This is a genomic window from Nonomuraea sp. NPDC004580 (assembly GCF_040609855.1).
GTDB lineage: Bacteria > Actinomycetota > Actinomycetes > Streptosporangiales > Streptosporangiaceae > Nonomuraea > Nonomuraea salmonea.
In genome coordinates this window covers 108,937-166,607 of record NZ_JBEXLH010000013.1, presented here as the reverse complement: position 1 = coordinate 166,607, position 57,671 = coordinate 108,937, and the positions used below count along the sequence as shown (strand labels likewise).

The 57,671-nt window shown below is 68.5% G+C and carries 51 protein-coding genes and 1 tRNA gene (2 of these 52 only partly in view); 21 read left to right on the top strand and 31 right to left on the bottom strand.

The annotated features are described in order from the left end of the window. Both ABZW11_RS16865 and ABZW11_RS16860 read left to right on the top strand, forming a co-directional pair. Positions 1-302 carry the 3' portion of a copper chaperone PCu(A)C gene (locus ABZW11_RS16865; protein WP_355417689.1) on the top strand. It extends 253 nt beyond the left edge of the window, so the window shows 302 of its 555 coding nt (coding positions 254-555); its start codon lies beyond the left edge, outside the window; the stop codon is at positions 300-302. After that, complete coding sequence (locus ABZW11_RS16860; RefSeq protein ID WP_355417686.1) at positions 299-1,522, top strand: Dyp-type peroxidase; 1,224 nt, start codon at positions 299-301, stop codon at positions 1,520-1,522. Before ABZW11_RS16865 ends, ABZW11_RS16860 begins: the two co-directional genes overlap by 4 nt. Before the next feature lie 46 nt (positions 1,523-1,568). Here ABZW11_RS16860 and ABZW11_RS16855 read toward each other — a convergent pair whose 3' ends face one another. Next, positions 1,569-2,897: an aminotransferase class I/II-fold pyridoxal phosphate-dependent enzyme gene (locus ABZW11_RS16855; RefSeq protein ID WP_355417683.1), complete on the bottom strand. Its 1,329-nt coding sequence runs from the start codon at positions 2,895-2,897 to the stop codon at positions 1,569-1,571. A gap of 34 nt (positions 2,898-2,931) precedes the next feature. Here ABZW11_RS16855 and ABZW11_RS16850 point away from each other — a divergent pair, with 34 nt between their 5' ends. After that, entirely contained in the window at positions 2,932-3,552 is a 621-nt protein-coding gene (locus ABZW11_RS16850) for an FMN-binding negative transcriptional regulator (protein WP_355417680.1), read from the top strand. Between the two features lie 488 nt (positions 3,553-4,040). Here ABZW11_RS16850 and ABZW11_RS16845 read toward each other — a convergent pair whose 3' ends face one another. After that, positions 4,041-4,769, bottom strand: a complete 729-nt coding sequence (locus ABZW11_RS16845; RefSeq protein WP_355417677.1) for a hypothetical protein — start codon at positions 4,767-4,769, stop codon at positions 4,041-4,043. Between the two features lie 263 nt (positions 4,770-5,032). Between ABZW11_RS16845 and ABZW11_RS16840 the strand changes: the two genes are divergently transcribed. Beyond that, positions 5,033-5,953 carry a GNAT family N-acetyltransferase gene (locus tag ABZW11_RS16840; RefSeq protein ID WP_355417674.1) on the top strand — a complete coding sequence of 307 codons (921 nt, stop codon included), beginning with the start codon at positions 5,033-5,035 and terminating at the stop codon, positions 5,951-5,953. Between the two features lie 57 nt (positions 5,954-6,010). Here the strand turns inward: ABZW11_RS16840 and ABZW11_RS16835 are convergent, their stop codons facing one another. The 5 genes from ABZW11_RS16835 to ABZW11_RS16815 form a co-directional block, all read right to left on the bottom strand. Further along, the gene (locus ABZW11_RS16835) at positions 6,011-6,856 is read right to left on the bottom strand and encodes a hypothetical protein (protein WP_355417671.1); all 846 of its coding nucleotides are present in this window, start codon (positions 6,854-6,856) and stop codon (positions 6,011-6,013) included. Positions 6,857-6,861: 5 nt separating this feature from the next. Continuing rightward, positions 6,862-6,990: a hypothetical protein gene (locus tag ABZW11_RS16830; protein WP_355417668.1), complete on the bottom strand. Its 129-nt coding sequence runs from the start codon at positions 6,988-6,990 to the stop codon at positions 6,862-6,864. Between the two features lie 39 nt (positions 6,991-7,029). Beyond that, positions 7,030-7,374 (bottom strand): GNAT family N-acetyltransferase, encoded by a 345-nt coding sequence (locus ABZW11_RS16825; protein WP_355417665.1) that lies wholly within the window; start codon positions 7,372-7,374, stop codon positions 7,030-7,032. 621 nt (positions 7,375-7,995) lie between these two features. Next, on the bottom strand, positions 7,996-8,139 hold the full coding sequence (locus ABZW11_RS16820; RefSeq protein ID WP_355417662.1) for a hypothetical protein: 144 nt from the start codon (positions 8,137-8,139) through the stop codon (positions 7,996-7,998). Positions 8,140-9,166: 1,027 nt separating this feature from the next. After that, positions 9,167-9,625 (bottom strand): NUDIX domain-containing protein, encoded by a 459-nt coding sequence (locus ABZW11_RS16815; RefSeq protein WP_355417659.1) that lies wholly within the window; start codon positions 9,623-9,625, stop codon positions 9,167-9,169. Positions 9,626-9,695: 70 nt separating this feature from the next. On the opposite strand from ABZW11_RS16815, the gene ABZW11_RS16810 reads away from it, so the two are divergent. Both ABZW11_RS16810 and ABZW11_RS16805 read left to right on the top strand, forming a co-directional pair. After that, positions 9,696-10,481: a GntR family transcriptional regulator gene (locus ABZW11_RS16810; RefSeq protein WP_355417656.1), complete on the top strand. Its 786-nt coding sequence runs from the start codon at positions 9,696-9,698 to the stop codon at positions 10,479-10,481. A gap of 565 nt (positions 10,482-11,046) precedes the next feature. Then, positions 11,047-11,487, top strand: coding sequence for an ATP-binding protein (locus ABZW11_RS16805; RefSeq protein WP_355417653.1), 441 nt, complete (start codon positions 11,047-11,049; stop codon positions 11,485-11,487). 415 nt (positions 11,488-11,902) lie between these two features. On the opposite strand, the gene ABZW11_RS16800 is transcribed toward ABZW11_RS16805, so the two are convergent. The 9 genes from ABZW11_RS16800 to dnaA all read right to left on the bottom strand — a co-directional run bounded on the left by ABZW11_RS16800 (position 11,903) and on the right by dnaA (position 23,701). Continuing rightward, a tRNA-Ile gene (locus ABZW11_RS16800) sits at positions 11,903-11,979 on the bottom strand. Positions 11,980-12,106: 127 nt separating this feature from the next. Then, on the bottom strand, positions 12,107-12,829 hold the full coding sequence (locus ABZW11_RS16795; RefSeq protein ID WP_355417650.1) for a DUF3566 domain-containing protein: 723 nt from the start codon (positions 12,827-12,829) through the stop codon (positions 12,107-12,109). Positions 12,830-12,832: 3 nt separating this feature from the next. Next, positions 12,833-15,331 (bottom strand): DNA gyrase subunit A, encoded by a 2,499-nt coding sequence (gene gyrA / locus ABZW11_RS16790; RefSeq protein WP_355417646.1) that lies wholly within the window; start codon positions 15,329-15,331, stop codon positions 12,833-12,835. Between the two features lie 18 nt (positions 15,332-15,349). Further along, positions 15,350-17,293: a DNA topoisomerase (ATP-hydrolyzing) subunit B gene (gyrB, locus tag ABZW11_RS16785; protein ID WP_355417643.1), complete on the bottom strand. Its 1,944-nt coding sequence runs from the start codon at positions 17,291-17,293 to the stop codon at positions 15,350-15,352. Positions 17,294-17,634: 341 nt separating this feature from the next. Further along, positions 17,635-18,147, bottom strand: coding sequence for a DciA family protein (locus ABZW11_RS16780; protein WP_355417640.1), 513 nt, complete (start codon positions 18,145-18,147; stop codon positions 17,635-17,637). After that, the gene (gene recF, locus ABZW11_RS16775) at positions 18,137-19,381 is read right to left on the bottom strand and encodes a DNA replication/repair protein RecF (RefSeq protein ID WP_355417637.1); all 1,245 of its coding nucleotides are present in this window, start codon (positions 19,379-19,381) and stop codon (positions 18,137-18,139) included. Before recF ends, ABZW11_RS16780 begins: the two co-directional genes overlap by 11 nt. 64 nt (positions 19,382-19,445) lie before the next feature. Further along, complete coding sequence (gnd, locus tag ABZW11_RS16770; protein ID WP_355417634.1) at positions 19,446-20,390, bottom strand: phosphogluconate dehydrogenase (NAD(+)-dependent, decarboxylating); 945 nt, start codon at positions 20,388-20,390, stop codon at positions 19,446-19,448. A 45-nt stretch (positions 20,391-20,435) separates the two neighbouring features. After that, a complete protein-coding gene (gene dnaN, locus ABZW11_RS16765) occupies positions 20,436-21,575 on the bottom strand; it encodes a DNA polymerase III subunit beta (protein WP_355417631.1) in 1,140 nt (379 codons plus the stop codon). Positions 21,576-22,117: 542 nt separating this feature from the next. Then, complete coding sequence (gene dnaA / locus ABZW11_RS16760) at positions 22,118-23,701, bottom strand: chromosomal replication initiator protein DnaA (RefSeq protein ID WP_355417713.1); 1,584 nt, start codon at positions 23,699-23,701, stop codon at positions 22,118-22,120. 441 nt (positions 23,702-24,142) lie between these two features. Between dnaA and rpmH the strand changes: the two genes are divergently transcribed. From rpmH to ABZW11_RS16720, 8 genes are all read left to right on the top strand, one after another. Beyond that, a complete protein-coding gene (gene rpmH / locus ABZW11_RS16755; protein WP_043614899.1) occupies positions 24,143-24,280 on the top strand; it encodes a 50S ribosomal protein L34 in 138 nt (45 codons plus the stop codon). 59 nt (positions 24,281-24,339) lie between these two features. Continuing rightward, positions 24,340-24,702 (top strand): ribonuclease P protein component, encoded by a 363-nt coding sequence (gene rnpA, locus ABZW11_RS16750; RefSeq protein WP_355417628.1) that lies wholly within the window; start codon positions 24,340-24,342, stop codon positions 24,700-24,702. Then, the gene (yidD, locus tag ABZW11_RS16745) at positions 24,699-24,983 is read left to right on the top strand and encodes a membrane protein insertion efficiency factor YidD (protein WP_355417625.1); all 285 of its coding nucleotides are present in this window, start codon (positions 24,699-24,701) and stop codon (positions 24,981-24,983) included. Before rnpA ends, yidD begins: the two co-directional genes overlap by 4 nt. Positions 24,984-24,987: 4 nt before the next feature. Continuing rightward, positions 24,988-25,911: a membrane protein insertase YidC gene (gene yidC, locus ABZW11_RS16740; protein ID WP_355417622.1), complete on the top strand. Its 924-nt coding sequence runs from the start codon at positions 24,988-24,990 to the stop codon at positions 25,909-25,911. A gap of 20 nt (positions 25,912-25,931) precedes the next feature. Further along, the gene (locus ABZW11_RS16735) at positions 25,932-26,420 is read left to right on the top strand and encodes a R3H domain-containing nucleic acid-binding protein (protein WP_355417619.1); all 489 of its coding nucleotides are present in this window, start codon (positions 25,932-25,934) and stop codon (positions 26,418-26,420) included. A gap of 915 nt (positions 26,421-27,335) precedes the next feature. After that, entirely contained in the window at positions 27,336-28,007 is a 672-nt protein-coding gene (gene rsmG, locus ABZW11_RS16730) for a 16S rRNA (guanine(527)-N(7))-methyltransferase RsmG (protein WP_345393151.1), read from the top strand. 137 nt (positions 28,008-28,144) lie between these two features. After that, positions 28,145-29,080: a ParA family protein gene (locus ABZW11_RS16725; RefSeq protein WP_355417710.1), complete on the top strand. Its 936-nt coding sequence runs from the start codon at positions 28,145-28,147 to the stop codon at positions 29,078-29,080. 726 nt (positions 29,081-29,806) lie between these two features. Further along, entirely contained in the window at positions 29,807-30,769 is a 963-nt protein-coding gene (locus ABZW11_RS16720; RefSeq protein WP_355417616.1) for a ParB/RepB/Spo0J family partition protein, read from the top strand. Positions 30,770-32,307: 1,538 nt separating this feature from the next. Here ABZW11_RS16720 and ABZW11_RS16715 read toward each other — a convergent pair. The 3 genes from ABZW11_RS16715 to ABZW11_RS16705 form a co-directional block, all read right to left on the bottom strand. Next, positions 32,308-33,354 carry a low specificity L-threonine aldolase gene (locus ABZW11_RS16715; RefSeq protein ID WP_355417613.1) on the bottom strand — a complete coding sequence of 349 codons (1,047 nt, stop codon included), beginning with the start codon at positions 33,352-33,354 and terminating at the stop codon, positions 32,308-32,310. 211 nt (positions 33,355-33,565) lie between these two features. Beyond that, positions 33,566-34,522, bottom strand: a complete 957-nt coding sequence (locus tag ABZW11_RS16710) for a D-alanine--D-alanine ligase (RefSeq protein WP_355417610.1) — start codon at positions 34,520-34,522, stop codon at positions 33,566-33,568. 171 nt (positions 34,523-34,693) lie between these two features. After that, positions 34,694-35,926 (bottom strand): PLP-dependent aminotransferase family protein, encoded by a 1,233-nt coding sequence (locus tag ABZW11_RS16705; RefSeq protein WP_355417707.1) that lies wholly within the window; start codon positions 35,924-35,926, stop codon positions 34,694-34,696. Positions 35,927-36,196: 270 nt separating this feature from the next. Between ABZW11_RS16705 and ABZW11_RS16700 the strand changes: the two genes are divergently transcribed. Further along, complete coding sequence (locus ABZW11_RS16700; RefSeq protein ID WP_355417607.1) at positions 36,197-36,814, top strand: GNAT family N-acetyltransferase; 618 nt, start codon at positions 36,197-36,199, stop codon at positions 36,812-36,814. Between the two features lie 154 nt (positions 36,815-36,968). Here the strand turns inward: ABZW11_RS16700 and trxA are convergent, their stop codons facing one another. The 8 genes from trxA to ABZW11_RS16660 form a co-directional block, all read right to left on the bottom strand. Next, on the bottom strand, positions 36,969-37,283 hold the full coding sequence (gene trxA, locus ABZW11_RS16695) for a thioredoxin (RefSeq protein WP_355417604.1): 315 nt from the start codon (positions 37,281-37,283) through the stop codon (positions 36,969-36,971). A 10-nt stretch (positions 37,284-37,293) separates the two neighbouring features. Further along, the gene (trxB, locus tag ABZW11_RS16690; RefSeq protein ID WP_355417601.1) at positions 37,294-38,226 is read right to left on the bottom strand and encodes a thioredoxin-disulfide reductase; all 933 of its coding nucleotides are present in this window, start codon (positions 38,224-38,226) and stop codon (positions 37,294-37,296) included. A 165-nt stretch (positions 38,227-38,391) separates the two neighbouring features. After that, the gene (locus ABZW11_RS16685) at positions 38,392-39,417 is read right to left on the bottom strand and encodes a zf-HC2 domain-containing protein (RefSeq protein ID WP_355417598.1); all 1,026 of its coding nucleotides are present in this window, start codon (positions 39,415-39,417) and stop codon (positions 38,392-38,394) included. After that, entirely contained in the window at positions 39,407-40,042 is a 636-nt protein-coding gene (gene sigM, locus ABZW11_RS16680) for an RNA polymerase sigma factor SigM (RefSeq protein ID WP_355417595.1), read from the bottom strand. Before sigM ends, ABZW11_RS16685 begins: the two co-directional genes overlap by 11 nt. Positions 40,043-40,057: 15 nt before the next feature. Next, positions 40,058-41,578: a protein kinase family protein gene (locus ABZW11_RS16675; RefSeq protein WP_355417592.1), complete on the bottom strand. Its 1,521-nt coding sequence runs from the start codon at positions 41,576-41,578 to the stop codon at positions 40,058-40,060. Positions 41,579-41,744: 166 nt separating this feature from the next. Next, positions 41,745-43,349 carry a murein biosynthesis integral membrane protein MurJ gene (gene murJ / locus ABZW11_RS16670; protein WP_355417589.1) on the bottom strand — a complete coding sequence of 535 codons (1,605 nt, stop codon included), beginning with the start codon at positions 43,347-43,349 and terminating at the stop codon, positions 41,745-41,747. Then, positions 43,346-45,505, bottom strand: coding sequence for a DUF6049 family protein (locus tag ABZW11_RS16665; RefSeq protein ID WP_355417586.1), 2,160 nt, complete (start codon positions 45,503-45,505; stop codon positions 43,346-43,348). Before ABZW11_RS16665 ends, murJ begins: the two co-directional genes overlap by 4 nt. Positions 45,506-45,525: 20 nt before the next feature. Next, positions 45,526-46,050: a YbaK/EbsC family protein gene (locus tag ABZW11_RS16660; RefSeq protein ID WP_355417583.1), complete on the bottom strand. Its 525-nt coding sequence runs from the start codon at positions 46,048-46,050 to the stop codon at positions 45,526-45,528. Between the two features lie 156 nt (positions 46,051-46,206). On the opposite strand from ABZW11_RS16660, the gene ABZW11_RS16655 reads away from it, so the two are divergent. Further along, positions 46,207-47,604: a CCA tRNA nucleotidyltransferase gene (locus tag ABZW11_RS16655; protein WP_355417580.1), complete on the top strand. Its 1,398-nt coding sequence runs from the start codon at positions 46,207-46,209 to the stop codon at positions 47,602-47,604. On the opposite strand, the gene ABZW11_RS16650 is transcribed toward ABZW11_RS16655, so the two are convergent. After that, a complete protein-coding gene (locus tag ABZW11_RS16650) occupies positions 47,584-48,870 on the bottom strand; it encodes an MFS transporter (protein WP_355417577.1) in 1,287 nt (428 codons plus the stop codon). The genes ABZW11_RS16655 and ABZW11_RS16650 overlap by 21 nt on opposite strands. A gap of 89 nt (positions 48,871-48,959) precedes the next feature. Here ABZW11_RS16650 and idi point away from each other — a divergent pair, with 89 nt between their 5' ends. Further along, the gene (idi, locus tag ABZW11_RS16645; RefSeq protein WP_355417574.1) at positions 48,960-49,544 is read left to right on the top strand and encodes an isopentenyl-diphosphate Delta-isomerase; all 585 of its coding nucleotides are present in this window, start codon (positions 48,960-48,962) and stop codon (positions 49,542-49,544) included. Between the two features lie 62 nt (positions 49,545-49,606). Here the strand turns inward: idi and ABZW11_RS16640 are convergent, their stop codons facing one another. Together ABZW11_RS16640 and ABZW11_RS16635 are read right to left on the bottom strand one after the other, a co-directional pair. Continuing rightward, positions 49,607-50,686, bottom strand: coding sequence for an inositol-3-phosphate synthase (locus ABZW11_RS16640; protein WP_355417571.1), 1,080 nt, complete (start codon positions 50,684-50,686; stop codon positions 49,607-49,609). Positions 50,687-50,699: 13 nt separating this feature from the next. Beyond that, positions 50,700-51,290, bottom strand: coding sequence for a PadR family transcriptional regulator (locus ABZW11_RS16635; protein ID WP_345393111.1), 591 nt, complete (start codon positions 51,288-51,290; stop codon positions 50,700-50,702). A 133-nt stretch (positions 51,291-51,423) separates the two neighbouring features. Between ABZW11_RS16635 and ABZW11_RS16630 the strand changes: the two genes are divergently transcribed. The 4 genes from ABZW11_RS16630 to ABZW11_RS16615 all read left to right on the top strand — a co-directional run bounded on the left by ABZW11_RS16630 (position 51,424) and on the right by ABZW11_RS16615 (position 56,963). Continuing rightward, entirely contained in the window at positions 51,424-51,810 is a 387-nt protein-coding gene (locus tag ABZW11_RS16630; protein WP_345393108.1) for a DUF5318 family protein, read from the top strand. A gap of 232 nt (positions 51,811-52,042) precedes the next feature. Continuing rightward, positions 52,043-54,571: a transglycosylase domain-containing protein gene (locus ABZW11_RS16625; protein ID WP_355417568.1), complete on the top strand. Its 2,529-nt coding sequence runs from the start codon at positions 52,043-52,045 to the stop codon at positions 54,569-54,571. A gap of 8 nt (positions 54,572-54,579) precedes the next feature. Beyond that, complete coding sequence (locus tag ABZW11_RS16620) at positions 54,580-55,902, top strand: glycosyltransferase 87 family protein (protein WP_355417565.1); 1,323 nt, start codon at positions 54,580-54,582, stop codon at positions 55,900-55,902. Next, on the top strand, positions 55,899-56,963 hold the full coding sequence (locus ABZW11_RS16615) for a mannosyltransferase family protein (protein ID WP_355417562.1): 1,065 nt from the start codon (positions 55,899-55,901) through the stop codon (positions 56,961-56,963). Before ABZW11_RS16620 ends, ABZW11_RS16615 begins: the two co-directional genes overlap by 4 nt. 63 nt (positions 56,964-57,026) lie before the next feature. Here the strand turns inward: ABZW11_RS16615 and ABZW11_RS16610 are convergent, their stop codons facing one another. Next, positions 57,027-57,671: the 3' portion of a deoxyribonuclease IV gene (locus ABZW11_RS16610; RefSeq protein WP_355417559.1), read on the bottom strand. 99 nt of this gene lie beyond the right edge of the window; only the last 645 of its 744 coding nucleotides appear in the window; its start codon lies off the right edge, out of view; it ends in the stop codon at positions 57,027-57,029.

The window sequence follows — 57,671 nt, the reverse complement described above, 5'->3', positions numbered from 1 at the left end:
TCACCATCGTGTCCGGCACCTCGCCGCTCTCCTCGGCGATCGAGCTGCACGAGGTGGTGGAGAACGACGGCAAGATGGTCATGCGCCCCAAGGAGGGCGGATTCGTGGTGCCCGCTCACGGCAGTCACCAGCTCCAGCCCGGCGGCGACCACATCATGCTCATGGGCGTCACCAAGGAAGTGCTGCCCGGCGCGCAGATCCCGTTCACGCTGCAGGTGCAGGGCGGGCAGCCGCTGGAGTTCACGGCCGTCGGCAAGGACTTCGCCGGCGGCGAGGAGGACTACCAGCCGGGGCACGAGTGATCTCCCGTCGCGGGCTGCTCGCCGGGGGCGCCGTCACTGCGGCCGGCGCCCTCGTGGGCTGCGCGCCCGACCCCTCCACCGCTACGACCGCCGCGCCCCAGTCCGGATCGTCCGTTCGTGACGCCGCCAGCACGTCCAGCCGCGCGGGCACCCCCGCCGGCACCCGCACCGGCGCGGTCGCGGCCGGCACCGGGACGGCGGCGCCGCGTACCGAGCCCTTCCACGGCCCCCACCAGGCGGGCGTCGCCACTGAGCCGCAGGCCCACGCCGTGTTCCTCGGCTTCGACCTGCTCCAGGACACCCGCAAGGAGGCCCTCGTACGGCTGCTCCAGCTCCTCACCGACGACGTCGCCCGCCTCACCCAGGGGCGGCCCGCGCTCGCCGACACCGAACCCGAACTGGCCGCGAACCCGGCCCGCTTGACCTGTACGTTCGGGTTCGGGCCCGGGGTCTTCAAGGTGGCGGGGGTGGATTCGCCGGTGTCGCCGCTGCCCCGCTTCGCCACCGACCGGCTGGACGAGCGGTGGAGCGGGGGAGACCTGCTGGTGCAGGTGTGCGCGGACGACAATGTGACGGTCGCGCACGCCGTACGGATGATCGTGAAGGACGCGCGGTCGTTCGCCCGCGTACGGTGGGTGCAGCGCGGCTTCCGTTCCGCCACCCGGCGCAACCTGATGGGCCAGATCGAGGGCACCGGCAACGCCACTGACCTGGACAAAGCCGTCTGGATCGGCCAGGGCCCGCTGACCGGCGGCACGACGCTGGTGCTGCGCAGGATCCGGATGGCGCTCGACACGTGGGACGCCGTCGACCGTACGGCCAGAGAGTTCACCATCGGCCGCCGGCTCGACACCGGCGCCCCGCTCACCGGCGCTGCCGAACGTGACGAACCCGACTACGCCCGCAAGAACCGGCTCGGGTTCCCGGTCATCTCGGAGTACGCCCACATCAGGCGCGCCCACGTGGCCGACCCGGCGTTGCGGTTGCTGCGGCGGCCGTACAACTTCGACGACGGCCTGACCTCTGAGGGCAAGCCGGACTCGGGGCTGCTTTTCGCGTCGTACCAGGCGGACATCGACCGGCAGTTCGTCCCGATTCAGCGCATGCTGGCCGAAGGCGACCTGCTCAACGAGTGGATCACCACGATCGGGTCGGCGATCTTCGCCATCCCCCCAGGCTGCACCCCCGGCTCCTGGATCGGCGAACCCCTCCTGACCTGACCACAGCCGCAGGGCCCTCACCTCACAGGTGAGGGCCCTGCCGCGCTCACCCGTACCGCCCGCCCACGACCGGCGTCAGAGCGTCCGCCAAGGCGTCGGCCAGAGGCTCAAGCTCCCCCACGTCCAACGTCGAAACGGTGAGCCGCAGAGCCGGGGGCGTCGCGATGCGGTTGCGAGCCCCGGGCGCACAAGCCCACCCCCGAGCAAGCAACCGGGTGATGGCAGTGGACTCGTCGGCGACGGGAATCCACACGTTCAGCCCACTTCGTCCGTGCGCCGCGATGCCGCGCCGCCCGAGCGCGCCGACCAAACCGTCCCGCCGCCGCCCATAGGACGCCGCCACCGCCGCAGGATCCACCGCCCGAGTACGCCACAGGTACGCGACCGTACGTTGCAGCAGGTGACTCACCCACCCGGCGGCCAACCGCTGCCGCCCCCGCAACCGTCCCAGCGTGACAGGGTCGCCGGTGACCAGCGCGAGCCGCAGATCGGGCCCGAACGCCTTGGCCGTGGACCGCAGCAGCACCCACCGAGCCGTGGCCGCGGCCAGCGGATGCAGCGGCACGTCCACGAACCCGGCCCCATGGTCGTCCTCGATCAGCAGCACCTCCGGACAAGAGCCCAGCACCGCTCGCAACTCCGCCGCCCGCGCGGAGCTCACGGCGGCACCGGTCGGATTCTGCGCCCGAGCAGTGACCACCACCGCCCGCACGCCGCCACGCAACGCCCGCCCCAGCTCTTCAGGAACGGGCCCATCGTCATCCACCCGCACCGGCACAGGACGCAATCCCAGCACGGCGACGAGGTCGAGCAGCGCCGCCCAGCCCGGGTCCTCGACCGCGATGGCGTCGCCAGGCCGCAGGTGCCCGGCGAGCACGCGTTCGACGGCGTCGAGGGTCCCCGAGGTGACGGCCAGCGGCCCGGAAGGCACCCCATCGGCCCGCAACCCCGCACCCGCCAGCGCCAGCAACTCGTCGTCGTCGCCGGTGCCGTACATGGCGGGCCGCTCCTCGTGCGCCCGCGCGGCGGCGGCCAGGGCGTCGTGCAGCGGCGGCAGCAGGCGGGCATCGGGGTTGCCCTGGGACAGATCGCGCACCCCCGGCGGCACCTCGACCCGGATCTCCTCCCTGAGCATGGTCGCCGGCCGCGCCCTGACCCGCGTGCCACGCCGCCCGGCCGTCTCGATGAGGCCGCGCTCGCGGAGCAGCCGGTACGCGGCCGCCGCCGTGCCGGGGCTGACCCCGGCCATGGCCGCCACCTCGCGCACCGGAGGCAGCGTCGCCCCAGGAGGCAACCGCCCGTCGGACACCGCCACCTCGACCCCTGCCGCGATCTCGCTGGCCGTCGTACCGCCGATCAGGTATGTTTCTGACACAATTCCCATTATGTACTAATACAAAGAGGCGCGCATGTTGATTCACCCCTGGGACGCCGCGAGAACCGACGACGAATGGCGCGCCTGGCTCAGCACCCGCGATTTCGGCCAGATCGCCGCCAACGGCGTGGACGGCGCGCCTCCGGTCGTCGTGCCCACCCACTTCCTGTACGACGGCCACGACCACGTGCTGCTCCACCTGGCCCGCCCCAACCCGATCTGGCAGGCGTTGGAGGCCGACCCGGTGGCGGTGGTCAGCGTCTATGACGACTACGCCTACATCCCGACCGGCTGGCGCTCCGACTCTCCCAAGACCGGCGTGCCCACCAGCTATTACGCCTCCGTCCAGCTCATCTGCCAGGCCGAGATCGTGGACGACAAGGAGGGCAAGGCCGACATCCTGCGCCGCCAGCTCGCCCACCACCAGCCAGCCGGCGACCATGGGGAGGTCGCACCCGACGCGGGCCCGTATCACAAGCAGTTGTCCGCCGTGCGCGGCCTACGGCTGCGCGTGACCGGCGTACGCGCGAAGTTCAAGTATGACGACCACAAGCCCGCCGACCTCCGCGACCGGGTGGCCGCCGGCCTGGCCGCCCGTGACCTTCCCGGCGACTCCGCCGTCCTCGCTCAGCATCATCGTCGACGCACCTCCTGACCGGCATCATGGCCGCTCCGCGACCGCCCGGAAGTCGCCGACCCACAAGTTGTGGATAACCAATGCCCCCTGTGGATAACTCGTTCGCACGCCCCCGCGTACGAGGGTTATCCACAGCCCGCCGAACCCACACCTCCCGAGCTCATCCACACCCTCCCCGCCCGCCGTCCACAGCCCCGGGACAGGCACCCACGCGCCCACCAGCACCGATCCACATTTCCCCAGCTCAGAGCCCCTATCGAACGGGCCGGCTCAGCATCGCCCGAGCACTGCCCAACACCCCAGGACCGGCCTTACCACACCAGAAAAGTCACCAGTACATAACACCGCAATTCACCCCTCACCCCTGCCCCCAACAGCACCACCCCGCCGTCATCCACCGCGCCCCTCACCCTGTGGATGAACACCGTCGCCCGAACCAAAAGACGGCGGGCTGGTCCGGCGCCGCAACGCCGCCCCAACCCGCCGTCCACAGCTCCGTCAGGTCGTCACCAGGTCCAGTACGACCGGGCCTCCGACTTCCACTCCGTCGGGAAGAACTGGTGGATCTTGAACGCCATCCCCTTGCCGCGGGCGATGTACTGATCCCGCTCCAGCTTCCGCTTGATCGGCTGCCCGGGGCTGCCGTTGTTGTCCCACCAGGACTCCCACTGCTTGATGCAGGTCTGGGCACCCAGGTAGCGGTTCGAGCAGGGCGCGGGCGGCGACCAGATCTGGGTGTGCCCGAAGTCGACCACCTTCCCCGACGACTGCTCGGTGATCGTCCCCCAGGCCTTCAGGCAGTAGCCCTGGGAGGGGATGTCCCACTTGACGTAGTGCTGCCGCCCCGACGTAGCGAATGTCTGCAGATTTCCGCACTTGGCGTCGCCGATCTGCTCCTTGGTGACGCGTACGGTGTAGTACGTCCCGTTGTCCCGCCACCCGTCCAGCATCAGCCAGTCACCACTGTGGATGAACTTCTCCCCGGACGCCGGCGGCCACTTCTTCGGGTCACCCCAGCTGATCTCGGACGTCGTGGACGACAGCGGCTTCCACGTCCACTGCCCCGCGACCTGCCCGTCCGCCCAGTGCTGCCCGGCGCTGCGCGCCCCGAACCGGCTGTACTGTCCGTAGTTCTCCCCCGCCGCCTGGGCGGGCACCGTCATGCCGGCGAGCACCGAGGCCGCCACCGCCCCCACGACGATGACGGCCTGTGCGCGTCTCCTCTGGTACCTCACCGCCCGCACGTTACCCACGCCCGCAAGCGCCACGACTCAGATCAAAAATCCTCGAACCGTGCTACGACACCGCGCCGCAGCCGGACACGTACCGGCCGAAAACCGTTTGCGCCGCACCGGCGAGCCCCGATAGAACCCAGTCGACACCGAAAGGAGGGATAAGCCATGAAACCCACGTTCATCGCGCTTGTGCCCTCCCGGGGCACCGACCTCGGCTGAGCCCCGGAGCGGCAGGGCGCCTTCACCAAAGGAACGCCTGAACCGTGCACGACCTGATCATCCGCCCGATCACCGGCCGGGAAGAGCTCGACCTCTTCAACCGGCAGCCCTACACACTCAACCACGAACTGGCCGACGACCTCGCCACCGGCCACCGCCGTCCAAGCTGGATGTGGATGGCCCTGAGCGGCGACCGCCTGCTGGCCAGGCTCGCCTGGTGGGGCCGCGACAAGGACGACGACCCCTTCCTGCTGGACATCCTCGACCTCGAGGAGAACGCCGTCGACGCCGGCGTACGCCTGCTGCGCACCGCCATGGCCGAGGTGCTCCCGGCCGGCGGCCGACCGCCGGAATACCTCCGTTTCGTCCCACCCGACTGGCGCGAGACCGACAGGCGTGCCGTCGAGGACCGCATGGCCGTGGTGGAGAGCACCGGCGCCCGCCTGTTCGTCGAACGCCTGCGCCTGGAATGGCGTCCAGGCACGCCGATCCCCGAGCCGTCGGGACGCCTGAGATTCCGGCCGGTCCGTGACGCCGGCGAGCTGCTCGACCTGATGACCGAGGTGCTCGACGGCACGCTCGACGCCCACAGCAGGGACGACCTGACCCGCATGTCCCCCCGCGAGGCCGCCATAAGGCACTACGAGGACGAGATCGCCCGCTACACCAGCCCCCGCACGTGGTGGCGGGTCGCGACGCTGCCCGGCGGCGAACCGGTCGGTTTCGTCACCCCAGGACGCAACGACTACAACGCGGTCATCGGGTACATCGCCGTCCTGCCCGCCCATCGCGGCAACGGGTACATCGACGACATACTCGCCGAAGGCACCCGCATTCTCAGCGCGGAGAACGTCCCCCGCATCCGCGCCGCCACCGACCTGGGCAACACCCCGATGGCCGCGGCGTTCGGCCGGGCCGGCTACGTCACCTTCGAACGCTCGATCACCATGACCTGGCCCCTCTAGGCACCGGGAAATCAGCCGACCGTGGGGGCCGGCCGGCCCCGCTACCCCAGGTGAGCGCTATCCGACCGGCTGCAACACTCCATCCAGCCGTACGACGTCCGCCCCGTACTTGGTGTCCAGCCGTTGCTGAGTCTTCTCGTCGGCCACGAAGACACCCACGACCACCTGTTCCGTGACGATATCGACAAAGGACGAGACGAGCCCCGTACCGAGATCCTCACCCAAGGACTCCTGCACCTGCCGCAGCGACTCCTCGCTGCGGCGAGCCTGGCTGACGCAGAGCGCGCCGCCCCAGCTCTCCCGCACCCACGCCTCCCGGCCGGCCAGGTCGCCGGTGAACTTCACGTTCAGCACCAGCCGGGCGGGGTCGTTGGCGTGCTTCTCCACCCACTCCGGCTTGCCACCGTCGTACCCCGGGATCGACTCCAGATAGCTCTGGTCCAGCCACACCCCGCCCACGGCCTCCTCGTTCTGCAACCGCTGCTGGGTCTTCTCCAGCGCGGCCTGCGTGGCCTTGGCGGGATCGACCGGCCGCCAGCCACCCGCAGGAGCGGGACACGGGCTGTCGAACCGCGGCTCCTCAGCCTTGACCTCGGCCGCCTTCCCGGGTGGTTGCGTCAGGGTCAGCCGGGAGCCGTCCCAGGTGCCGGTCACCTGGTAGCGGCCCCACTTCGTCCCGCCGGCGCTCTCGTGCTCCACCTTCGCCCAGTCCCAGCCCACGACGTCCGGCCCGCCGCACTGGGGCGGCAGCGACTCCGCCACCACCTGGCACAGTTGCGGCCCGTGCTCGGGACTCTCCAGCACGGTGATGGACCCGGCCGCGTACGTGACCGGCTCACTGACCGCCGTCGTGCTCCCGCAGGCGGTCAGCACGACGAGACCGAGAAAGGCGAGACTCCGCATGCCCTTCAGACGTACAGGCCCTCGTCGGGGTTCAGCCGCCGGTACATGACATGCAGCCCGACGAGCCCCTCATCCGGATGATCGAACGCCTCGGGCACGGTGCCGATGACCTCGAAGCCCAGCGACCGATACAAGTGGACGGCCGAATGATTGCACTCGACCACCGCATTGAACTAAATGCCACGAAATTTCCGGCTACGGCACCAGTCGAGCACATACTCCCCCAGGGCCCGCCCGATCCCCTTGCCCTGATACGCCGGATCGACGATGAACGAGGCCGTGGCCACATGCGACCCCCGCCCAGGCCGGTTGGGCCCCATCTTGGCCGACCCCACGATCACGCCATCGTCGTCGACCGCGACGACGGTCTTGCCGGGCGGCTGCTCCATCCACCACGGCCGCGCCTCGTCGAGACTCTGCCGCTCAGGAAACGGAAAGGTAGCCCCTTCCCGCATGATCGCCGCGTAGAACGGATAGATGTCGTCCCAGTCCTGGCCCACGGCATCCCTGATGACCACCCCGTCAGGCCCCCTTATCCCGCTGCTCATAAACGGCCAGCGCAAGCGCCCCGACCATGAACCCGATACCGATCAGCGCACACGAGGTACCGAACCCAGACCCCCCGAAGACCGTCGCAAGAACGGCAACGCCCAGGGACACACCCCCGGCCACCAACGCATAGGTAAATAAATCGCGCTCAGTCACAGCGACCATCTTGTACGAAAACCTCGGGACCTGCCGCCCATTAAGCGGATCAGTAGAGCTCGCACTCCCAGGGCTCGAAGTCCGGCTCTCCAGGAGGCAATTCTCCCTTGCAGTACAGGTAGAGCCACGTGGCCGCGCGCCGCTCGGCGTACTTCTCATTGACCGGCATCCCCTGATCGTCAAGCTCGAGAACGTTGACGAAGATGGCGAAACACGTCTCCATCTGGGAGGGCGAGTCCTTCAACTCGTCCCAATAGTCGATCCCCTCAAGAAGGGGATGACCGACCGACCCACGCGCTACCCACCCCGCGAACCGCCGGATCGCCCCTGATGCCCCATGACTCAGCCGAGAAAACACGCGCGAAACCTACAGGACGGACAGGCGCGGCCGGCGTTCAGCGAGTTGGCAGAACGCCGGCCGCGCCGCGGCGTTGCTACTTCTGGATGTAGATCGAGTCGATCCGGTGCGCCTCCCGGAGGTAGAACACCCAGTGCTGGTCCGAGTCGAGGTAAACCCGATCCCACTTGGTTCCCGGGTCACCCTGCTCCATCTGGACCATGACCGTGACCGAGCGCACCTGACTAGGTTCATGGATCGCGTCTTCGGAAGGTGAGCCAGAACAGCAGTTCCCGTCCAGACGTATTCGGCCCCGGCCAAACTTCCTGGCAAGGGCCGACGCGTTCGACCACCTGGACTGGACTCATCACATGATCGCTCAGGCCATCATCACGTGCAGAGCTACCGCGACCGCGAACCCTGCACCGATTCCCGCTGCAGGGTTCCCAGCGAGAAAGCCAACCGCGATTGAGATCGCGATGATGACGACCCAACGCACGTGGATCCGTGGAGGCTCCTTCTCCGGCCCTGATGTCATGCGGCTCTCGTCGGAGCTACCTAGTACCGTCATCAGTACGTCCTTTCGGTGACTGACCGCCGTTGGCCTGACTGGATGTGCGAGTGGCTCTCTGAGGCAAACAGAGAGCCACTCATCCGGTTGTCGGCCCTGGACAAGCGCGGACCACGATATTGGTACCAGCGGAGAATAATTCCCCAGGAGGGGAAAACCGAGAACAAGCTGGCGCTCCAAGCCCATGGTCAACCACATTTCCCCTGGTTGAAGCCTCTATGGGCTAGGCCGATCACCCCATAATTGAGGGGCACGGAACTCCATCGACTAGTACATCTAGCGAGGACTACGGGGACAGGCTCCCTGTGGATATCCGACTCGCCTGTGAAGTAATGCCTCTGCGCATGTATGACTGCTGGGCTCAGCCCACCACTGTCACGTTGCTGACCAACCCGGCAAGTGAACCGTCCGCCGTGGACGATTGGGCGGGCCGGCGGACGCTTTTGACTGCGTCGTTGGTGAACTCCTCGAAGCTGCCTGCGTTACCCAGTGGCCGGAGCGACCTGTACGGCGGTGCGGCGCTCGGGGGTCGGCCGGCGAGGTCGGGGTGTATGGCGAACAGGCGTGCGGCGATGCCCCGCGCGGCGCTCGCGCGAGAACGGCCCTCAGGCCGCACGCGCAGCGCGGGACGTCGGCGCGGGGCGTACGGCGGCACGCCGCGCCGCCGCTTGATCCATATAAGAACAATTCGGCATGGTCACTGCTGAGGCTGCCGCGGGTCTTCGGACCGGAGTAGGTGAACGCCGTCGTGGTGACGGATAGCCGGAATGCTGCCGCCTTGCATGGCGTCGAGTACGCGGATGCCGAACGCTTGGGATGCGAGGGATTGGACCTCGTCAGCCGTGACCCACTTGAAGCTGCGGGCCTCGTCAGTCTCTACGAGCTTTCCGCCGATGACCTTGCAGCGAAAGACCAGGGCAACGATGCCTCGCGCCATGTTCTTGTAGACGCCGGTCAGAGTGACGGGCTCGACCTCCAGGCCGGTTTCCTCGCGGATCTCGCGGAGCAAGCCTGAGGTGATGTCTTCCTCCAGCTCCAGGATCCCGCCAGGCGCTTCCCAGTGGCCGTTGTCTCGGCGTTGGGTCAGAAGTGCGCGTCCCTGATCGTCGATGATCACGCCTGCCACGCTGACGGAGTGCCTGTGGGGCTGGTTCATCGATTCCCTCCGGCGTACCTAGTCGCTATCCTCAACCCGCAAACACGTATGTACGAGTTGAGGAGTGGTCGTGGCAGAGCTCTCGTTGCCGGACCTGGATCCCGTCAGCGATCGGGCCGTCTTCCGCCAGATAGCTGATCACATTCGTGACGCCATCGAGCGCGGCTCGCTCCCTGAAGGTGCCAAGGTGCCCTCAGAAGCTCAGCTCATGCAACATTACGGGGTTGCGCGGATGACCATCCGGAATGCGCTGCAAGTCCTTCAGGGTGAGGGGCTGACTGTGGCGGAGCATGGGCGCGGCGTGTTCGTCCGTTCGCGGCCTCCTGTGCGCCGCCTGGCGTCGGACCGGTTCGCCCGCAGACATCGAGAACAGGGCAAGGCAGCGTTCATCGCCGAGACCGAAGAAGCTGGCGCAAAGCCCTCGGTGGACTCCATAGAGATCAAAGAGGTACGCCCTCCGGTCGCCGTCGCGGAATGGCTGTCCATCTCCCCCGACGAGCTCGTGATCTCTCGCTCCCGGCGTTACCTGATCGATGGTCAACCGGTCGAGACGGCCGTCTCATACATCCCGGCGGAGATCGCGCGGAACACGCAGATCGCGGAACCGAACAGTGGGCCAGGCGGGATCTACGCCCGTCTGGAGGAGTTGGGATACCGGCTCGATCATTTCGTGGAGGACGTGAAGGCGAGGATGCCCCTCCGCGATGAAGTGCGAACGCTCAAGCTCGCTCCGGGCGTTCCCGTGTTCCAGTTGATCCGCACCGCGTACACGGTGGAAGGGCTCCCTGTAGAGGTCTGCGACACGGTGATGTCGAGTGACGCCTACGTGCTCTCGTATGAACTGCCCGCACGATAGCGCTTGACTAACTCCTCTAGACGAGTTGACAATGCTTTAGAGCAACTCCTCTAGGCGAGTAGAGGTGCAGTTTTGGGATTGACCATGGACGATCGAGGATCATGTGGATCTCGCGACGGTCGGGGCTGGAAGTACGTGAGTCCTCGCCGTGGGTTAGTCGCGATACCGGCGGGAGGGAAGCTGGCCGCCATCCGAGCTAGGGAGACCTGCCTGACGTGCGATGGCACGGGTTCTGACCTGGAGGCCACATGACCAGGCGTAGTCGGGGACAAGCTCGTGCGGTCCAAGCCGTGACGAGTGCCCAGGTGTGGCAGTCGCAGTTTCAGCGCTTGGTGCCGCTGGCCTGGAACCTTCACTTGGCTGGGTTGAGCGTCACCTTGAGACTCCAGGTCGGCAGCGATGCCGCTCTGGTCCTTCAGGGCGCTGTGGAGTATGTGAAGGTCCGCGTTGCCTGGCGCGCTGAGGGATGGTTCTACACCTGGGGGCGAGGGCCGGACCGGTCCGTGAGCGTGGACGCGCTGGGCGAGGCCAGCGAGACGATTGCTCGACTGGTGAGGCGGTCATAGTGGTCTACCTGTGGTTGCCCGTCCATCCCGCCGCGCTGTCGCTGGCCCGTGACTACGTACGGGATGTACTGACGACGTGGGGCCGTGAGGATTTGGGGGAGGACGCTGAGCTGATCGCTACCGAGCTGAGCTCGAACGCGATCAAGGCCATGGGTCTCATTGAGCCCCTGGGCACGGTTCCTCGCTGGGTTCCTGAGGCGTCGCCGGCTTGCGAGTCCAGGCTGTTCTGCTTGGGCCTGTACGAGACGTGCGTACCCGGCAAGCTCGTGGTCCTAGAGGTGTGGGACTCGGCCCGCACTCCGCCGAAACTGATCAAGGCTGGACCTGATGAGCTGGGCGGGCGGGGCCTGTCGATGGTGGATCACCTGGCGGAGAGCTGGGGGTATCGGTGGCTGTCGGCGGGCGGCAAGGTGGTCTGGGCCGCGCTGGGCGGGTTGTGATCGACATGGCTCAAGACAAGTGGAGTCATACTCATCGAACGGCCTGTGAAGCGGCATCGTTGGGCGAGGAGCACGCGGGATGCAGGGGGTTGTCGAGAGTCGAATTCCTCGACCATTTCGATCTGAACGTGGATGACGTCCGTGACGGATACAGCGCGACTGCGCTGTATCACCTGTACTTGCATGCTCGTGTTCGCACGCGGCTGCTCAGTCGTCAAGCTGAATCGTAGGGCTGGAGACATATTCGGTGTCAGCCAGCCTTGGACGGCCGATGAGGCGAGGGCGTTCCTTCAGGCCGCGCGTGCCGATCAGCTCTACGCGATCCAAAAAATAAACGGATCTGTTCAGGTAGGGCGGTTGCAGTACCAGTTGCAGTAAAGAAGCCCCGGAGCTTGATCGCTTCGGGGCTTTCTGCTGGTGGGGCTACCAGGACTTGAACCTGGGACCTCTTCCTTATCAGGGAAGCGCTCTAACCGTCTGAGCTATAGCCCCGCTCGCACCCCGAACGTTATCGCATCCGCCGCACGGAGGCGAACCGGTTGTTCGGGACGAGGTAAAGCTTACCGTGTCCGGCGGGCTGCTCGCGCCGTACGTGGGAGCACGACGCGAGCGAAGAACCCTACTCGGCCTCGCTGAACGTCACCTCGACGCCGCCCACCAGGTCGGAGGCGATGTTGTAGATGACCGCACCCAGGGTGGCCAGCGCCGTGATCAGGACGACGTTGACCGCCCCGATCAGAGCCGTGTAGCCGAGGATGCGTACGGGCTCGAACCAGGAGGCGATGTCGATCGGGATGGAGCTCTGGCCCTGCTCGCCCTTGCCGAGCTGGTTGACCAGGTCGACGATCGAGTCGAACACGCCCAGGGCCGACAGCACGCCGTACAGCACGGCGACCGCCACGAACAGCACCACGAAGCAGACCAGGGAGACCACGAAGCTGAACTTCATGGCCGACCACGGCTCGATGCGGCGCAGGACCAGGTGGGCCTTACGGGGGAGCCGACCTCCCGACGAGTTGGACGACGACTTCTTCTTGGTCAGCTCGACGGCCGGCGGGGCCTCCGTGGCCAGCGACGGGCGCAGGCGCACGGTGTCGTTGTTCTCCGTCTGCCCGCCCTGAGGGCCGGCAGGCGCGGGCGGGCTCATCGGGCCCGCCTGGTGGGACTGTTGCGGCTGGGAGGGCTTGTTGTCCTCCTGGCCCGGCCTGGGCCTGCCCTGTGCGGGCGAGGTGTCCTTGCCGTCGTCCACCGCGTTGAAGATCTCGGTTTCTGTGGGCTTCTTCGGCTGCTGTCCGTTACCCGAAGCCGCCGTGGTCCTGGCGGTGCCACCCTGGGCGCTCATGGGTTACTCTCCTCCCCCGTCTTCCTCACTCTCCACCGAAGTCTCCAATGACTCCGCGTTCCGGGCGAGGGCCACCACGCTGTCGCCTTCAGCGAGATTCATCAATCGAACTCCCATGGTCTGGCGGCCGGACTGCTTGATCTCACCGGCACTCGTCCGGATCACGCCGCCTGCGGACGTGATCGCGAAGACCTCGTCCTCTGGGTTGACCATGACGGCTCCGACCAGCTTGCCACGAGAAGTCACAATCTTCGCAGTAAGCACGCCTCTACCGCCACGTCCTTGGACCGGATACTGCTCAACTGGCGTCCGTTTCGCGTACCCGCCCTCGGTGGCGATAAGCACGTCTTGACCGTCGGCGATCCGATTCATGGCGAGAAGTTCGTCACCTTCGAGGAACCTCATGCCGATGACGCCGCTGGTCGCGCGGCCCATGGGCCGCAGCGCATCGTCGGATGCGGTGAACCGGATGGACTGCGCGCCCTTGGAGACGAGCAGCAGGTCGTCGGCCTCGGAGACCAGCCGGGCGCCGATGACCTCGTCGTCCTCGCGCAGGTTGATCGCGATCAGACCGCCCGACCTGGGGGAGTCGTACTCGGCCAGGCGGGTCTTCTTGACCAGGCCGCTGCGGGTGGCGAGGACGAGGTAGGGCGCGACGTTGTAGTCGCGCAGGTCGAGGACCTCCATGACGGTCTCGTCCGGCTGCATGGCGAGCAGGTTCGCCAGGTGCATGCCGCGCGCGTCGCGGCCGGCGTCGGGCAGCTCGTACGCCTTCACCCGGTAGACCCGGCCCTTGTTCGTGAAGAACAGCAGCCAGTGATGGGTGGTCGTGACGAAGAAGTGGTCGACGATGTCGTCCTGGCGCAGCTGGGCACCGCGCACGCCCTTGCCGCCGCGCTTCTGCGCCCGGTAGAGGTCGGTACGGGTGCGCTTGGCGTAGCCGCCCCTGGTGATCGTGACGACGATCTCCTCTTCGGCGATGAGGTCCTCGATGGACATGTCACCGTCGTAGGCGATGATCTCCGTCTGCCGGTCGTCGCCGTAGCGGCCGACCAGCTCGGCCAGCTCCTCGTTGATGATCTCCCGCTGCCGGCTCTCGCTGGCCAGGATCGAGTTGTACTCGGCGATCTGCGTCATCAGGGAGTCGTACTCGTCCTGGATGGCCTGCCGCTCCAGGGCGGCCAGCTTGCGCAGCTGCATGTCGAGGATGGCCTGCGCCTGCACCTCGTCGATGTCCAGCAGCCCCATGAGGCCCTGCTGGGCGGCGGAGGCGGACTCGGAGGCCCGGATGAGGGCGATGACGTCGTCGAGCCGGTTGAGGGCCTTGAGCAGGCCGCGCAGGATGTGGGCCCGCTCCTCGGCCTTGCGCAGGAGGTAGCGCGTCCGGCGGACGATGACCTCGATCTGGTGGGCGACGTAGTGCCGGATGAACTGGTCGAGGCGCAGCGTGCGGGGCACGCCGTCGACCAGCGCCAGCATGTTGGCGCCGAAGGTGTCCTGGAGCTGGGTGTGCTTGTACAGGTTGTTGAGCACGACCTTGGCGACCGCGTCGCGCTTGAGCACGATGACCAGCCGCTGGCCGACCCGCGACGAGCTCTCGTCGCGTACGTCGGCGATGCCGGTCAGCTTGCCCTCGCGCACCAGCTCGGCGATCTTCAGCGCCAGGTTGTCGGGGTTGACCTGGTACGGCAGCTCGGTGACGACCAGCGCCTGCCGCCCCTTGTCCTCCTCGACCTCGACCACGGCCCGCATGGTGATCGAGCCGCGGCCGGTGCGGTAGGCGTCTTCGATGCCCCGGCGGCCCACGATGAGCGCCTTGGTGGGGAAGTCGGGGCCCTTGACGAGCCTGATCGACGCCTCGAGCAGCTCTTCGTCGGTGGCCTCAGGGTTCTCCAGCGCCCACTTGACCGCCGAGGCGACCTCGCGCAGGTTATGGGGCGGGATGTTGGTCGCCATGCCGACCGCGATGCCGCCCGAGCCGTTGACCAGCAGCTGCGGGAAGCGGGCCGGCAGGACGTCGGGCTCCTGCGACTTGCCGTCGTAGTTGGGGCGGAAGTCGACGGTCTCCTTGTCGATGTCCCGCAGCATCTCCATGGCGATGGGCGCGAGCTTGCACTCGGTGTAGCGCATCGCCGCCGCCGGGTCGTTGCCCGGCGAGCCGAAGTTGCCCTGCCCGTCGACCAGCGGGTAGCGCAGCGACCACGGCTGCGCCAGACGCACCAGGGCGTCGTAGATCGAGGTGTCGCCGTGCGGGTGGTAGGTGCCCATCACGTCGCCGACGACGCGGGCGCACTTGAAGTAGCCGCGGTCGGGACGGTAGCCGCCGTCGTACATCGCGTAGAGCACCCGGCGGTGCACCGGCTTGAGACCGTCGCGCACGTCCGGCAGCGCCCTGGACACGATGACCGACATCGCGTAGTCCATGTAGCTGCGCTGCATCTCGGACTGGATGTCCACCGGCTCGATGCGGTCTGCCGGGGGAGTGGTGTTCACGTCCGTCACAGGTAAAGGTCCTTCTGACTAAACATCGAGGAAGCGGACGTCGCGCGCGTTGCGGATGATGAAGTCGCGCCGCGCTTCGACGTCCTCGCCCATCAGCACGCTGAACAGGTCGTCGGCCTGGGCCGCGTCGTCGAGGGTGACGAGCCGCAGCAGCCGGGTCTCCGGGTTCATCGTGGTCTCCCAGAGCTGGCTGGCGTTCATCTCGCCCAGACCCTTGAAGCGCTGGACGTTGTCACGCGGCCGCGGGTCGGGCTTGCCGTTGGCGATGCCCTCGGCGATGACCGCGTCGCGCTCCTGGTCGGAGTAGGCGTAGGAGGCGTCCTCGCCCTTGCGGTCCCACTTGATCTTGTAGAGCGGCGGGCACGACAGGTAGACGTGGCCGGCCTCGATCAGCGGCCGCATGAACCGGAACAGCAGCGTCAGCAGCAGCGTGTTGATGTGCTGGCCGTCGACGTCGGCGTCGGCCATGAGGATGACCTTGTGGTAGCGCAGCTTGCCGATGTCGAACTCGTCGTGCACACCGGTGCCCAGAGCCGTGATCAGCGCCTGGACCTCGTTGTTCTTCAGGACCTTGTCGATCCGCGCCTTCTCGACGTTGAGGATCTTGCCGCGGATGGGCAGGATCGCCTGGTAACGCGAGTCGCGGCCGCCCTTGGCCGAGCCGCCCGCCGAGTCGCCCTCGACGATGAACAGCTCGCACTTCTCCGGGTCGTTCCACTGGCAGTCGGCCAGCTTGCCGGGCAGCCCGCTGCCCGACTCCAGCAGCGACTTGCGCCTGGTCAGGTCGCGCGCCTGGCGGGCGGCGATGCGGGCGCGCGAGGCCTGCAGGGACTTGTTGATGATGTCCTTGGCCTCGCCCGGGTTGCGCTCGAACCAGTCGCGCAGGTGGTCGTTGCAGGCCTTCTGGACGAACGACTTCGCCTCGGTGTTGCCGAGCTTGGTCTTGGTCTGGCCCTCGAACTGCGGGTCGGACAGCTTGACCGAGATGATCGCGGTCAGCCCCTCGCGGACGTCCTCGCCGGAGAGGTTGTCGTCCTTGCCCTCCTTGAGGAACTTCTGCTCGCGCGCGTAGCGGTTGACGATGGACGTCAGCGCCGCGCGGAAGCCCTCTTCGTGGGTGCCGCCCTCGGCGGTGTTGATGACGTTGGCGAAGCTGTAGACCGACTCCGAGTAGGAGTTGTTCCACTGCATCGCGATCTCGACCGCGAGGCCGTCGCTCTCCTCCTCGAAGGAGATGATCGACGCGTGCGCCGGCTCCTTCTTGGCGTTGAGGTGCTTGACGAAGTCGGCCAGGCCGCCCTCGTAGTGGTATTCGACCGTCTTCGGCTCGCCGTTGACGTGGTCGGGCCGCTCGTCGGTGAAGGTGATCCGCAGGCCCTTGTTGAGGAAGGCCATCTCCTGGAAGCGCCGCGAGAGCGTCTCGTAGTTCCAGGTGGTGGTCTCGAAGACGTCGGGGTCGGGCCAGAACGTGACCGTGGTGCCGGTCTCGTCGGTCTCCTCGCCCTTGGCCAGGGGGGCCGTGGGCTTGGACATCTCGTAGCGCTGGCGCCAGTAGTGGCCGTTCTGCTTGACCTCCACCTCCATGGCGGTGGACAGCGCGTTGACGACGGCCGAGCCGACGCCGTGGAGGCCGCCGGAGACCGCGTACGACTGGCTGTCGAACTTGCCGCCCGCGTGCAGCGTGGTCAGCACGAGCTCGACCGCGGAGATCTTCTCCACCGGGTGGATGCCCGTGGGGATGCCGCGCCCGTCGTCGACCACGCGGACGCCGTTATCGGCGAGCAGCGTGATGTCGATCCTGGTGGCGTAACCTGCCAGCGCCTCGTCCACCGCGTTGTCCACGATCTCTTGGACGAGGTGGTGGAGGCCGCGCTCACCGGTGGAGCCGATATACATACCCGGGCGCTTGCGGACCGCCTCAAGCCCCTCGAGTACGGTGATTGAGCTAGCGTCGTAGGACAACTGCGAAATCCTCCTGCCGCGGACACGCGGCGGGGGAGGCCATCACCTCGTGAAGCTGCCCCTGCCGTGCCCGTCACCGTCGTGAGTGCCCCGATGCGCGGTCACCCAGGGGAGTCGGCTTGCTGCCGGGGTGACACGCAAGCGGACGTGTCCGGAATCCTTTTTCATTCTACCGCTTCCGGAGGGCCATGGTGGCAATGAACGCGCCTGTGATGCCCGCTAGCTCGTTTTGCCCCCAGGCAAGCATCCCCCCTCCGGAAAGGGGGCCTATCGCGTCTGTGGCTTTCTGGCCGCTCCCGGCGACGTACGGCGAAGGGGAGAACGCGTGCCCGACGGCGGGCTCAGCCGTAGGTGTCGCCCGGCCCCCTGCTTCCGGTCACCCGCAATCCACCTGATGGACGCGGAGCGTTCTGCGGGCCTCTGACCTTGACCTTCGTGACCGTGCCGTCGCCCAGCTCCTCGTTGAGCCTGCGTACGAGCGTGCGCGCGAGCAGCCGCACCTGCGTCGCCCAGGCCGTGGAGTCGGCCACGATGAGCACCTCGCCGTCGTCGAACGACTCAGGCTTGGTGTGAGCGGCCAGGTCAGGGCCCACGATCTCGGGCCAGCGGCCGAACACCGCCCCGACCGCGGCGGGGCGCTCCCAGCCGCGGTCGGCGAGCAGGTCGGCGATCGCGCGTCCGAAAAGCTGCGGATCGCCGGCCTCCCTGCGCGGGCCCTTCGCCTTGCGCCTGGGCTCACGCCGGGGGAGCTGGCCGCGCTTGGCCGCGTCGGCCTTGGCCTGGGCGAGCTTCTCGCGGGCCATCGCCACGCCCCTCGCCGTGGCGTTCTCGCCGCGGCTCTCGTCAGCGGACACGGGTGACACTCCCCTCTGCGACGTCGTATCTGCCGCCGGACAGCTCGGACGGCACGTCGTCCGGCACCGCCGCGGTGATGAGCACCTGCTCGGCCGGCGCCACGATCTCGGCCAGGCGGCGCCTGCGCTGGCTGTCGAGCTCGGCGAACACGTCGTCGAGGATCAGCACCGGGTCGCCGCCGTCGGCACGCAGCAGGTCGTACGCCGCGAGCCTGAGCGCCAGCGCGAACGACCACGACTCGCCGTGGCTGGCGTAACCGCGCGCGGGCAGGTCGCCGAGCCCGAGTATCAGGTCGTCGCGGTGGGGGCCGACGAGCGTGACACCGCGTTCGAGCTCGGACTGGCGGACCTCCAATAGCCGCTCGCGCAGACGTTCCTCAAGGGTTTTCCCCAAGTCTGTGGATAACGTCTGTGTATCGAAAGATCCCCGCTCAGCGGGGGCTTCCGGGTCACCGGGAGCCCCTTCTTCGTCCCCACCTGTGGACAACGTGCTGCGGTAGGCGAGCGTCGCGGGAGCGCTCGACGGCGCCAGCGTCGCGTACGCGCCGGCCACCAGCGGCCGCAGCGCCTCGATCAGCTCCAGCCGCGCCCGCAACAGCTCCGCCCCGTGCCGCGCCAGATGGGCGTCCCAGACCTCCAGAGTGCTCAGGACGTCGCCGGCGCCCGCCGCCGCGAACCCGGCGTCACTGTCCTGCCGCCGGGCGCTCCTGGAGCCTCTGCGGGCCTGCGCGGCGGTACGCAGCAGCGCGCCGCGCTGCTTCAGCACCCGGTCGTAGTCGGCGCGCACTCCCGCGAACCTGGGGGCCCTGGCCACCAGCAGGTCGTCGAGGAAGCGGCGGCGCTCTGACGGGTCGCCCTTGGACAGCGCGAGGTCCTCAGGCGCGAACAGCACCGTGCGCAGCAGGCCCACGACGTCGCGGGCCCTGGAGACGGGTGAACGGTTGAGCCGCGCGCGGTTGGCCCGCCCGGGGTTGATCTCCAGCTCGACCAGCGCCCGCCGGTCGTCACGCTGGATCGCGCAGCGCACGATCGCCCGCGTGGCGCCCTTGCGGACGAGCGGCGCGTCGCTCGCCACCCGGTGGCTGGAGTGCGTCGCGACGTAGCCGAGCGCCTCGACCAGGTTGGTCTTGCCTTGGCCGTTGGGCCCGACGAACGCCGTGACGCCCGGCTCCAGGCCGAGCTCCACGGACGAGTAGGACCGGAAGTCGGTCAGCGAGAGGTGGGCGACATGCACCCCACGAAGGTTAGTGCGCCTCGCCGGCCACCGGGGTCACCGGCATGCAGCCTGTGGAAAACCGTTAGCGATCGCTCTCGCGCGGCGGCGTGACGTCGGCGCCGGGGGAGTCGGCCCCCTTGCCGGTGCTGCCCTCGGCCGAGGTGATCGCGTGGCCGCCGAACTGGTTGCGCAGCGCCGCCACGACCTTCATCGCGGGCGAGTCGTCCTGGCGGGAGGCGAACCTGGCGTAGAGCGCGGCGGTGATGACCGGCATCGGGACGGCGTGGTCGACGGCGGCCTGCACCGTCCACCGGCCCTCGCCGGAGTCCTGTGCATAACCGCGCAGCTGCTCGAGGTGCTCGTCGTCGTCGAGCGCGCGTACCAGCAGGTCGAGCAGCCAGGAGCGGATCACCGTGCCGGTGCGCCAGCTGGCGAAGGAGCCCTTGACGTCCTTGACGACGTCGGAGGCTTCCAGCAGCTCCCAGCCCTCCGCGAAGGCCTGCATCATGCCGTATTCGATGCCGTTGTGGACCATCTTCGCGAAGTGGCCCGCGCCGACGTCGCCGGCGTGCACGAAGCCGTCCTCGCCCTCGGGCTTGAGCGCTTCGAAGATCGGCATGAGCCGGTCGACGTGGGCCTTGTCGCCGCCGCACATCAGCGCGTAGCCGTTCTGCAGGCCCCACACGCCGCCGCTGACGCCGCAGTCGACGAAGCCGATGCCCTTGGCCGACAGCTCGCGCGCGTGCTTCTGGTCGTCGACGTAGTGGCTGTTGCCGCCGTCGACGACGATGTCACCCACGTCGAGCAGCTCACCGAGGTCGTCGACGGTGGTCTGGGTGGGCTTGCCCGCGGGCACCATGACCCACACGGCACGCGGCGCCTCCAGGCGCTCGACCAGCTCCTTGAGGCTGGCCACGTCGCTGATCGCCGGGTCGCGGTCGTAGCCGATCACGTCATGACCGCCGCGGCGCAGCCGCTCGGCCATGTTGCCGCCCATCTTGCCCAGTCCGACCATGCCGATCTGCATGTTGTCTACCCCCTTGTCAGGCTTCCATCATCCCTGACGGCCGATTCAGCCTGACAGCCGGATAGGCATGATCAAGTAACGGTAGTCCGTGACGGCGCCGTCCTCCACAGGCTTGCCACCGGTGAGGATAGCGGGCTTCGTGGACGTGGTCATCTGCAGCCGCGCCACGTCGGAGTCGATGGCGCCCAGGCCCTCCAGCAGGAACTGGTGGTTGAAGGCGATGTTCATCTCCTCGCCCTCGTACTCGACCGGCAGCGCCTCGACGGCCTGCGCCTCGTCGCCGCTGCCCGCCTCCAGCACGACCTCGCCGCTCTTGAACGCCAGCCGCACCGGCGTGTTGCGCTCGGCGACCAGGGCCACGCGCTTGACCGCCTCGACGAACGGGCCTGTGGACAAGTCCGCGCGGGCCGAGAACTCGGTCGGCAGCAGCGAGCGGTACTTGGGGAACTCGGGGTCGAGCAGGCGCGTCGTCGTACGGCGGCCGGCGCTGGAGAACCCGATCATGCCCTCGCCCGTGCCCCCGGCGGAGCTGAGCGCGATCTCCACCTCGGCCCCGGTAGCGCCGAGCGCCTTGGCGGTGTCGGCCAGCGTCTTGCCGGGGATCATCGCGATCGCCGAGAAGTCGGGCTGGCCAGGCTGCCACTTCAGCTCGCGTACGGCGAGGCGGTAGCGGTCGGTCGCGGCGAGGGTCACCGTGTCGCCCTCGATCTCCATGCGCACGCCCGTGAGCATCGGCAGCGTGTCGTCGCGGCCTGCGGCGACGGCGACCTGGCCGACGGCCGAGGCGAACACGTCGCTGCCCACCCGACCGGCGGCCGGCGGCATGGCGGGGAGCGACGGGTAGTCCTCCACAGGCATGGTCAGCAGGGTGAAGCGGGCGCTGCCGCACGTGACGACGGCCTTGGCGCCGTCCACCACGAAGTCCACAGGCTGTGCGGGAAGCGCGCGGGTGATCTCCGCGAGCAGCTTGCCCGAGACGAGGACGACGCCCGGCTCGCCGGTGTGCAGTTCGAGCGTGACCTCCGCCGAGACCTCGTAGTCGAAGCCGGACAGCTTGAGCCGCTGTTCCTCCGTGACCTCCAGGCGCATGCCGGCGAGAACGGGCACCGACGGGCGCGCCGGGAGACTGCGCGCCGTCCATGCCACCGCCTCAGCGAGGACGTCTCGCTCGATTCGGAACATCACGGTGATCAGCCTCCTGGGTTCGTCGTTGATTCAAGGATCTCAAGGATCCACCCTCCCGGCCTCGCGCTCCGGGAGAACCCCTCTATGGGTCTTTGAGTTTCTAGTTAGAGAGAGAAGAGGTCATCACACTAGGGGCTGTGGAAACTGGGGACAACCGGCGTCCTTGCTGGTCAGCGCCCTTGTTTTTATCCACCGAGGGTGTGGGTGACGCCTGGGGAGAACTCGCGCGCCTGGGGATGACGAAACTTCGCCCACAGGCCGTCCCCAGATCATGGTCCCGTCATCCACGGAAGATCGGGGGTTATCCACGAGGTTTCCACAGGTTATCCACGGGGTAAAAGGGGCCCTTCTGGAGCCCCAGATCGACTGTTCACAGTCTGTCCACACGTTGTCCACTGGTAGTCCCCAAGTTCTCCCCAGGATGTCCCCAGCACTGTCCCCAGCCGTTGTGGACGGATTTTTCCCAGCATTGTGGGGCGAACGACCGCCCCGATTTTGCGTTTCCGCTGGTCCACAGTGTTTTCCACAGGCTGTGTACGACTTCACGATCCGCGCTGTGTCTGCTTGATCCGCATTGTCAGCTCGTTGACCTGGTTGTACATCGACCTGCGCTCGGCGATCAGCGACCGGATCTTGCGCTCGGCGTGCATCACGGTCGTGTGGTCCCGGCCGCCGAACTGCTGGCCGATCTTCGGCAGCGACAGCTCGGTCAGCTCGCGGGCGAGGTACATGGCGATCTGCCGGGCGTTGACGAGCGCGCGGCTGCGCGACGTGCCGCACAGGTCGTCGATGCTGATGCCGAAGTACTGGGCGGTCTGGTTCATGATCGCCGCGATCGTGATCTCGGTGTCGGACTCCGAGGTGATGAGGTCCTTCAGCACCACCTCGGCCAGCTGCAGGTCCACACCCTGCCGGTTGAGGCTGGCGAACGCGGTGACCCTGATCAGCGCGCCCTCCAGCTCACGGATGTTGGTGGAGATGCGGCTGGCGATGTACTCGAGCACCTCGGGCGGCGCGGCCAGGCCCTCCTGGATGGCCTTCTTCCTGAGGATGGCGATGCGCGTCTCCAGCTCGGGCGGCTGGACGTCGGTGATCAGGCCCCACTCGAACCGGTTGCGCAGCCGGTCCTCCAGCGTGATGAGCTGCTTGGGCGCCCGGTCGCTGGAGATGACGATCTGCTTGTTGGCGTTGTGCAGGGTGTTGAAGGTGTGGAAGAACTCCTCCTGCGTCTGTTCCTTGCCCTCCAGGAACTGGATGTCGTCCACGAGCAGGATGTCGATCGCGCGGTAGCGGCCGCGGAACCCGTCGGCCTTGTGGTCGCGGATGCTGTTGATGAAGTCGTTGGTGAACTCCTCGGAGCTCACGTATCTGACGCGGGCGCCGTCGTACAGGCTCTGGGCGTAATGGCCGATCGCGTGCAGCAGGTGCGTCTTGCCCAGCCCGGAATCCCCATAGATGAACAGCGGGTTGTACGCCTTCGCGGGAGACTCGGCGACCGCCACGGCAGCGGCGTGGGCGAAACGGTTGCTGGCGCCGATGACGAATGTCTCGAATGTGTACTTCTGATTGAGCCTGGCCGGTTCGCTGGGTTTGCTGCTCTTCGCCTCCCACCGATTCTGGGCCGGCTCCGGCGACTTCTCCACAGGCGGTGTGTACGACGGCGCCTGTTCGAAATCGAAGCCCTGCTGTGGATAGTCGGTGGATATCTGCTGCTGCTCGGGCTGTGGAGAATAGAACTGCGGAGGCTCGGAAGGCTGGTTGTGCTGCGGCTGCGCAGGTTGTGCATAACGCAGCTGACTCTCCACACCCTGGGGATAACTGTGAGTCACAGGCTGTTGATGAGCGTCGCCAGAGGGCTGTTCCGGCGCCGTGGTGTCGATCATCACGGCCAGCCGCATGGTCCTGCCGAGCTCCTGCGACAGCGCGTGGGCCACCAGCGGGCGCAGCTTGCCCTCGATGAGGTCCTTGAGGAAGTCGTTGGGGACGCCGAGCACGATCGTGTCGTTGGCCAGCGCGATCGGGCGCACCATGGACAGCCACGTACGCTGCTGGATGGGCACGTTCTCGTTGAGGAAGTTGCCCAAGGCCCTCGCCCATACCGTGCCGAGGTCGACACCGTTCACGATGCGGTTCCCCCTCCTCTCATTCGCGGCCCCCCGCGATCGGATATCCACATGCCGCGGCCGCTCGCGATGATCGGTGACCCCTTCGTCCACACGCGGCTGCGGGCGTTACGCTTACGCCCTCCACAGGAGATCCACAGGCTATCCACAGGGCTTGAGCGGCCCGGAAGGGCTGACAGTAGCTTTGTGCACAGCTGTGTTCAAGACGTTGTCCACAGCCTAGTGGCACCTGAGTGCACATACTGTGGACGTGGGGCCGGTGTGGAAAAGTGGCCTGTGGATCAGTGGATAACGCGTCCGGTTTGACCTGTGGGTGCGTTGCCCCGTAACGTACGACGGTCGGCTTGTCACGCGACGGCTATTTCGCGTGCCCTCGCTTCCTTGGCAGGCCATCCATGTGTGTTAGGCGCCCCTGCGGCGCACCATCAAGCCTGGAGCCCACCCGTGAGCAAGCGTACTTTCCAGCCGAACAACCGTCGCCGCGCGAAGACCCACGGCTTCCGGCTGCGGATGCGCACCCGGGCCGGTCGCGCCATCCTCGCCGCTCGCCGCCGCAAGGGCCGCGAGAAGCTGTCGGCCTGACCGTCCCGCGCGATGACAGCCCGCCGGCGGATCACGCCGGCGGGCGTTAGACGTATACGGTGCTGTCCCGTCAATCCCGCATGCGACGCGGGGAGGAGTTCGAGGCGGCGGTCAGGCGCGGAAAGCGCGCCGGTCGCCCTACTCTGGTGGTGCATTTCACCACTTCTGGGGAAAAGCCACCCCTGGTGGGTTTCGTGGTGAGTAAGGCCGTCGGTGGCGCGGTGACCCGGAACAAGGTCAAACGACGGCTCCGACACCTGATGCGGGACCGACTCCACCGGCTGCCGCGAGGTAGCCTGCTTGTGGTACGCGCCAATCCACCGGCCGCGTCCGCGCGATTCGAGCAACTGGCCGCCGAACTCGACCTCGCGCTGGAACGTTGTCTCAGGCGGCGCGAGTCCTCGACGGGTGGACGGAAATGACGGAGCAACCGCAAGGAGTGGCGGCGCCGAGCCTCGCTGCTCGGGCGCTGATCCTCCCCATCCGGTTCTATCGGGCGTTCATCAGCCCGCTGCTCGGTCCACGCTGCCGTTTCTACCCCTCGTGCAGCGCATACGGGCTCGAAGCGATTGCCGTACATGGAGCACTGCGCGGCATATGGCTGACTGTCCGGCGCATCGGGCGGTGCCATCCATTTCATCCCGGAGGTATAGACCCGGTGCCCCCACGCCCGGTCCCGTCCCACGAAACGCAAGGGAGATAGCTCGGTGGAGCTGTCCTGGCTCAATTGGCTGTATACAGCCGTCGCCCAAGTCATCACCTGGATCCATACCGCGTACAGCACGGTCCTCGATCCCAACAGCGGTCTGACCTGGGCGCTGACCATCATCACGCTGACCATCTTCATGAGGATCCTGATCTTCCCGCTGTTCCTCAAGCAGATGCGATCGTCGCGAAAGATGCAGGAGCTGGCGCCGAAAGTCCAGGAGCTCCGCAAGCGCTACAAGAACGACAAGCAGCGCATGAACCAGGAGGTCATGGCGCTCTACCAGGGGGCGGGAGCCAACCCCCTGGGCGGCTGCCTGCCGATTGTGGCGCAGTTCCCCATCTTCATCTCCATGTTCACCGTGCTCCGGGCGATCGCGGCCGACGAGGCCAAGTTCGGCATGACGCAGGAGCTGGTCGACAGCGCCAAGCAGGCCCTCATCATCGGCGCGCCGCTGCCGGCGACGTTCTTCGAGGCGCCCGCCATCAGCGAGAAGATCGTCATCGGCTTCTTCGTCGCGGTCAGCTCGCTGACCACCTTCCTCACCGTCCGGCAGAGCGTCACCCGCTCCATGGCCCAGATGCCGGACAACCCCATGGCGCAGCAGCAGAAGATCCTGATGTACATCTCGCCGCTGTTCGCCTTCTTCAGCCTGAACTTCCCGCTCGGTCTGATCCTCTACTGGGTCACCACCAACGTGTGGACCCTCGGTCAGCAGCACTGGTTCTACAGCCGGTACCCCATGCCGGAGTACGACGCCAAGGGCAACCCCGTCCCGGTGCAGCCCAAGCCCGGTCTGATCGCGAAACTCCGCAAGACCACTCCGGAAGAACAGGCCCCTCCGCCCCCTCCGGAGCCTAAGATCATCAGGCAGCAGCCGAGCAGGCAATCCCGCAGCAAGCGCACCGGCAGCAAGAAGTCTTGAACACGAAGGAGAGGCCGGCCATGACCGAGGCCGAGCAGGAGAAGGCTCCTGATCTCACTGCGCTGGAGCAGGAGGGCGAGATCGCTGCCGACTACGTCGAGGGCCTTCTCGACATCGCCGACATCGACGGCGACATCGACATGGACGTCGAGGGCGACCGCGCGCTCGTCTCCGTCGTCGGGCTCAAGAGCACCGAGCTGGTGGGGCCCGGGGGAGAGGTGCTCGAGGCGCTCCAGGAGCTGACCCGCCTCGCCGTGCACCGGCAGACGGGCGAGCGCTCGCGGCTGATGCTCGACGTCGCCGGCTACCGCGAGCGGCGCCGGGCCGAGCTGACCAAGCTCGGCACCGAGGTCGCCAACCAGGTCAAGGACCGGGGCGAGCCGAAGTCGCTGCAGCCGATGACGCCGTTCGAGCGCAAGATCGTGCACGACGCGGTGGCGGCCGCGGGGCTGCGCAGCGAGTCGGAGGGCGAGGAGCCCAACCGCTACGTGGTGGTCCTCCCCGCCTGAGGTCTCGCGGCCGGGCGACATGTCCCCGTCCCACCGGCCGTACCGGCTATGTCGGACCGGCCGTCCAGGTCTCTTCCCGTCGGCAGGCCGGACCTCTCCGGCCCGCCGACGTCCCATCCGGCCGGCCCTTTCGGGCCGGCCCTTTCGGAAGTCGTCGAACCGGCCGTCCAGTCTCTTCTGACCTGGACGGCGGGACCTCTCCGGCCCGCCGCCGGCCGTTGCGGCCCCGGCCACTCCGGTGGCCGTCGGACCAGCCGTCCAGTCTCTTCTGACCTGGACGGCGGGACCTCTCCGGCCCGCCGACACCCATCCGGCCGGCCCTTCCGGAGCGGCCTTTGCCCTCCGGCTGGTCCTTTCGGGCCGACCTTTGTGCTCCGGAACCCGTCGGACCCGGCCGGCCGCTGGGACCTTTTTCTAGCGGCTGATCGAGTGTCGCGCGTAGCAGGCGTCCTGGGACTGCTCAACCGATCGCCCGCCCGAACCATCCTGGACAGGCGGGAACGGTGGTTCCGCTTCAGTGCACTCGCGGGACGGAACCCGTCCGAACGGCCCTCCGGTCGCCGCGAGACGATATGCCCCTTGAAAACGCCCGGCCATGTGCCCGCCGTCTGCCGCGAGGCCGGCGGCCGGTGCACATTCACCCCCTTCCTCCTGTACGGCCTCTACTGCCTGCACGGCGACCAGCCACTCACATCGATCGACCCCGTATACCGACATGTCACGCTTTACTTGCCCACGCACCGCTGCGCTGACGGCGTGCTCACAGGCCACCTTCACCAAGGCCCGCTAGGCTTCCCTTGTGATCTCACCCCGTAGCCTTGGGTGGAGACCGGACCCTGTCGCCGCAGCCTGATCGCGCCCGGCGACCATCACCCCGATCACGCGGGCCACGAGCCCCAGAAAGGCCACCAACCAGTGAGCGATGAGCTTCCGGAGCCGCCGGAGATAGCGCGGGACGTCTTCGCGGGGGAGGCCTGGGATCGCGCCAACACGTTCGCCGACCTGCTGGCGGGTCCCGGTGTCGTCCGCGGGCTGCTGGGCCCGCGGGAGGTGCCCAGGATCTGGGATCGCCACCTGCTCAACTGCGCTGTCGTGGCCGAGGCCGTGCCGCCGGACGTGCGGCTGGTCGACATCGGTTCCGGCGCCGGCCTGCCCGGGCTGGTGCTCGCCATCGTCCGGCAGGACATCACGGTGACGCTGCTGGAGCCGTTGCTGCGCCGTACCGTGTTCCTTGAGGAGTGCGTGCAGGCGCTCAAGCTCGACAACGTCGAGGTGCTGCGCGGCCGGGCGGAGGAGCTGGCGGGCAAGCGCGAGTTCGACGTGGCCAGCGCCCGTGCGGTGGCGCCGCTCGACCGGCTGCTGACATGGGCCATGCCGCTGCTGCGCGAGGGCGGCGAGCTCATCGCCATGAAGGGGGAGCGGGCGGCCGGCGAGCTGGCTGAGGCGCAGGAGCAATTGCGCGCCAGCGGGGCCCGAACGGCCGAGCTTGTCACCGTCGGGCGCGGTAAGGTCGAGCCGCCTGCAACATTGGTTCGGGTGGTAGCGGGTCGCGCGCCGGAGCGAGCCAGGCGGCGACGAAGGAGGTGACGGTTGTGCCAGTCGCGTCAAGTGGTCTTGGCTGGCCGGACAGCCGTGCGTCCGAGAGTCCAACCGGGGTTGGCTGGCCCGAAATGGGCGTGTCGCGACAGCAAACTCCCGGCACCGGCACACCACTGGTTGAAAGGATGGCCATCGTGACCCAGACCCCCCTGAACCCCGGTGATTCGCCGTTGGTACGAGAGGCGCTCAGCTCAGTGGTTTCACGTGAAACATCTGCAACCCAGACGGCCGCCCAGGCCGGCGAGACCTCCGGCGATGGCGACGGCACCTGGCCGCGCCCGTCCAAGACCCGAGTGATCGCCGTGGCGAACCAGAAGGGCGGCGTAGGCAAGACGACCACGTCGGTCAACATCGCCGCCGCGTTGTCGATGCACGGCCAGCGCGTCCTCGTGGTCGACCTCGACCCGCAGGGCAACGCGTCCACCGCCCTGGCGACCGAGCATCGTGGCGATGTGCCTGACGTTTACCAGGTGCTCGTGGACGACCTGCCGATGGCGGACATCGTCAAGCAGGTGCCCGACATGCCCAACCTCTATTGCGCTCCCGCCACCATTGATCTGGCCGGTGCGGAGATCGAGCTGGTCTCCCTGGTAGCCAGGGAGGCGCGGTTGCGGCGGGCGTTGGCGGCGTACGAGGCGGTGAACTTCGACTACATCGTGATCGACTGTCCGCCGTCGCTCGGCCTGCTCACCGTCAACGCGCTCGTGGCGGCCGACGAGGTGATGATCCCGATCCAGTGTGAGTACTACGCGCTGGAAGGGCTCGGGCAGCTGCTGCGCAACGTCGACCTGATCAAGGCCCACCTGAACCCGACACTGCGACTCTCGACGATCGTGCTCACCATGTATGACGGCCGCACCCGCCTCGCGTCCCAGGTGGCCGAGGAGGTGCGTGCGCACTTCGGCGAGACGGTGCTGAACACGGTGATCCCGCGCAGCGTGCGGCTGTCGGAGGCGCCCAGCTATGGGCAGTCGGTGATGACGTACGACCCGGGGTCGAGCGGCGCGATGGCGTACATGGACGCAGCCCGCGAGATAGCCCACCGCGCCACAGTCTCCTAACCACCAACGACCACCCGGCCACCAACGGTCGGCCAACCACAACGGCCATTCCGGCCATCAACGGTCGGCCAACCACCAACGGCCATTCCGGCCATCAACGGCTATCCGGCCACCAACAGTCGTTCGGCCACCAACGGCTGCCCGGCGACCAACGGCTGACTAACCACCGACGCCCGCCCGCCCGCTTAGGGCTGGCTAGCCACTGACGGCCACCAAGCCTTCGGACCGTGCCCCTCGGGCCGGTGCTCTCCTGGACCGCGCCTCTGGGGTCGTGTCCCTGGGAGCGTGCCTTGAGGCCGTGTGCCCAGGTGTTCGTGTGCCCAGGTGTTCGTGTGCCCGGGACTGTGCCCGGGACTGTGTGGCGGGACCGGGTGCCGGATTGCGTACTCCTGAGCGCGTCCTTTGACCCCTCGGCCCGCCTTCTCATCTTCTGCTGTTCCTGCCTTTCGACCGCGTTCTTCGAGCCGTTTCCCGTGACGCTGTTGCGGTGCGTTCGGGTTCTTGGGCGAGGCGGGTTTTGATGGCGATGCCCCCGCAGGCCGAGAGGGGGGATGAGGGGAGGGTGAAACGGGGGTGGGTTGGGGTCCAGTCACGGGTTGGGCAGGTTTGTGACCGTGTCGGTGTAAATCCAACCGGACGGTGTGTGGCGAGGGGGCACTCGGTCGGGCCCGCAACGGTAACCTCTCCTGGAGTGACCGGAATCGACCGGGTGGATGAGGAGACGCAGTGAGCCAGCAGCGGCGGGGATTGGGCAAGGGACTCGGGGCGCTCATCCCGACCGGTCCCATCGTTGACGGCACGGGGGCGGCGCCGGCCCCGGCCAACGGGTCAACGGAGGAGATGGGTCCCAAGCCGATCGCCGGAGCGTACTTCAAGGAAGTCGCGCTCAAGGCGATCGTTCCCAACCCCCGGCAGCCGCGTGAGATCTTCGATGAGGAGCGCCTGGAGGAGCTGGCGGCGTCCATCCGTGAGGTCGGCCTGCTGCAACCGATCGTGGTGCGCTCGATCGGCGGTGGCCAGTATGAGCTGATCATGGGGGAGCGGCGCTGGCGGGCGTGCAAGCAGGTCGGCCTGGACCCGGTGCCCGCGATCGTGCGCAACACCCAGGACACTGACCTGTTGCGAGACGCGCTGATCGAGAACCTCCAGCGTGAACAGCTGAACGCCCTTGAAGAAGCGGCGGCGTACCAGCAACTCCTTGACGACTTCCAGGCGACGCACGAACAGCTGGCACAGAAGGTCGGTCGCTCCCGCTCCCACATCACCAACACCCTGCGTCTGCTGAATCTCCCTCCTGACGTCCAGCTGAAGGTCGCCGCCGGCACGATCAGCGCCGGACACGCGCGGGCGCTCCTCGGCCTCGACAACGCCGAGGAGCAGATCCAGCTCGCCAAGCGGATTGTGGCCGAGCTGCTGTCGGTACGAGCGGTCGAAGAGATCGTCGCCATGGGCAGCGCCAAGGCGGCCAAGAAGGCACCCCGCGAACGCCAGCCGGTCAAGCCCACCGCCCCCGGCCTCACCCATCTCGCCGACCGCCTCTCAGACCACTTCGAAACCAAGGTGAAGGTGGACCTGGGACGGCGAAAGGGCCGCATCGTCGTGGAGTTCGCCACGATCGACGACCTGGAGCGCATCATCGGCACGATGGCACCGGAGGCAGCCCGAGCAATGCGAGAAGCCGAGGACTGACCCCCGAAGTTCCGGCTCTAGGCCCCGTCTGTTGCTCGGCACCAGGTCCAAGGACACGAGCGAGACGCCCGCCGCACTGAGGAGATTCGAGCACCGCACCCCGGACGGGACCGAGATCGGAACCGATGGCATAGGCAAGGGCGAGATGCGCGGCGACGGCGACCCCCTACGGCCTCCGACTCGGCATCTTCCACGGGCACGGCGTCCGAGTCGTCACCGCCTGCAAGAGACTGGTCCGGTCCGGTTGGGGTTGAGGACCATCAGGGGGCTGGCTCTTCTGGGGATCAGGCCGGTCGACTGTTCTCAGGGTGCCTCGGGGACCGGGGCGGGGCTCTGAGCCCCAAGAAGGGTGAACTCGGCATCTCCGTGTTTCACGTGAAACACGTCGCTCAGCGCACGTGCAGCCAGACAGTCCCGGCCGAATCGGCGAGCCCAGCTGAGGCGCGGCCTCTTGGAAGGCAGCGCCCTGGGTGCACGGCATCGCCGAGCGGAGTAGTGCGGGCGGAGGATAGCGCGAGCTGAGCCATCCGAGGGGTAAGTCATCCCACAGGTTGAACCACTCCGAAGGGTGAACCATGCCGGGGAGCGGAGAGCGGAGAGCGGGGAGCGGGGAGCGGGGAGCGGGGAGCGGGGAGCGGGGAGCGGGGAGCGGGGAGCGGGGAGCGGTGCCTTGGCTTAACCGGGGGTGTGGCGGTGCGAGGCGGGGCACGTGTGGAGGTGGCGACAATCAGGTGGGTGATGGTGAAGCGGGGGAGGAGGGAGACGGCGAGCGGGAGTCGGTCAGGCAATGGGGTTGGAGGGGCAAGGAGAGAGGGGCCGGCTGGTCGGTGGGTGGTGGACCAGTTGTGTCCGGCCACCGACACCGATCCGGGCAGGAGCACCGTGCGAACCGTGGAAGCTGATGCTGCGGTGCTGAGCTGAGCGCTTTCGGTCGGGGGAGCCGGTTCTTGGGAGAGTCCCTTGACGGTGGTGTAGTCGAGTGCGTTTCACGTGAAACGCTGCTGTGGTTTAGTGCCCTAGCCCTAGCCCTAGCCCTAGCCCTAGCCGTTGCCCGTGCCTCGTGCGTTGCCTTTGCCCGTGCTCGTGCGGTGCCGTGTCCGTTGCTGTGCCGTGCCGTGCTGTTGCGCCACGCTGTTGCGCGCTGCCGGTTACTCGCTGCCGATTGCCCACTGCCCGTTGCGGTTCTGGGCCTGGTCGGGTTGCGGTTCGGCTGGAGCTGGGCCTAGGACGCGCTGTGGTGGCGGGTGCGTGGGGCGAGGGGGAGAGCTCGGTTTTCGGCGATTTTCGGACGTCGGAGGACGGGTGTCTGCCGGGCGCCGCCTTGTTTCACGTGAAACAAGGCGGCGGGAGGCGGCGGGTTGTTCGTCTCATGCGGGTGCCGTTGGTGGGGCGTAGCCGGTCTCAGGCGTGGGTGGGTCTGTGGTTTCGTGGTTGCGACTCTTGTCCTCGTGGCGGTGGGAGTTCGAGAGTTGGGTTTGGTGGAGAGTGGGGAGCTGCCGCTGTGGGGTTGGTTTCACGTGGAACCGGCGGTCCCTTGGTCAGCTTGTGGAGGCTTTGCGGAGGGAGTCCAAGAAGTCGTCCACGTGGTCCTCCGTTGTGTCGAAGGCGGTCATCCAGCGGACGGTGCCCGCGGGCTCGTCCCAGAAGTGGAAGAGGTAGCGCTGCAGGAGGGACTTCGCGACCTCATGGGGGAGGGTGGCGAAGACGGCATTGCTTTGTACGGGGTAGGCCAGGGATACGCCTGGGATGTCTTTCAAGCCGTCCGCCAGGCGGGTGGCCATGTGGTTGGCGTGGGTGGCGTTCTCGCGCCAAAGGTCGTCCGTCAGGAGGGCCGTCAGCTGGGTTGAGATGAAGCGCATCTTCGAAGCCAGCTGGAGGGACTGGCGGCGGAGGAAGGGGATCGCGGTCGCCAGAGATGGGTCCAGGACCACTACGGCCTCTGCGGCTAGGGCGCCGTTCTTGGTGCCGCCGAAGCTGAAGATGTCCACGCCTGCGTCGGTGGTGATCGACCTCAGGTCGCAGCCCAGGTACGCGGCGGCGTTCGCGAGGCGGGCGCCGTCGACGTGGAGCTTCAAGCCTGACTCGTGGGCTGTCTCTGCGAGGGCGGCGATTTCCTCGGGGGAGTAGCAGGTGCCGAGTTCCGTTACCTGGGAGATCGAGACGACCGTGGGCTGGGGTTCGTGATGGAGGCCCAGGACGTCGAGGCGGGACTTGATGTCCGCGGGGCGGAGTTTGCCGTCTTCCGTGGGGACAGCCAGGAGCTTCACCCCGAGCAGGCGTTCCGTGGCACCCGTCTCGTGCGTGGCGATGTGAGCGGTCTCGGCGCAGACGATGCCGTCGTAGCGGCCGAGCATGGGGGCGAGGCCGACCATGTTGGCGCCGGCTCCGTTGAGGACGGGGAAGCCTTGGGCGGTCGGGCCGAAGACCTCCCTGATCTTGTCCTCGAAGGTGGCCGTCCAGGTGTCGTCGCCGTAGGCGGGGGCGTCCCCGTGGTTCGCGGCGGTCATGGCAGCGAGGATGGTCGGGTGCACGCCTGCGTGGTTGTCGCTGGCGAAGCTCTTGGGGTAAGTGGAATCGAACAGCACACCGTAAGGCTACTTAGGCTCACTGGGGCGGGTTGGTGCCAACCTCGCGCGAAGCCCTCCTAGCCGCCCACTGCGGCCACCCCGCGCGAAGCGCGCCCTACGCCCACTGCGCCAACCCTGCCCGAAGCGCCCGTACGCCCACTGCGCCAAACTCGCGCGAAGCGCCCCTTACGCAAGTCCCCTACGCAGGCGCCCCCGTACGAGTGCCCCTTCAGTGGGCGGCGCGGGCGGCGGCCTTTTGGAGCAGCGCGCGGCAGAGCTCGCCCAGGTCCTGCCCGGCCGCCTCCGCCGCCATCGGCAGCAGGGACGTCTCCGTCATCCCCGGCGCCACGTTCACCTCAAGGAAGTGGGGCACGCCGGCGGCGTCCACGATCAGGTCCGTACGCGAGACGTCCCGCAGCCCCAGCGCCGTGTGCGCCATCACGGCGGTCTCGGCGCACGCCGCGGCGGCCGCGGCGGACAGGCGGGCGGGGGCGAAGAACTCGGTGTGGCCGGCGGTGTAGCGGGCGGCGTAGTCGTAGACCCCTTCGTCGGGCACGATCTCCACGGCCGGCAGCGCGACCGGGCCGTTGCCGAGGTCGACGACGGAGACCGCCACTTCGACGCCCTCGACGTACCGCTCGATGAGTGCCGTGTCGCCGTACGCGAAACAGCCGACCATGGCGGCGGGCAGCTCCTCGGCCGTACGGACGAAGGAGGCGCCGAGCGCGGAGCCGCCGCGCGCGGGCTTGACGAACAGCGGCAGCCCGAGCCGCTCGACGATGCGCCCGAGCACCACGGTCGCGCCGAGGTCGTGGAAGGTCTCCTTCGGCAGGGTGACGGACTCGGGGGTGTGGAGGCCGACGGAGCGTACGACGGCCTTGGCGGTCGGCTTGTCGAAGGCGACCCGGCACGCGTCGGGGTCGGCGCCGACGTAGGGGACGTCGAGCAGCTCAAGCACGGAACGGATGGCGCCGTCCTCGCCCGCACCGCCGTGGAGCGTGACGAACACCGCGTCGGGCGGGTCGGCCAGGATCGAGGGGACGAGAGAGGCGTCGGTGTCGCGCGCCTCGACGTCGATGCCCGTGGCCCGCAGCACCTCGCTGACTCGGCGACCTGAGCGCAGAGACACCTCTCGCTCGTAGGAGAGACCTCCGGCCAGCACGAGCACGTGGCCCAGATCGCTCATCACAACTCCTCCGCTGACGACACGCTGTCCAACCGTACCGGCGCTGGGGATGGGGGGTGTACGTGAGGTGCTATGTGCGGCGATCCCATCCCATCTCAGCCGGATTCCTTGGGGAAAAGGAGAACGGGAGGGCGCGCGGCGCGCCCTCCCGTTCCGGCGAATATGGCCCGGCTAGGCCAGGTCGGGCCCTGGCGTGTCCACGCCCTGGTGCTCGCGCGTGGACCCGGTGCCGAACGTGTCGCGCAGCTGCATCTCCTGCTCGATCACCCCGGCGAGCCTGCGTACGCCCTCGCGGATGCGGTCGGGTTCGGGGAAGCAGAAGGACAGCCGCATGTGGCGGGCCCCGCTGCCGTCGGAGAAGAACCCGGTGCCGGGCACGAACGCGACCCGCTCGGCCACGGCCCGCGGCAGGATCGCCTTGGAGTCGAGCCCTTCGGGCAGGGTGGCCCACACGAAGAAGCCGCCTCCGGGACGGGTCCACGTCACCTCGGGCGGCATCAGCGATTCGAGCGCGTCGAGCATCGCGTCGCGGCGCTCGCGGTAGAGCTCGCGGAAGGATTTGATCTGCTCGTGCCACGGCTGCGTGGCCAGGTATTGGCCGACGGCGAGCTGCGTGAACGAGGAGTGGGACAGCACGGCCGACTCCATGGCGAGCACGAGCTTGTCGCGGATGGCGTGGGGCGCGAGCGCCCAGCCGACGCGGAAGCCGGGGGCCAGCGTCTTGGAGAACGAGCCGAGGTAGACGACGCCGTCGGGGTTGTCGGCGCGCAGCGCGCGCAGCGGCTCGCCGTCGAAGCCGAGCAGTCCGTACGGGTTGTCCTCGATGACCAGGATCCCGGCCCGCTGGCAGATGTCGAGCACCTGCTGGCGGCGGGCGATGTTGAGCGTGACGCCCGCTGGGTTCTGGAAGGTCGGGATCGTGTAGAGGAACTTGACGGGCGCGCCCGCGGTCTCGAGGGCGTAGATCGTCTGGGCCAGCGACTCGGGCACGATGCCCTGGTCGTCCATGGCGATGTGGACGACCTTGGCCTGATAGGCGGCGAACGTGCCGAGGGCGCCCACGTAGGAGGGGCCCTCGGCGAGCACCACGTCGCCCGGGTCGATGAAGATCCGGGTGATGAGGTCGAGGGCCTGCTGCGACCCGACGGTGACGACGACGTCGTTCGCCCCGGCGTTGATCCCCTCCAGCTTCATGACCTCGCAGATCTGCTCACGCAGGTGCGGGTCACCCTGGCCGGAGCCGTATTGCAGCGCGACGGGGCCGCGCCGCGTGACGAGGTCGGAGACGAGCTCGCCGACCATGTCGAGGGGAAGGGCCGTGACGTACGGCATGCCGCCGGCGAGCGAGACCACCTCGGGCCTCGACGCGACGGCGAAGAGAGCTCGGATCTCGGAGGCGACCATCCCGGTAGCTCGCGCGGCGTACCGATCGACGTAGGCGTCGATGCGCGACCCTTGGGTCGCGGGTGTCTGACCGTGATCCAGCTCTTCTGTCACGGCCCACCTCCTAGGTGTATATATCGGACTGAAATACCAGATTACGCTAGACGGACATGTCGCCCGTGGCCGGGCTGGACCGTCGTGGTGTCCGCTGACGACATCTGTACTGGGCTACGATGCCACCTGTGGACGCGGTTTTCGCGCGCTTTTCCGGGTCAACGATAGGGGCGGTAGTTGTCGCGCCGGCTGGTCAACATAACCCTGGACAATCTTGAAGATCTGCCGCGCCGCTGCCGGCGGTGCGTGTTCTGGGAGCTGGATCCCGTCAACGGGGAGCGGGCGCTCGACTCGGGCGACCCCGGTCTTGAGAAGGAGGCGTGGCTGTCGGGCACGCTGCTGGAGTGGGGCAGCTGCGGCAAGATCGTGTACGTCGACGGGGTGCCTGCCGGGTTCGTGCTCTACAGCCCGCCCCTCTACAGCCCGCGCTCGGTGGCCTTTCCCACCTCGCCGGTCAGCGCCGACGCGGTGTTGCTGATGACGGCCCACATCATCCCGGAGTTCTCGGGTGGCGGGCTCGGGCGCATGCTGATTCAGGGCGTCGCCAAAGACCTGACGCGGCGCGGGGTGAAAGCCATTGAAGCTTTCGGGGACTTGAAGTGGGAAGAACCAAGTTGCGTAGTTCCAGCGGAATACTTGCTTTCTGTGGGGTTTAAGACTGTGCGTCCGCATTTGCGTTTTCCGCGACTGCGGCTGGAGCTCAAGACCGCCGTCTCGTGGCGTGAGGACGTCGAGGTGGCTCTCGAACGCCTCCTGGGCTCCATGAGTCCGGAACGCGCCCTGCGTCCCGTCTGACGGCTTCACAGCCCCGTCTGACCACTTCACAGGCGCCACAGCCCCTCGCACCGTACACCAGCAAGTGGAAAGCCCCTCGCGGACCGAACCACGAGGGGCTTTCGCAGGGCGCAGCGCGTCCCCCGAGCGGGCAACCCATCCGCCGGAAGACGAGCTAGATGATGCCCTCGAGCTCGCGCAGCAGCATGGCCTTCGGCTTGGCGCCGATAATCTGCTTCACGACCTCGCCGTTCTTATAGACGTTCAGGGTCGGGATCTGGAGTACACCGAACTGGCGCGGAACCTCGGGGTTGGCGTCGATGTCGAGCTTGACGATCTCCAGCTTGTCGCCGTGCTCCTTGGCGATCTCCTCGAGGATGGGCGCGACCTGACGGCACGGGCCGCACCACTCGGCCCAGAAGTCGACCAGGACGGGCTTGTCGCTCTTGAGGACCTCGGACTCGAAATTGGCGTCGGTGACAGCCTTCACGGTGCGCTCCTTACTTCTCGTTGTTGGCCAGCCAGCGCTCGGAGTCGAGCGAGGCGGCGCAGCCGGTGCCGGCCGCGGTGATGGCCTGGCGGTAGGTGTGGTCGACGACGTCGCCGGCGGCGAACACGCCCTCGATGTTGGTCGCGGTGGAGGGGGACGCCACCTTGATGTAGCCGTTCTCGTCGAGGTCGATCTGGCCCTTGACCAGATCGGTGCGCGGGTCGTGGCCGATGGCGAGGAACAGCGCGTCGGTGGCGAGCTCGCACTCCTCGCCGGTCTTGACGTTGCGCAGCTTGACCGCCTCGACCCTGGACTCGCCGAGCACGTCGACGACCTCGGAGTCCCAGACGAAGCGGATCTTGTCGTTGGCGAACGCACGATCCTGCATGATCTTGCTGGCCCGCAGCGTGTCGCGGCGGTGCACGACGGTCACCATGCGCCCGAACCTGGTCAGGAACGTGGCCTCCTCCATCGCGGTGTCGCCGCCGCCGACGACCACGATGTCCTTGTTGCGGAAGAAGAACCCGTCACAGGTGGCACACCAGGACACGCCGCGGCCGGAGAGCCGCTTCTCGTTCTCCAGGCCGAGCTCGCGGTAGCCGGAGCCCATGGCCAGGATGACCGACTTGGCGTAGTAGGTCTCGGTGTGGGTCTTGACCACCTTGGGGTCGGCCTGCAGGTCGACCTCCACCACGTCGTCGGCGACCAGCTCGGCACCGAATCGCTCGGCCTGCTTGCGCAGGTTGTCCATCAGGTCGGGACCCATGATGCCGTCGGGGAACCCCGGGAAGTTCTCCACGTCGGTGGTGTTCATCAGCGCGCCACCCGCGGTGACGGAGCCCTCGAAGACGAGCGGCTTGAGCTCGGCACGAGCGGAGTAGACGGCCGCCGTGTAACCGGCAGGGCCGGAACCAATGATGATCACGTTACGAACGTCGCTCAACGCTCCCACGCCTTCCTCGTCTGTCGATGCCACCGGCGACAACAGATCCTAGGCCGCAGTGATTCCCGCCCTACCCCACAACGCCGGGACAAACGAAAGAGCCCGCGAGAAGCGGGCTCTGACGTCGGGCTTCGCAGCCGGCGGACCTGGCCGGGGGCCGGTGGTCTACCAGCGGCCCAGGGCGGGCTTGCGCAGGTTCTTGCAGTTGAACGGATCGACGACGTCGATGCGGATCCTCTTGGTCGACTGCTGCTTCCAGCTCGCGACCAGCAGCGCCTCCTGGCCGTTGTACTGGCCCTGGTCCACCGCGAACACGTCGAGCTTGGAGCGGTTGGAGACCGCGCTGACGCACTTGGCGACCTTGTCGGCGTCGTTGGAGTCGCCGTGCAGTATCGGAGCGGGCGCCAGGAACAGCTCGAGCGGCCTGCGCAGCTCGGGGTCGCTGTAGTTGTGGTCGCTGTTGGTCAGGGCGTAGCCCCGCGGCGGCTTCGACGGGGTCGCCCGCATCGAGCTTTGCTGGGGCTGCGGGGCGGCCGAGGAGGTCGAAGGAACCGGCAGCGCCACCGGAGGCGCCGGCGACTCACCGCCACTGGCCAGCAGGGCCGTGCCGGCCACCGCGGACCCGGCCACGACGGCCGCCGCGGCGGCGGCCGCGACCGCGGGCATCGCCCACCGGCGCCGCCTGATCGACCGGCTCTTCGCCGGGACGACCGTGCCGTCGTCGGAGACCACGCCGAGCCGCACCGGCTCAGGCACGCCGGCCGGTCCGGTCGAAGCCGGCTCGGGGACCTCGGCAGGCGAGTCCCCGGACGGACGCGTCGGCTCCGGGACCCGAGCAGGCACGTCCCGATGGAGCCGCACGGGCTCGGGGACCTCCGCCGGCCGCTCCCACGGGGCGTCCCGCATGAGCTCATCCCAGTCCGGTGGTTCCGCGAGGCCGACACCCCCGCCACGCCTGAGCTCGGCCTCGGCGGCCAGCGCCTTGTCGATGCGCAGTGCGACACCCATCGGCATGGCCGGTGTGGGCGTCGCGGCCAGCACCTCGCGAACCGCCGCCAGGTCGGCCAGTAGCTCCCCACAGGGGTCGCAGACCGCGAGATGCTCGCGGACCCGGCGTGCCGTGTCGGCGTCCAGGAGACCCTCGGCCAACTCGGCGAGGATTTCCAGATCGTAGTGCGTATCACCCGTCACGAAGTTCTGCTCCCTTCGCGGATGAGACGCGATTCAGGTCGGTTCGGTTCCGCAGATGCGAAAGAATTGGGGCAAGTTTCGCGCGCCCTCGGGCGCACCGGCTCTTCACCGTGCCACTCGGCACTTGCAGCACCTGAGCTGCGTCTTCGACTGAGTAGCCCATCATGTCCACCAGCACGAGCGCGGCCCGCTGGTCGGCGGGCAGCATCTTCAGCGCGGCCGAAACCTCCATCGACACCTCGCGCTCGACGGTCTGGTCGGGCAGCGGAGTCTCGCGCTCCGCGGCCTCGATCAGCTCGTCGTCGGCGACGGGCCGGACGGATTTACGGCGCATCCTGTCAAGGCAGGCGTTGACCACGATGCGGTGCAGCCAGGTGGTGACGGCCGCTTCGCCGCGAAACGTGGCCGCCTTGCGGTAGGCGGAGACGAAGGCGTCCTGCACGGCGTCGGCGGCCTCGTCGGGGTCACCGAGCGTACGCAGGGCGACCGCCCACATGCGGTCGCGGTGTCTCTTGACGATTTCGCTGAAGGCGTGTGGATCCCCGTTGATATGTGCGGTCAGCAGCTCGGCGTCTGTGACCGCCGGCCGCTCCGCTGCTGAGGGTGTCTCGGGTGGGGAGTTCACAAGAGAGTTTCCTGATTATGCCGATCCGGGAGAGTGCACCACTACCTCATAGATGGTGCCATGAAAAGTGCCCGCATCTGTCGGAACGCGCGTAAACCAGATCAAAACGTACTGGCCGGTCACCGCCTGTTCCGGAGCGAGGGTGGTTTTACCTGCGGCGTTCTTCTTCGTGGCGACGGTCTTGAGCGACCCGAGCTCAGGGGAGTCGCCCACCTTGAGCTCGACGGTCGCGCCCGGTGCGTCGGACAGCGTAGCGACCACGTCACTGATCTGCAGGGACTTGCCCATGTCGAGCAGCAGGCCCACGCCGTCCTTGAGACGGCCCAGGTCGGCGCTGGTGTAGGTCTCGGTCTTCCACAGCGTGCTGGGCTTGCCGTCGATGGCCAGCTTGGCGAGGTCGGGCTTCTCGTCGCCGTCGCCGAGCGGGTCGAAGCCCTGCGCCTTGACCGGCTTGACGGCCTGCGTCTCCACCGGCGCGGAGGCCGATGCGGTGGGGCTGGCGCTGGCCGTCTGGGACGTCGTCGGGCTGCCCAGGCTGCGGCCGACCGTCCACGCGCCCACGCCCACGGCGGCGATGACGAGCAGCACCACGAGCGTCATCAGCACCCGGTTGAGCGTGCTGCCGCCCCCGCCGGACGGCCGGCGCGGCTGCATCACCGGCGGCAGGGGAGGCGGGGCCGACTGCTGCCGGTGGGCGATGTCGAGGCCCTCGGTGTGGGACGCCGAGGCGACGGCGGGGGTGGAGGGGTAGGAGATCGGGATCGGCATCGGCCTGGCGACGTCGGCCAGCGCCTCGGCCACCTCGGACGGGCTCGACAGCGCGCCCTGGCCCCTGCGCGACTCGGGCAGGCAGGCCCGCACGGTGACCGTGTCGAGGTAGCCGGGCACGCCCGCGGTCACCTGGCGGGGCGTGCAGAAGTGGCCGTCGTTCATGGGGGCGGCGGGCAGGCCGCCCTCTTCCTCGTCGCCCGGCCAGTGGCCGGTCAGGCCCGCGTACAGCAGCCGGCCGAGGCCCTCGGCGTCGTCGAGCGCGGGCTGGTCGGTGGTCAGGCCCCACATGGCGGCGTCGACCGCGACGCCGAGCACCTTGACCGTGTTGCCGGTCGTCCACACCAGGTGCGCGGGGCGCAGGCACAGGTGGTAGAGGTGGGCCTCGTGGGCGTGCGCGAGCGCCTCCGCGGCCTCGGCGATCAGCCCGGCCGCGCGCTCGGGCTCCAGCGGGCCGGCGGCGAGCAGGTCGGTCAGCGACTCGCCGGTGACCCACTCGCTGACGACGTAGGCGTGCTTGTCGTCCTCGGCGGCGTCGAAGACCTGCGTCAGCCGCGGATCGGTGAGCCGGCTGGCCGCGCGGGCGGCCGTGACGACCTCGTGGACGCGCGGGAAGTCGGGCGCGAAGGTGTGGACGGCGACGGGACGGGCGAGGATCTCGTCGATGGCCTTCCACAGGGTGGCGCCGTCGGACTCGCTGACGCGATCTTCGAGCCGGAAACGCTCGGCGAGACGGGTGCCGGGTGCGACGGCCGACGTGCTGCTCACTGGCTCACTCCGCTTGGCCGATCGGACGTGCTCATGGTTCGACTCACCTGCGTGGTGGTGTCCCACGAAGGCACGCTATGCCGGGTGGATCCGCCCACGCCCCTCCTGCTTCCATTCGCGCGTGTCGGGTTCCATGGTAGTGCCGAGGAGATTCCGCCCGCGTTCTTTACCGGCCTACCCGCCTCGCGACCATCCCAACGATCGAGTTGACCTCCGGGATGCGCATTCTGTGTGCTACGCCGAGATAGAGCAACATTCCCAGGCCACCGCCGACCGCCAGGACGATCACGGAGTTGAGGAAGTCGAGCCCGCCGAACACGGTCGTGATCACCCAGACCGTGGCGAGCGCGAGCACGGCGGTGGGCAGAGCCGCGAGATACATCCTGGTCATCGCCATGCCGACGGCCCAGCCGTCCAGCCCCCGCACCCGGCGGGCGGCCAGCCACCAGGCCAGCACCGCGCCCAGCCCGTACGCCACCGCGTACGCCAGCGCCAGCCCCATCACCGCGTACGTGGCCGGCAGCAGGAGGTGGAACAGCACCATGAGCACCGCGTTGACCGCGGTCGTGCCGGCTCCGATGAAGACGGGCGTACGTGTGTCGCCGAAGCTGTAGAAGACCCGCAGCAGCAGCTGGAACACCGCGAACGGCACCAGCGCGAGCCCGTAGACCTGCAGCACGTTGCCGATGTAGACGGCGTCGGCCACGGAGTTGGCGCCGTGGCCGTAGATGGGCACGGTGATCGCCGGCCCGATCACCATGAGCAGCAACGACACGGGCACCATGAGCGCGCAGACCAGCCGCACGCTCGACCCGAACTCGGCCCGCACATCGGCGAAACGCCCGTCGGCCACGGCCCTGCTCATCCTGGGCAGCATCGCGGTGATCACGGAGACGCCGATCACGCCGTAAGGAAGCTGGAAAAGCTGGAACGCCAGCGTGTACGGGCTGATGCCGTGCCCCGCCACCTCGTCACCCGCGGCGCTCGCCAGGTTGGTGGTCAGCATGAATCCGGCCTGCGTGACGATGACGTAGCCGATCGTCCAGACGCCGGCCTTGCCCATCTCGCCGAGCCGCGCGTTGCGCAGGTCGAAGCGCGGCACGAACGAGAATCCGGCCCGCCGCAGCGCGACGATCAGCACCGCCGCCTGCGCCACGATGCCGGCCGTGGTGCCGACGCCGAGCAGCGCCAGGTCACCGGTGGTGACGCGGGAGATGTCGTTGCCGGGCCCGGCCACCGCGTAGAGCAGGAACACGCAGATGACGACCAGGTTGTTGACGACCGGGGCCCACATGGGGGCGCCGTAGCGGTCGCGGGTGTTGAGGATCGCACCGGCCACCGCGCCCACGCCGAAGAAGGCGAGCTGCGGCAGGATGAACCTGGCCAGCGTGACCGCGACCTCGTATTCCCTGCTGCCGTGCTCCCAGACCGTGTAGAGGTCGATGAGCAGCGGCGCGGCCAGCACGGCGATCGCGGCGACCACGATGAGCGCGCCGGTGGAGAGCGTCAGCAGCCGCTGCTCGTAGGCCCTGCCGCCGTCGGCGTCGTGCTGCTGGGCCCGGACGATCATCGGCACCACGACGCTGCTCAGCACGCCGAGCAGCAGCAGGTCGAGGATGCTGTACGGGATCGCGTACGCGGCGTTGTAGGCGTCGCCGAGCGCCGCCGTGCCGATGGCGTAGGCCAGCACCATCGTCCGCACGAACCCCGTGACCCTGGACACCATGGTGCCGGCCGCCATGATGGCGCTGGCCCGCAGCATGCGGCTCATACGGTCTCACTCTCCCGGGTCTTGGTACGCGCGAGCTTGCGCTGCGACCTGCGCCGCAACAGCCGTGTGACGACGGCGGCGAGCATCACGGTCAGCGCGGCGCCCACGATCACCAGGGCGATGCCGGTGTAGCCGGTGGTGCGGATCGTCAGCCGCTGCGGCTTGCCGTAGGGCTGGCCGTCGGGGGTCTTGAGCTGCACGGTCACCGTGGCGTCGCCGCTGGTGTCGGGGGTGGCGTTCATCGTCACCTGGAACGTGGTGCTCTGGCCTGGGCCGATCGTCCGCGTCTCCTCGACGATCTTGATCTGCAGCAGCTCGGGGTTGTCGGACTTGACGTCGATGTAGAGGGCGACGGGGTGACCCATGCCGTTCTTCACGCTGATGGGCACCACGCCGCTGCTGCCGGCCAGGGTGCGGGGGCCGCCCACGCCGAAGATCTGGATCTTGTTGGTGGTGTTGGTGACGGCGGTGCCGACCACCTTGGCCGCGGCCCGTCCGGCGCGGGTGCTGTCGCGCCAGGCCGACGAGGTCAGGCGGAGCACGGCGGCGTCGAAGCTGGACGGCGCGCCGTCGGTGGTGACCCGGGACAGCAGCTGCGCCATCGACCACGACTCCTTGACCGAGTCGAGGTATTTGCCGGACAGCTCCTGCTTGCGGTTCTGGTCGGTGTAGGTCAGCCCGGCGCGCGGCACGGACGTCTTGCCCGGCTTGAGCGACTCCAGCGTGGTCAGCTGCAGCCAGGGCAGCCGGCCCGCGGTCTTGAGCAGCGAGCTGACCAGCGCCGGGTTGGGGTTCCAGCGCCGGGAGGGCGCGACGACCAGCGACCGCGGCACGGTCTGGCCCGGCTCCGCGGAGATCATCGCGGTCTCGGCGATGAACCGCTGCCTGGTCAGCGCCTGCGAGGTGGGCGCGGTCGGCTCGAACAGGCGGCTCAGCTCGGGGTCGGCGACCAGCGCGGTGACCGGGCCGTTGACCGAGTCGAGTGTCGCGGCGGCGTCAGGCGTGGTGGGCACGGGCGGCTGCGGCGGCAGGTTGGTGGAGTTGAGCAGCACGGTGTTGACGCCGCTGACGGCGAGCAGGTCGAGCGCGTCGGGGTCGAGCACGCCGGCGGCCGGCCAGTTGAGGTTGGTCTTGGCCTTGGCGCTGAGCAACTGGTGGGCCTTCTGCCCGCCCAGCTCGACGGCCCTGCGGGTCTGCGGGTCGAGCCCCTGGTGGGCCAGCGCCGCCACGTCGGGGTCGGCGTAGGGGAGTGCCACCACGGGGGAGGCGGCCAGCGAGGTGCGCATGTCGGTCAGCCACTGGCCCGCCGCCGTGCTGGGCGGCTGGGAGCGCTTGCCGTCCTTCGTCTTGACCTGGTGGCCCTTGGTCATCGCGCTGAGGTCGTCGAGCAGCGCGGGATCGACCACCCAGGTGACGCTGCTCGGCGCCGACTGCGCGATGCTGAGCAGGTCGGCCAGGCGGCCGCGGCCGGTCACGGCCTGGCTCAGCGTGTCGTCGAGGAACAACGGGCCCTTGCCGGGCGCGTCGGGGTCGGTGTCGGTGGCCCGGCGCGGCTGGTCGATGACGGGCAGCACGACGGCGAGCTTGTTGCGCGGTGGGCGCGGCGTGGTGGGCGGCGCGTACGTCAGGAAGGTGCGCTGCGCGCTGAGCGGCACACCCCACTGGGCGACGTCGACCGCGATGGGGTAGACGCCGAACCGCCGCAGGCCGAGCTGCACGGGCGTGGCCGTGATCTCCCAGCGCGCGGTGCCGCCCGCATCGAGCGGCTCGAGATTCTGGAACGAGTTGCGCGTGGAGACGCTGCTCGGCAGCGTCGCGTTGTTCTGGTCGGCCTGGTAGGCGGCCATCGAGGCGCGGTCGGTGAAGGGCTGGGCGCTGTAGCGCAGCCGCACCTGGAGGCCGGACATCGCGGTGCCCGTGTCGTTGCGCACGGTGCCGGTGATCTTGATCACATCGGTCAGGCTCTTCGGCACCTCGGGCGTGATCGACGTGATCGACACGGCGAGCGTCTGCCGCCTGACCTCGGTCAGGACCGGCGTCGCGGCAGCCTCGCCGGGCGTCACCGCCATCGTGGGGGCGAGCAACGCGGCGGACAGCGCGGCGAGCAGCGTGGTCTTACGGATCACGCGCAGGCCCGAGCCGGACGAGGACGACACACGCCCGCAATGGTACGGGTTCAGTGCCGTCGCGCGACCGCCGCACGTGATCCTCGCGGGCGTGTGCCGCGGAGGTCCACCATCTTCCCGGGCAGGACGGCCAGCAGGTCGAGAGCCCTCATGGCGAGCGCGGTGTGCCGCTCTCCCGTGGGCGTGTAGATGAGTTCGTCGTCCGCGTGCAGCCGGTCGTCGATGAACATCGGCAGCGCGGCGGGCAGCAGCAGCGGGCACACGAGCCCGTCGGCGTAGTCGGTGGCCGCGTTGACGACGTGGGCGGGCGCGGGGCGTACCTGGCGGGCGCCGAGCAGCCCTCCGACGATCCCGGGCCGCGGCGGCGATGAGACGGGGGTGGTGACGGCGATGACGACCTCGCTGCCGACCCTGGTCGTGACGTCCAGCACCGTGACCATGAGGCAGCGTCCGGCGGCCGCGAAGACCGTCTCCGGCAGCTCTTCCGCGCATGTCATGGGACGCGGAAGGCGTACGATCTCATGATGGACCTGGTGTGCGAGGAGCCAGCGGTGGAGCGCGAGGGCGTCCTTCATATAGTCCTCCTTGCCGCATTCCAGTGCCCCCGACGGTCCCTTGACCGACGGTAACCCGGACCTGGTGTGGCTCGGGGGATATGTTCCGGAAGCGCACTAGATAAGGCCGATCGCAGTTTGTCCGACTCAACTCTGACCGAAAGCCAGCAGCAGGCCATGAACGACCTGTTCCGCAAGATCGCCCCCGTGGCCGACGAGCTCGGCCGCCTGTTCGCCGCACAGGGCCATGAGCTCGCCCTCGTCGGCGGGCCCGTACGCGACCTGTTGCTCGGGCGCGCAGGCAACGACCTCGACCTGACCACCGACGCCCGCCCCGAGCAGGTGCTGGAGATCGCCAGAGACTGGGCCGACGCCGTGTGGACGATCGGCATCGACTTCGGCACGGTCGGCCTGCGCAAGGGCGACCGGCTGATCGAGATCACCACGTACCGCAGCGAGTCCTACGACCCCAAGTCGCGCAAGCCCGAGGTCGTCTACGGCGACACCCTTGAGGGCGACCTGGAGCGGCGCGACTTCGCGGTCAACGCGATGGCGGTGCGGCTGCCCGCGCACGAGTTCGTCGACCCCTACGGCGGCCTGGCCGACCTGCGGGCGGGGCTGCTGCGCACGCCAGGCACCCCCGAGCAGTCGTTCGGCGACGATCCGCTGCGCATGCTGCGCGCGGCCAGGTTCGCCGCGCAGCTCGGCTTCAGCGTCGATCCGGCGGCGGTGACGGCGATGACCGAGATGGCCGACCGCATCGAGATCGTCTCGGCCGAGCGCATCCGCGACGAGCTCGACAAGCTGATCTGCGGCGCCCGCCCGCGCGAGGGCCTGCGGCTGCTGGTCGAGACGGGGCTGGGCGCCCATGTGCTGCCCGAGCTGCCCAAGCTGCGGCTGGAGATCGACGAGCACCACCGGCACAAAGACGTCTACGAGCACACGCTGACCGTGCTCGACCAGGCCATCTCGCAGGAGGAGGACGGCCCCGACCGCATCCTGCGCTGGGCGGCGATCATGCACGACATCGGCAAGCCCAAGACGCGCCGCCACGAGGCGGGCGGCCGGGTCTCGTTCCACCACCACGAGGTGGTCGGGGCGCAGATGACGAAGAGGCGCATGACGGAGCTGCGCTTCCCGAAGGACGTCGTCGCCGACGTGTCCCGGCTGGTGGAGCTGCACCTGCGCTTCCACGGCTACGGCACGGGGGAGTGGACCGACAGCGCCGTGCGCCGCTACGTCCGCGACGCCGGCCACCTGCTCGACCGGCTGCACAAGCTGACCAGGGCCGACTGCACCACCCGCAACAAGCGCAAGGCGGCGGCGCTGTCGCGCACCTACGACCACCTGGAGGAGCGCATCGCCAGGCTGGCCGAGGAGGAGGAGCTGGCCAAGATCAGGCCCGAGCTCGACGGCAACGAGATCCAGCAGGTGCTCGGCGTCGGCCCGGGGCCGGTCGTGGGGCGGGCCTACAAGTTCCTGCTCGACCTCAGGCTCGACAAGGGCGTGATCGGCAAGGAGGCCGCCACCGAGGCGCTGCTGGAGTGGGCGAGGTCAACCGACCTCGGTGCGTGAGGGCGCGGTGATCAGGCGGTAGCCCAGGGCGGCCAGGGGGTAGCCGAGCGAGATGATGGCGACGGCGGCGTACGACTTGCCGTCGGCCGGCAGGATCGCCGCCGACAGGGCCGCGGCCAGCACGTACATGCCGTTGAAGAGCATGTCGTAGATGGAGAAGGCGCGGCCCCGGTAGATGTCCTCGACGTCGCGCTGGACGGTGGTGTCGGCGCAGATCTTCACGCTCTGCCCGGCCACCCCCAGCACGAACCCGGCGACCGGCAGCCCCCACTCCTGGAAGGGCAGCACCAGCACCGCGGTCAGCACACCCGCCGCGACCAGCGCGATCTGCACCCACCGCTCGATGCCGAACCATTCGGTCGTGTACGGCGTGACGACGACGGCGAGCGCGGTGCCGAGCCCGGCGGCGATCACCACCAGGCCGATGCCGCGCAGCGCGGCCTCGGCGTCGCCGTGGGCGAAGTAGTAGCGGTAGAGGATGATGCCGAGCGCGGTGCACATGCCGAACAGGAAGCGGTGGGTGGCCATCGCGCCCAGCGTCGCGGCGGCCACGCGGTGGCGGAGAAGGTGGCGGGCGCCGTCGACGAGCCCGGTGACGACGTTGCGCAGCTCCTGGCGAGCCTGCGGCCGGTCGGGGTCGGGCCACGGGCCGAGCAGCTGCCGCTCCATGGTGCGCGCCACCAGCGCGCTCATCGTGAACACCACGCCGGACGTCACCAGCAGCAGCGCCACGCCCAGGTCGTCGCCGCCGAACAGCTCGCGCAGCAGGAAGCCCACGCCGGCGCCGAGGAACGTGGCCACCGTGCCCGAGGTGGGCACGACCGCGTTGGCCGAGATCAGCCGCTCGGGCGGCACCACGTGGGGCAGCGAGGCGCCCAGGGCGGCCAGGAAGAACCGGTTGACGCCGAGCACGGCCAGCGCCGCCGCGTAGAACGCGGGATCGGGCACGTCGGCCGCCACGAGCGCGGCGGCCACGAGCAGCAGCCCGCCCCGGATGAACGGCGCCACCATGAGGATCTGCCGCCGCGACCAGCGGTCGATGAAGACGCCGACGAAGGGCCCGAGCACGCTGTACGGCAGCAGCAGCACCGCCAGCCCGGCCGCCACCTCGACGGCGGTCGTCTGGTTCTCGGGGCTGAAGAAGGCGAACCCGGTGACCCCGAACTGGAAGATGCCGTCGGAGAACTGCGAGACCAGCCGGGTGCCGAACAGCCGCCTGAAGTCCCTGCCCCGCAGAACCGTGCGGAGATCGGCGACGAAAGACACGCCGTCAGCCTAGCCCGCGCCCGTCGGCTGCCAAGCCGGAGTACCGCCGGGGTTCCAAGTGGTGGTCATGATCTCGTACGCTTCAAAGCGTGACGAGCGAGGAACACGTTGTGCTGGTAGACCGCGACGGTCGTGCGCTGGGCACCGCGCCCAAGACCTCGGTGCACGGTCGCGAGACCCCCCTCCATCTGGCTTTCTCCAGCTACGTCTTCGACTTCGACGGCCGTGTGCTGCTCACCAGGAGAGCCGATCACAAGCTGACCTGGCCGAGCGTGTGGACCAACAGCTGCTGCGGCCACCCCCTGCCGGGCGAGGCGCTCGACCGGGCGGTGGTGCGCCGCCTGTCCTACGAGCTGGGTCTGGCCGTCGAGAGCGTCGATCTGATGCTGCCCTCGTTCGCCTACCGCGCGGTGATGGCCAACGGCATCGTCGAGCACGAGCTGTGCCCGGTCTACCGCGTCACGGTCGACGCGCCCGTCACGCCGAACCCCGACGAGGTGGGGGAGACGCTGTGGATGCCGTGGAAGGAGTTCGCCGAGGGGGCCCAGAACGGCCTGCTGGCGATCTCGCCGTGGTGCAGGGAGCAGGTGCCGCTGCTGACCGAGCTGGGCGCCGACCCGCTGTCCTGGCAGCCGGCCGGCGCCGACGCGCTGCCGCCCGCCGCACGTCCCTGACCTGCGAACGGCGCCGCGTCCCTGGATGAGGGGCCGCGACGCCGCGGGGAGCGAAGAGCAGGTCAGCGCTCGACCTCGCCCCTGATGAACTTCTCGACGTACTCGCGCGCCTCGTCGTCGGAGTACTGCTCAGGCGGCGACTTCATGAAGTAGGACGACGCCGACAGGATCGGCCCGCCGATGCCCCGGTCGAGGGCGATCTTGGCGGCCCGCACGGCGTCGATGATGATGCCGGCCGAGTTCGGCGAGTCCCACACCTCGAGCTTGTACTCCAGGTTGAGCGGCGTGTCACCGAACGAGCGCCCCTCCAGGCGGACGTAGGCCCACTTGCGGTCGTCGAGCCACGGCACGTGGTCGGACGGGCCGATGTGCACGTCGGCCTTGCCCATCTCGTGCGGGATCTGCGAGGTGACCGACTGCGTCTTGGAGATCTTCTTCGACTGGAGGCGGGTGCGCTCCAGCATGTTCATGAAGTCCATGTTGCCGCCGAAGTTGAGCTGGTACGTGCGCAGCAGCTCGACCCCGCGGTCCTCGAACAGCTTGGCCAGCACGCGGTGCGTGATGGTGGCGCCCACCTGCGACTTGATGTCGTCGCCCACGATCGGCACGCCCGCCTCGGTGAACTTCTCGGCCCACACGGGGTCGGAGGCGATGAAGACCGGCAGCGCGTTCACGAACGCCACCTTGGCCTCGATGGCGCACTGCGCGTAGAAGCGGTCGGCCTCTTCCGAGCCCACCGGCAGGTACGACACCAGCACGTCCACCTGGTTGTCACGCAACACCTGGACCACGTCCACGGGGTCCTCGTCGGACTCCTCGATGATCTCGCGGTAGTACTCGCCAAGGCCGTCGAAGGTGTGCCCACGCTGCACGGTGACCCCGGTCGGGGGCACGTCGCAGATCTTGATCGTGTTGTTCTCGCTGGCGACGATCGCCTCAGAGAGGTCGCGGCCGACCTTCTTGGCGTCCACGTCGAACGCGGCGACGAACTCGACGTCGCCCACGTGGTAATCGCCGAACTTCACGTGCATCAGGCCAGGGACCCGTACGTCGGGATCCGCGTCCCTGTAGTAGTGGACGCCCTGGACCAGCGACGACGCGCAGTTGCCGACACCGACAATGGCGACGCGAACCGAACCCATCGCACTCGCTCCCTTACTCATCAGTTGACGTGGTATCTCTCTCGGGCCTGTCCTCGGACGAGGCCCGACGCTCAGTTGCGATCAGCTCGTTCAGCCAGCGCACCTCGCGCTCGACGGACTCGAGCCCGTGGCGCTGCAGCTCGAGTGTGTAGCTGTCGAGCCGCTCCCTGGTGCGTGCCAACGCGGTGCGCACCGCGTCGAGCCGCTCCTCGAGCCGGCTGCGGCGGCCTTCGAGAATGCGCAGGCGCACCTCGGCCTCCGTGTGCCGGAAGAACGCGAAGTGCACGCCGAAGCTCTCGTCCTCCCAGGCGGACGGGCCCGCCTGGGTGAGCAGCTCCTGCAGCCTTTCCTTGCCCTCGGCGGTCAGCTTATAGACGATCTTCGACCGGCCGCCGACGATCGTGGACGGGGCCGGCTGCTCCTCGGCGATGAGGCCCTGAGCCAGCAGTGATCGCAGACAGGGGTACAGCGACCCGTAGGAGAACGCACGGAACATCCCCAGCAAGGCGTTGAGCCGTTTGCGCAGCTCGTAGCCATGGAGCGGCGTCTCGTGCAGCGACCCGAGCACGGCCAGCTCCAGAACCCTGCCCTGTCCGCTGGCCACTGGAACCGCCCCCTCTCGCGTCGATGTATCGAGCCGATACATCCCGAGGATACGTCGGGGCGCTATATGGCCGCAATCTGCGAATCCGGCAAGTCGTTGGGATCAACCTCCGAAACGCCGTAGTCTGGCGCTCATGTGGTCACAGAGAAGGGTGGTGGATTACGGCCTCGCGAAAAGGGCGGTGGTCCGCTCCCTGCGGGCGGGGCGATCGTCGCGCCGCGACGTCTGTGACGCACAGCCCTACCTCCTTCGCGCGGCCCGCCACTTCGGCGAGCCGACCGAACGCCTCTGCCCGGTCTGCGAACAGGAGAACGTCACCAACGTGACCTATGTCTACGGCGACGCCCTCGGGCGGCATGCCGGTCAGGCAAAGGTCACATCAGAACTCGTCGCCATGGCTCATGATTACGATGAGTTCCGGGTGTACGTTGTCGAGGTCTGCCAAGGTTGTTCCTGGAATCACCTGACGGTTTCGTACGTCCTCGGGAACGGACCGCCTGACCTCGTCGATCAAGCGTGAAGACCGAGGGCGGCGAGCAGCCTCACGCCCGACCGCCGTTTATGTTCCGACGACGTTGCGAGGACGTGTGAGTAACAGCATGAATGAGGGGACGTCACGCCCGGGGAGGCGCCGTCGCTCCAGCTCATCCCGTTCTGTGCCCCAAGGTTCTCCTCCTCAAACCGGCGATCCGGCTTGGGGCGCGGCTCAGCCGCCGCGTCGTCCCGAAGCCGCATACGAGCAGACCGGCGCCATGGCGGCGCAGCCGTACGATGAGCCGCCGCCACGCCGCCGCGCGCGTGCCGAGCATCCGCAGGAGCGCGGCGACCACCCGCCGCGCGAGCGGCGGACCGCCGCATACCCGCAGGAGCGCGGCGACCAGCCGCCGTCGCGCTCCCACGCCCGCCAGGACACGCGCGCGGTGAGCAACCAGGAGACGATCGTCAGCGACGCGCCGCGCCGCTCGCGCCGGCGCGGCTCGGGCCCGCCGTCAGAACCGCCGGAACCGCCGGTCAAACGCGGCGGTGGCGGCGGCTGGCGCAGGTTCCTGCCGAGCTGGAAGCTCGTCGTAGCCGGTGTCGTGGTGCTCGCGGCCGGCCTGTTCGGCATGATCATGGTCGCGTACGCCAACACGCCCGTCCCGACCGAGGCCCAGGCCGAGGCGCTGGCCGAGCAGAGCACCATCTACTACCGCGACGGCAAGACCCCGATCGCCACGCTCGGCTTCAAACGCGAGAGTGTGCCGATCACCGAGATGGCCGACACCGTGAAGGACGCCGCCGTCGCGATCGAGAACAAGACGTTCTACGAGGACTCCGGCATCTCCATCTCCGGCATGGCCCGCTCGGTCTGGATGACCGCGACCGGCCAGCAGCTCCAGGGCGCCTCGACCATCACCCAGCAGATGGCCCGTAACTACTACGACGGCCTCAGCCAGGAATTGTCGATCAAGCGCAAGGTCATGGAGATCTTCGTCGCGGTCAAGCTCGACGATGAGCTGACCAAGGACCAGATCCTCGCGAACTACCTCAACACCATCAACTTCGGTCGCGCGTACGGCGTCGAGGCCGCGGCGAAGGCGTACTTCCCCGGCAAGAACGTCCACGCGAAGAACCTCACCCCCGAGCAGGGCGCCTATCTCGCCGCGCGCATCCAGCAGCCCAACTGGGACCACGACGCGCCCGAACTGAAGGAGCGCTTCAAGACCGTCGTCCAGTACATGGCGGAGCAGTGGCCCGACAAGTACGGCGATCTGCCGAAGACCGCGAAGTTCCCCAAGACCAAGACGAGCTCGTCCGACAACGAGCTGGGCGGGCTCAGGGGCTACATGGTCGAGCAGGTGCTGAAGGAGCTAGAGGGCCGCGGGCTGACCCGCGACAAGGTCAGGAGCGGCGGCTACAAGATCGTCTCGACCTTCGACCGCAAGATGATGCAGCACGCGAAGACCGCGGTCAAGGAGACGATGAAGGCCTACAACATGTCCACGGAGTACCACGCCGGCCTGGCCGCCGTGGACCCGAGGAACGGACGGGTGCTGGCCTTCTACGGCGGCGACAACTACCTCAACGACCCGTGGAACGAGCCCTTCCAGTCCACCAAGCAGGCGGCTTCGGCGTTCAAGCCGTACGTGCTGGCCGCCTGGCTGCAGGCCGGCTACTCGCTCAAGAGCTACGTGCCGGGCAACGAGACCGTGCCGAAGGAGCTGCCGGGCCAACAGGAGGGCGGCATCAGGAACAGCCACAACGTGGGCGTCGCCGTCGACGTGGTCAAGGCCACGGCGCAGTCGGTGAACACCGCGTACGTGTCGATGGCCTACGCGCTGCCCAACAAGCTCGACGACGTCAAGAACCTGGTCGAGGAGGCCGGCTTCAACCAGAAGCGCATGGAGGACGACGTCAAGGAGCACCACTACCAGTTCGCCATCGGCAGCGCCCTGGTGACGCCGGTGGAGCAGGCGGCCGGCTACTCGATCTTCGCCAACGGCGGCAAGTACACTCGCTACCACGTCGTACGCCAGGTCAAGGCGCGTGACGGCCGGGTGGTCTACCCCGAGATGGCGGCCGCCAAGCGGGTCATCGACGAGGGGGTCGCCGCGGACTCGACGATCGCCATGCAGGAGGTGCTCAAGTCGGGCACCGCGGCGGGCAAGGGCCTCGGCTCCCGGCCGGCGGCCGGCAAGACCGGCACCAACAACGACGAGAAGGAAGCCTGGTTCGTCGGCTACACGCCGCAGATCTCCACGGCGGTCGGCTTCTACCGCGAGCAGTGCGTGACGAAGACCGGCAAGGTCGTCCCGCCCCAGCACTCCAACTGCCCGGTGTTCCGCAAGGGCAGCAAGAAGTACGGCTGGGACAACCCCTACACCACGCCCAAGGAGGTCTCCCTGGGCTTCGAGGGCGCGGGCCCGCCCACGATCGTCTGGCAGAGGTTCATGCAGCTCGCCCACGAGGGCATGCCGGTCGAGCAGTTCCCCGCCCGCGCCGAGGTCGGCACGCCGGAGAACATCGTGCCGAGCCCGACGCCCACGCCGACACCGACGCCCGAAGCCGACGACAACCCGCTCGGCACCGGCGACCCGTTCGACCAGGGTGACGACTGCTTCATCAACTGCGACAACGACGACCCCGGCATCCCCGAGGGCGACGTGAGCGACGACACCGGCACCGAGACCGACCAGCTCGGCCTGCCGGACAGTGACGTGGACGTCGCAGGAGGCGGATCGGCGCCCAACGCCAGACCCAGCGGCAGCCGGCCGATGCCGGGCAGGCCCGCAGATCAGTGACGGAACCAGTGACGAGCACCGAGGCACGCGCCCCCTGGGCGGCGCGTGCCGTGCCGTATCTGCCCCTGGGGCTCATCGCGGCCCTGGGGGCGAGCCTCGCGTACGTGGTGCGCCTGCCGTGCCGTACCGGCGGGTGGAACGACCAGGTCACCACGTACACGAACTTCTGCTACACCGACATCTACCCCCTCTACTTCGACCGCGCCCTCGACACCCAGAACCCCTACTTCGCGGCGGTGCCGTTCGACAAGCAGGTCGAGTACCCGGTGGTGCTGGGCGAGGTCATGCAGGTGTTCGCCTGGATCGCCCGCGCGCTCAGCCCCGACAGGGTCGCGCAGGCGGTGCGCTTCTACGACCTGACGGTGATCCTGCTCGGCCTCTGCCTGGTGGCCGGGGTGTTGCTGATGGCCGGGGTGGCCGGCCCCGCCAGGCGCTGGGACCCCCTCTGGTACGCGATCTCGCCGGCCGTCGTGCTGGCCGCGTACATCAACTGGGACCTCGTCGCCGGCGCGCTGTCCATGGGCATGCTGCTGGCCTGGAAGCGCGAGCGGCAGGTGGCCGCGGGCGTGCTGCTCGGTCTCGCGATCGCGACCAAGTTCTATCCGCTGATGTTCGTCGGCGCGCTGTTCCTGCTGACCTGGCGCACCGGGCGGTGGCGGCCGTTCCTCGAGACGATGGGCGCCGCGGTGGCGGCGTGGATCCTCGTCAACGCGCCGTTCATGGTCTTCGCGTGGGACGGCTGGCGCCGCTTCTACGTCTTCTCCCAGGAGCGCGGCGTCGACTGGGGCTCGCCGTGGCTGTTCTTCCAGAACAAGGGCTGGCCGATACTCGGCGAGACCGACGTGAGCACGCTCGGCATCGTGTCGCTGGCGATCATGTGCCTCGGCATCGCGGTGCTGACGCTGGGCGCGCCGCAGCGGCCCCGGCTGGCGCAGATCTGCTTCCTCGCGCTGGCCGCGTTCATGATGACGAACAAGGTGTGGTCGCCGCAGTTCGTGCTGTGGCTGGTGCCGTTCGCGGTGCTGGCCAGGCCCAACTGGAAGCCGCTCGCGCTGTGGCAGCTCGCCGAGGTGTGGTACTTCGTCGCGATCTGGCTCTACCTGCTCTCGCAGCCGCCCCTGGAGCGCGACGACCTGGGCATCGGCGACGACACCTACTTCACCGCCGTCTGGGGACGGATCATCACGATCGGCATCATGATGGCGTTCGTGGTGCGCGACATCCTGCGGCCCGAGAAGGACGTCGTCCGCGCGGCCGGCGTCGACGACCAGACGGGCGGCGTGTTCGACGGCGCCCCTGACCGGTTCACGCTGGCGTCACTGAACAGATGATCACCCGCTCGGCCACCCGGGACGCGCTGCTGCTCTGGTTCGGCTCGCGCGCCGGGTTGCTGGTCGCCACCCTGCTCGGCGCCACGCTGGCCGGCTACCCGCACCGGTGGAGCAAGTGGGACACCACGCTGTTCGTCACGATCGCCGAGTACGGCTACGACGGCGAGCCCGGCCGGCCCGCCGACGACGGCCTGCCGGCGTTCTTCCCCGGGCTCCCTCTGGCGCTGCGCCTGGTGCACCTGGTCGTCCCCGACTGGGCGGCGGCCGGGCTGCTGGTCTCGCTGGTCTCCGGAGCGGTCGCCATGGTGGCGCTGGCCCGGCTGGCGGAGACCGAGGGCGCCCACGGGTGGGCGGCGGTGCTGGGGCTGCTGGCCTTCCCCATGGCGGTGTTCCTGGCCGCGGGCTACAGCGAGTCGCTCTTCCTCGCCTTCGCGATCCCGGCGTGGCTGGCCGCCAGGAAAGGGCGCTGGCCGCTCGCGGTGGTGCTGGCCGCGGGCGCGTCGTGCGTGCGGATCACCGGGTTGTTCCTGGCCGCGGCGCTGCTCGTGGAGTTCGCCGCACGCAGGGAGCCGGTGCGGCGGGCCGGGTGGCTGGTGGTGCCGTTCGTGCCGCTGGTGGCGTACGCGTTCTACCACTTCCGCAGGACCGGTGACTGGCTGGCGTGGAAGCACGCGCAGGAGGCCGGGTGGGGGCGCGACTTCGCGTGGCCGTGGGAGGCGTGGCGGACGACCTGGCGCTCGGCGATGGGCTCCGACGACTTCGCGGTGGCGTTCAGGATGGAGATCGCCGGCGCCGTGGTGGTCGTGGCCGCGCTCGTCTGGCTGCTGGTGCTGCGCCGGTGGAGCGAGGCCGTCTACACGGGCCTGCAGGCGGCGGCGCTGATGACGTCGGCCTATTACCTGTCGATCCCGCGCTCGCTGCTGCTGTGGTTTCCGCTGTGGGTGCTGGTGGCGCGGGTGGCGACCAGGCGGCCGTGGCTTTTCGTGCTCTATCTGCTGATCTCGGGCCCGTTGATGCTGGCCAACACGGCCCGGTTCCTCAGCGGCGCCTGGGCGGGCTGATCTTTCTACCCGCTTTCTTCTCTTGGTAATCCAGGGAAGTTATCCACAGCCTGTGTGTAAACGCTAGAGGTTCTTCCTCAGGAACGCGATGTCGTCCGCCTGGCCCGCGCCCGGCGTCTCCACCACGATCGGCGCGCCCGCCGCCCGGCACACCGCGAGGATCAGCTCGGGGTCGATCTTCCCCTGGCCCAGGTTCGCGTGCCGGTCGGCGCCCGAGTCGAACGCGTCGCGCGAGTCGTTGCAGTGGACGAGGTCGATGCGGCCGGTGATGGCCTTGACCCGCTCGACCACGTCGATCAGCTCCTCGCCGCCCGCGTGGGCGTGGCAGGTGTCGAGGCAGAAGCCCACGTCGAACCCGTCGAGCGCGTCCCACAGCCGCGCGATGCGGTCGAGCCTGCGGGCCATCGCGTTGCCGCCGCCCGCGGTGTTCTCGATCAGCACGGGGATCGGGCACTCCATGCGCTCGAACACCTTGCGCCAGTTGTCGAAGCCGACCTGCGGGTCGTCGCTCTTGTTGACGTGGCCGCCGTGCACGACCAGGCCCTTGGCGCCGAGCCCCGCCGCCGCCTTGAGGTGCTGCTCCAGCAGCTTGCGGCTGGGGATCCTGATGCGGTTGTTGGTGGTCGCCACGTTGATCAGGTAGGGGGCGTGGATGTAGACGTCGACGCCCTCGACCGGCTTGTCCGGCAGCACCGGCTTGGCGTAGCC

Coding starts and splice junctions, on each gene's coding strand:
- ABZW11_RS16660 (WP_355417583.1), bottom strand. CDS start 46,050: ATGAAGGACGCCCTCGCGCTCCACCGCTGGCTCCTCGCACACCAGGTC.
- ABZW11_RS16710 (WP_355417610.1), bottom strand. CDS start 34,522: ATGAGCGATCTGGGCCACGTGCTCGTGCTGGCCGGAGGTCTCTCCTAC.
- yidD (WP_355417625.1), top strand. CDS start 24,699: ATGACGGAGCAACCGCAAGGAGTGGCGGCGCCGAGCCTCGCTGCTCGG.
- ABZW11_RS16795 (WP_355417650.1), bottom strand. CDS start 12,829: ATGAGCGCCCAGGGTGGCACCGCCAGGACCACGGCGGCTTCGGGTAAC.
- ABZW11_RS16615 (WP_355417562.1), top strand. CDS start 55,899: ATGATCACCCGCTCGGCCACCCGGGACGCGCTGCTGCTCTGGTTCGGC.
- ABZW11_RS16630 (WP_345393108.1), top strand. CDS start 51,424: ATGTGGTCACAGAGAAGGGTGGTGGATTACGGCCTCGCGAAAAGGGCG.
- ABZW11_RS16735 (WP_355417619.1), top strand. CDS start 25,932: ATGACCGAGGCCGAGCAGGAGAAGGCTCCTGATCTCACTGCGCTGGAG.
- ABZW11_RS16725 (WP_355417710.1), top strand. CDS start 28,145: ATGGCCATCGTGACCCAGACCCCCCTGAACCCCGGTGATTCGCCGTTG.
- ABZW11_RS16835 (WP_355417671.1), bottom strand. CDS start 6,856: ATGCGGAGTCTCGCCTTTCTCGGTCTCGTCGTGCTGACCGCCTGCGGG.
- ABZW11_RS16850 (WP_355417680.1), top strand. CDS start 2,932: ATGTTGATTCACCCCTGGGACGCCGCGAGAACCGACGACGAATGGCGC.
- ABZW11_RS16815 (WP_355417659.1), bottom strand. CDS start 9,625: ATGAACCAGCCCCACAGGCACTCCGTCAGCGTGGCAGGCGTGATCATC.
- ABZW11_RS16705 (WP_355417707.1), bottom strand. CDS start 35,926: ATGGTCGCCTCCGAGATCCGAGCTCTCTTCGCCGTCGCGTCGAGGCCC.
- gnd (WP_355417634.1), bottom strand. CDS start 20,390: ATGCAGATCGGCATGGTCGGACTGGGCAAGATGGGCGGCAACATGGCC.
- murJ (WP_355417589.1), bottom strand. CDS start 43,349: ATGAGCCGCATGCTGCGGGCCAGCGCCATCATGGCGGCCGGCACCATG.
- ABZW11_RS16625 (WP_355417568.1), top strand. CDS start 52,043: ATGGCGGCGCAGCCGTACGATGAGCCGCCGCCACGCCGCCGCGCGCGT.
- ABZW11_RS16655 (WP_355417580.1), top strand. CDS start 46,207: ATGAACGACCTGTTCCGCAAGATCGCCCCCGTGGCCGACGAGCTCGGC.
- ABZW11_RS16640 (WP_355417571.1), bottom strand. CDS start 50,686: ATGGGTTCGGTTCGCGTCGCCATTGTCGGTGTCGGCAACTGCGCGTCG.